Genomic DNA, 52,031 nt, shown 5'->3' with positions numbered 1-52,031 from the left:
AAGCGGTGCGAAGTCCGCCTATTACTTTCCGTCCTACCACGGCTTTATCGCATTAAAGCTGGCGCCCGGGGAATATGAAGTGTCGCTTGAGAAGGTAAAGCGCAACGTCACCATTGGTGCCGGCACTGCGCCACTGTATCTCGCTCAAACCCACAGCCTCAGTCTGTTTGGGCATGGTGCCGTGATCAACGAAGTCGATGCGGCCCGCTTGTTGGCGATGTTCAAAGACGGCGTCAACTGGACGGTGCCCGAAGCCACTTCTGGATCATGGCGGGGCAAAAAACGCGTGTTGCGTTGGATGCCCCAATAGCCATCACTTTTTCTTATACCCCTATCGGCATTCGGTATTTCCGTATACGTCAACTCGCGCCCATACTCCGCTACAAAGCAGATTTTTAAGCCTAAAATATCTGTACCGCCGCTAACCATGCGGCCCATGGCCTGATCCTGGCGCGCCTACCCGGCGCCACCAAGTTCGGGCGCGATCTGACACAAAACCGGAGACACCGCCATGCCCGATACCACGGCACACGGCCCAGCAACGTCCGCCAGAGACGACGCCGCCGCCCCATCCCGCCTCACCTCCGTGAGCCTCGACGACAAATACACCGCGCTCAAAGGCGACATCTTCCTGTCCGGCATCCAGGCGCTGGTGCGCCTGCCGATGATGCAGCGCGTGCGCGACCAGGCTGCCGGCCTGAACACCGCCGGCTTCATCTCCGGCTACCGCGGCTCGCCGCTGGGCGGCCTGGACGAGAACCTGTGGAAGGCCCAGCCGCACCTGGCGGCGCACCACGTGCAGTTCGTGCCGGGCGTGAACGAGGACCTGGCCGCGACCGCCGTCTGGGGCTCGCAGCAGGTCGACCTGATCGGCGAGGCCAAGTACGACGGCGTGTTCGCCATGTGGTACGGCAAGGGCCCCGGCGTGGACCGCTGCGGCGACGTCTTCAAGCACATGAACCACGCCGGCACCTCGAAGCACGGCGGCGTGCTGCTGGTGGCCGGCGACGACCACGGCGCCTACTCGTCGACGCTGCCGCACCAGTCCGACCACCTGTTCTCGGCCTCGATGATCCCGGTCCTGTATCCCTGCAACGTGCAGGAATACCTGGACCTGGGCATCCACGGCTGGGCCATGTCGCGCTTCTCCGGCTGCACGGTGGCGTTCAAGGCGCTGGCCGACACGGTCGAATCGTCGGCCTCGGTCGATGCCGATCCGTTCCGCGTCGAGGTCAAGATCCCGCACGATTTCGTCATGCCGGAAGGCGGCCTGAACGCGCGCCTGTCCAGCATCCCGCTGGGCCAGCAGGCGCGCAATCAGGAAGCGCTGATGCAGGACTACAAAATCTACGCCGCGCTGGCCTATGCGCGCGAGAACAAACTCAATCACACCACCATCACCAGCCCGAACGCCAAGCTGGGCATCATCGCCTCCGGCAAATCCTACCTGGACGTGCTGGAAGCGCTGGAAGAACTGGGCATCGACGAGAAGATGGCGGCCGATGTCGGCCTGCGCCTGTTCAAGGTCGCCATGCCATGGCCGCTGGAACCGGACAGCGTGCGCGAATTCGCGCAGGGCCTGGACGAGATCCTGGTGGTCGAGGAAAAACGCCAGATCGTCGAGTACCAGCTGAAGGAACAGCTGTACAACTGGCGCGACGACGTGCGTCCGCGCGTGATCGGCAAGTTCGATGAAAAAGGCGAATGGGTCGCACCGCGCGGCGAATGGCTGCTCACCTCCAAGGCCGACTTCTCGGTGTCGCAAGTGGCGCGCGTGATCGCCTCGCGCGTCAAGCGCCTGATCTCGGACCCGGTCACCTGCGACCATATCAAGGCCCGCCTTACCTTCCTCGACACCAAGGACGCGGTGCTGAAGAAGGCCATCAACACCCCGTTCCGTCCAGCGTTCTACTGCTCCGGATGCCCGCACAACACCTCGACCAAGGTCCCGGAAGGCAGCCTGGCGTTGGCCGGTATCGGCTGCCACGTGATGGCGACCTCGATCTACCCCGAGTTCAACAAGCTCACCACGCACATGGGCGGCGAAGGCGCGCCGTGGATCGGCCAGGCCGCGTTCTCGAAGATCCCGCACGTGTTCCAGAACCTGGGCGACGGCACCTACTTCCACTCCGGCTACCTGGCGATCCGCGCGGCAGTGGCGGCCAAGGTCAACATGACCTACAAGATCCTCTACAACGACGCGGTGGCGATGACGGGCGGCCAGCCGGTCGACGGTATCACCTCGGTGCCGATGATCGCGCAGCAGATGGCGGCCGAAGGCGTCAAACGCATCGCGCTCGTCACCGAAGACCTGAACCGCTACACCGACCGCAGCGCCCTGCCGTCTATCGTCAGCCTGCACGACCGCAAGGACATGGACGCGGTGCAGCGCGAGCTGCGCGAAGTGGGCGGCGTGTCGGTGCTGATCTACGACCAGACCTGCGCGGCCGAGAAGCGCCGCCGCCGCAAGAAAGGCGAATACCCCGACCCGGCCAAGCGCATGGTCATCAACGAAGCCGTGTGCGAAGGCTGCGGCGATTGCGGCATCCAGTCCAACTGCACCTCCATCCTGCCGAAGGAAACGGAGTTCGGCCGCAAGCGCACCATCGACCAGTCGTCCTGCAACAAGGACTACTCGTGCGTGAAGGGCTTCTGCCCGAGCTTCGTCACGGTCGAAGGCGGATCGCTGAAGAAGACCAAGACCGGCGTCACCAAGGACAACGCGGACGACGGCTTCGGCGCCCTGCCGGAACCGGTGCTGCCGTCTTGCGACGAGCCGTACAACATCCTGATCAACGGCATTGGCGGCACCGGCGTGATCACCGTCGGCGCCTTGATGGGCATGGCCGCGCACCTGGAAGGCAAAGGCGCGTCGGTGCTGGACATGACCGGCATGTCGCAGAAAAACGGCTCGGTCACGTCGCACGTCAAAGTGGCGAAGACCCCGGCCCACCTGCGCGCGCAACGCATCGCCACCGGCGAGGCGGACGTGATCCTTGGCTGCGACATGCTGACCGCCGGCGCCGCCGACGCGGTGTCGAAGATGCGTCCGGGCCGCACGCTGGCCATCGTCAACCTGCACGAGCAGCCGCCCGGCACCTTCGCGCAGAACCCTGACTGGCAGTATCCGGTGGAAGAAGTGCGCGCGCTGATCGAGGAATCGGTCGGCGCCGGCGCGGCAGATTTCATCAACGCCACCAAGCTCGCCACCGCGCTGATGGGCGACTCCATCGCCGCCAACCTGTTCATGCTGGGCTATGCATGGCAGAAGGGCCGCATCCCGCTGAAGGAGGAATCGCTGCTGCGCGCGATTGAACTGAACGGCGTCGGCATCGCCTCGAACAAGAAGAGCTTCCTGTGGGGCCGCCGCGCCGCCGTGGACCTGAAGCGCGTCGAGCGCGTGGCCACGCCTACGCAAGCGATCGTGATGCAGATGCCGCAAAGCCTGGAGAACGTCATCGGCAAGCGCGTCGAGTTCCTGACGGCGTACCAGAACGCCGCCTACGCTGCCACCTACGAGCAGCTGGTGTCGCAGGTGCGCGCGAAGGAAACCGCTCTGGGCCTGGGCAACAAGCTGTCCACCGCCGTCGCCAAGTACGCCTTCAAGCTGATGGCCTACAAGGACGAATACGAAGTGGCGCGCCTGTACACCGACGGCCGTTTCGTCGAGCAGCTCAAGCAGCAGTTCGAGGGCGACTTCTCGGTCAAGTTCAACCTGGCGCCGCCGATGTTCGCCAAGAAGGACGCCAAGGGCCACCTGGTCAAGGCGGAATTCGGCTCGTGGATGTGGAGCGCGTTCAAGCTGCTGGCCAAGTTCAAGGGCCTGCGCGGCGGCGCGTTCGACATCTTCGGCTACACCGAGGAGCGCAAGATGGAGCGCGCGCTGATCGTCGAATACCGTGAGCTGGTCGCCACGCTGATGGACAAACTGTCGCCGGAAAACCACGCCACAGCGGTGGAACTGGCCGGCCTGCCGGAGAAAGTGCGCGGCTTCGGCCACGTGAAGGAAAAGGCTGTCGCCACCTTCCGTACCGAGAAGGCACGCCTGCTGGCGCAACTGGCGCAGCAGCGCGCGGCGTAAGGCATCACGGGGCGGGCTGCGGCCCGCCCCCCATATTTCGCTTGACTTGACGTTAACGTAAACGTCATATAATGAACTGAACAAAAGCACAAGGGACACCATGAACGACCTCTCCGCTCCGAAAATCGCAGCCGTGCCGGATCAGCCGCGCCTGAACAACAAAGTCCGTTTCGTCACCGCCGCCTCGCTGTTCGACGGCCATGACGCCTCGATCAACATCATGCGCCGCATCCTGCAATCGAACGGCGTGGAAGTGGTCCACCTTGGCCACAACCGCTCGGTCGACGAAGTCGTCACCGCCGCGCTGGCTGAGGATGTGCAAGGCATCGCCATCTCCAGCTACCAGGGCGGCCACGTCGAATACTTCAAATACATGATCGACCTGCTGCGCCAGCGCGGCGGCGCGCACATCAAGGTATTCGGCGGCGGCGGCGGCGTCATCGTCCCCGACGAAATCGCCGACCTGCACGCCTACGGCGTCACCAAGATCTTCAGCCCGGAAGACGGCCAGCGCATGGGCCTCGTCGGCATGATCCAGTGGATGGTGCAGCAGTGCGACATCGACCTGTCCCAGTATTCGCCAACCTCGCTGGCGCCGCTGAAGGAGGGTGACATCGCCGCCCGCCACCGCCCGCTGGCCCAGCTGATCACCGCGCTGGAAAACGAAAAAGCCTCCCCCGCCCTGCGCGCCGAACTGCTGGCCGCCGCCGAAGGCCTGGCCGTGCCGACGCTGGGCATCACCGGCACCGGCGGCGCGGGTAAATCCTCGCTGACCGATGAACTGATACGCCGCATCCGCCTCGACCAGGGCGATGCCGTCAACATCGCCATCATCTCGATCGACCCGTCGCGCCGCAAATCCGGCGGCGCGCTGCTGGGCGACCGTATCCGCATGAACGCGATTAATCCGTGGAACGGCCAGGCGCGCGTCTTCATGCGCTCACTGGCCACGCGCGAAGCAGGCTCCGAGATTTCGCAGGCGCTGCCGGACGTTATCGCCGCCTGCAAGGTGGCCGGCTTCGACCTGGTGATCGTCGAAACCTCCGGCATCGGCCAGGGCGACGCCGCCATCGTGCCGCACGTCGACGTGTCGATGTACGTGATGACGCCGGAATTCGGCGCCGCCTCGCAGCTGGAAAAAATCGACATGCTCGATTTCGCCGACTTCATCGCCATCAACAAATTCGACCGCAAAGGTTCGCAGGACGCGCTGCGCGACGTCGCCAAGCAGTACCAGCGCAACCGCGAAATGTGGAGCAAGCGTCCGGACGAAATGCCGGTCTACGGCACGCAAGCATCGCGCTTCAACGACGACGGCGTGACCGCGCTGTATCAAGGCCTGCTGCCCAAGCTGGCGCAGTTCGGCCTGAAGGCCAAGCCGGGCAAGCTGGCGCCGGTGGATGTGCGCTTCTCCAGCGGCAAACACGTGATCGTACCGCCGGCACGCGCGCGCTACCTGGCGGAGATCGCCGACACCGTGCGCGGCTACCACCGCTTCACGCGCAAGCAGGTGACGCTGGCGCGCGAACGCCAACAGCTGACCGAATCGAAACGCATGCTGGCCATCGCCCACAAGACCGCCGACTTCGACGACCTGATCGCCGAACGCGATGCGGAAATGGACGGCGGCGCCAAGAAGCTGCTGGCCCAGTGGCCGGACATGCAGGCCGCGTACGCGGGCGACGATTACGTGGTCAAGATCCGCGACAAGGAAATCCGCACCCGCCTGGTCCAGCACACGCTGTCCGGCACCAAGATCCGCAAGGTGGCCCTGCCGCGCTATGAAGACCACGGCGAAGTGCTGCGCTTCCTGATGCTGGAAAACGTGCCGGGCTCCTTCCCGTTCACGGCCGGCGTGTTCGCCTTCAAGCGCGAGGGCGAAGACCCGACCCGCATGTTCGCCGGCGAAGGCGACGCCTTCCGCACCAACCGCCGCTTCAAGCTGGTCTCCACCGGCATGGACGCCAAGCGCCTGTCGACCGCCTTCGACTCCGTCACCCTGTACGGCGCCGATCCCGCGCTGCGTCCGGACATCTACGGCAAGGTTGGCAACTCCGGCGTATCGATCGCCACGCTGGACGACATGAAGGTGCTGTACGACGGCTTCAATCTGTGCAGCCCGAGCACCTCGGTGTCGATGACCATCAACGGCCCGGCGCCGACCATCCTGGCGATGTTCATGAACACCGCCATCGACCAGCAGGTCGACAAGTTCGTCGAAGAGAATAAGCGCCAGCCGAGCGCCGACGAAGCGGCCAAGATCAAGGACTGGGTGCTGCAGAACGTGCGCGGCACCGTGCAGGCGGACATCCTGAAGGAAGACCAGGGCCAGAACACCTGCATCTTCTCGACCGAGTTCTCGCTGAAGGTGATGGGCGACATCCAGGAATACTTCGTCCACCATCAGGTGCGCAATTTCTACTCGGTGTCGATCTCCGGCTACCACATCGCCGAAGCGGGCGCGAACCCGATCTCGCAACTGGCGTTCACGCTGTCGAACGGCTTCACGTTCGTCGAAGCCTACCTGGCGCGCGGCATGCACATCGACGACTTCGCGCCCAACCTGTCGTTCTTCTTCTCCAACGGCATGGACCCTGAATACACGGTGCTGGGCCGCGTGGCGCGCCGCCTGTGGGCGGTGGCGATGCGCGACAAGTACGGCGCCAACGACCGTTCGCAAAAGCTCAAGTACCACGTGCAGACCTCGGGCCGCTCGCTGCATGCGCAGGAGATCGACTTCAACGACATCCGCACCACGCTGCAGGCGCTGATCGCGATCTACGACAACTGCAACTCGCTGCACACCAACGCCTACGACGAAGCGATCACCACGCCGACCGACGAATCCGTGCGCCGCGCGCTGGCGATCCAGCTGATCATCAACCGCGAATGGGGCCTGGCCAAGAACGAGAACCCGAACCAGGGCTCGTTCATCATGGAAGAGCTGACCGACCTGGTGGAAGAAGCGGTGCTGCAGGAATTCGAACGCATCGCCGAACGCGGTGGCGTGCTGGGTGCGATGGAGACCGGCTACCAGCGCGGCAAGATCCAGGAAGAGTCGATGCTGTACGAGCACCAGAAGCACGACGGCACGCTGCCCATCATCGGCGTGAACACCTTCCGCAATCCGAAGGCGACCGGCGAGCCGCAGAAGATCGAACTGGCACGCTCCACCGACGACGAGAAGCAATCGCAGCTCACCCGTCTGGAGGACTTCCACGCCCGCAACGCGGAGCACGCGCCGCAAGCGCTGGCAGCCCTGCAGCAAGCCGCCATCGACAACGCCAACGTGTTTGAAAAGCTGATGGACGCCGTGCGCGTCTGCTCGCTGGGCCAGATCACGACGGCGCTGTTCGAAGTCGGCGGCCAGTACCGCCGCAATATGTAAGACAGCAAAACGGGAGGCGGATCAATGCCTCCCGCCGGTTGATTGCAACAGCCTCCGGCCCTTCTCGGAAACGAAGATCCTGCCGGAGGCCCCTCCTTCGCTCGCGATCAGGCCATCGGCGCAGGCGTCCTCCCATATGGTCAACCTGGGGCAGGAACTGCGCCACACCTCCATCACCTCGGAATACGAATGTGGCCGCTGTTGCAGCCACTCCAGCATCTGCAGCGTCAAATTGTCGTGCGCGTTCACCATGGCACTCTCCTTAACGGTACGATTCCAATTCAATATAGCCGCAGAGCCGGACTCTAACAAGCCGATTACTTCAATTTTCCGGCTCCCGCGTTGGCCGGCACGGAGGTCTGCGTCGCGGTCGCGGTCTGCAGCGCGTACAGATACGGCGGCGTCCACAGGTCGGAGGAACCTGGCGGCGCAAGGCCGCACTGGCCGTCGACCAGGTTGGTGCCCGACTTGTCGCTGACGAAGACATGGCCGGACGAACGGAAGCCGGTGTAGTCCTTGCCCTTGATGACTTTTCCGCAGAACTCGGACAGCTTGAGGCCCGTGAGGTTGTAGTAGTTATTCTCGACCAGCATGTTCGAGTGGTAGCGCGCGTCGGAGCCGCTTTCAAACTTCACGTCGGCGTCCTTGGTCGAAACGCTGCCGGTGACAAGGTTGTTGAACAAGTGGACCTGGCCATAACGGTTCAGCGGCAAACGCGTGGTCGCGCCATCCCACCAGTTGCCGGCAAAGGTGACGTGCATGCGGCCCTCGTCGCTCCATGCGCGGCCGGAATCGCCATTGCCCACCAGCGTGGTCTTGTGGTGCTTGCCGAAATAGCTGTTGGCGATGGTGATGTAGTCGCTGCCGCGCACCACATCGAGCGCGCCGTCATGCCGTGTGGTGTAAGGGGAAACGGCCAGCGAATCCGGCGTGTCGCCATCGCTGATGGTCAGGTGATCGAGGTAGATGTTCTGGCCTCGCGACACGGTCAGGCCGTCGGCGTAGGCGTTGGCCGAGTCCTCGGGATTGACGTCCCATGGCGTATCGAGCACCAGGTTGCGCACAATGACGTTGCGGGTCCATGTCGGGTAGTCGTCGCCGTCCTTGCCGTCGGCGATCCACTTCTTGAAGTCCGCCTCGGGATCGCCGCCGGCTGTCAGTGGAAGTTCGCCGCCGATCAGCAACGACGTGCCGGTGATGCGCGCAGGGCGGCCCTGCGCATCGTTGATGCCGACCAGCGTGGTGTTCGACGGTATGCTGATCGAACCACCCAGCTTCTGGTCCGAATAGCTGGTGTACTCCTTGAAGACCGTATTGTTCTGGCTCCAGCGCAGATCGATGTGGCCGATCACGCGGATGATCTTCGGCTCGTTGCCCGCTTCATTGATGGCGGCAACCAGCTGCTGGCCGTTGTACACCGTGTAGACGCGGTTGGCGGTGGCAGAGCCCCCGCCCGTCACCAGCACTGGCGTCTTGCGCGTGAGCGCGTGCCAGCCGGTGGCCGGCGCGCTGTCGCGCTCAAAGGTCAACACGCCGCCGGTGGGATCGGCCGAGGCAAACTGCCACACTGGCAGCTTGGGCGCGGGCGCGTAGTTGGCGGGATCATGCAAGCCGCCAGTCAGCACCGGGGCCGAGTAATTGCGCACGCCGTATTGGGCGGTCTGCAAAGGCGTGCTGGCGCCGACCAGGGTCTTGGCATCGATGGTTGCGGCCTGCGCGGCCGATGCCAGCAGGATGCCGGCGGCGATGAGTGAATATTTCAAGGTTGTCTCCATTTTTAGAAAGTAACTGGCTGTGCTAGTGACGATTCGTACCCACGTGTCGATGCAATGCGCGCCTGAGCGAGTCAGGATCGATTTCTGCCAACTGGGTGGGTCTGGATAAACATTCAGCATCCGGACTGCGATGACTGAAACAGGCACCTTGCGTACCTGTCGCCGTTGCGACGAGGGCAGGTAGCCGAGGTCGCGCAGGTCAAGGATCGAAGCCGGCATATGGATACACGCCGACATCGATTGATTTAATACTAATCCGCCAAAAAAAAATATGCAACAAGCATTCAACGGGACTCGAAGTGTGGTCCGGCGCCAAGGGGACTACACCGATACTATGAAACCTGAATCAGGAGCCGACCATGGTCAGCATACAAATTTCCCTTCCGGATGATGTGGTCTCTCGGGACTGCCCCCTCACTAACAGGCTCCAACAGTCGATCCCGCCAGCAGCACCGGCTGCCACAGCTCCTGCAGCTCGCTGGCCGGTTTGCCGTCCACCAGTGCCAGCAGCATGTCGACCATGCGGGCGCCGGCTTTGTGCGGGTCGGGCTGGTCGATGGTGGTGACGTCGATGCCGGCCAGCGTGTCGGCCATGCTGCCCCATACGATCACCGACATCTCCTTGCCGATATCAATGCCCGCATCGAGCAGCGCGCGCACCGCGCCGACGCCCGACAGATGATTGTCGACGATGACCGCCGTCGGACGCGGCGAACACGCCAGCAGCTGCTGCATCGCCTGGTAGCCGCTGCGGCGGTCCAGCGTGTTGTCGATCAGATAGCGCGTATCCACCGCCAGCCCGCCCGACGCCATCGCCGCCACAAACGCATCCTTACGCTGACGGGCGAAGTTCAATTCCAGCGGCGCGCTGACCAGCGCCACGCGCTGATGGCCCAACCCCAGCAAGCGTTCCATCGCCAGGCGGATGCCGGCCGCGTTGTCGTAGTCGAACCACGCATATGGCGCACCAAGCTCGGTGCGCCCATGCGCGACAAAGGGGAATTTGGATTTGCTCAGGAAGGCGATGCGCTCGTCGCGTACCAGCGTGCGGCTCACCACCAGCCCATCGACCCGCCGCCCGCGCACGATCTGCTGATACGACGGCTGCTCCGCCGCCGGCGACACCGGCGCGATGATCAGGTTCTTGCTGACCCGCTCCAGCGCGGCCGACATGCCGGCCACCACGTCGAGGAACATCGGATCGCCCAAATCCGCAGGCAGCAGCGGATAGATGATGCCGAAAACATTGGTGCGCCCTAGCGCCAGAGAGCGCGCCATCGGGTTGGCCTGGTAGCCATTTTCCTTGGCCGCCTTCAGTACACGTTCGCGGGTCCGGCCGTTGACCTCCGGGTAACCGTTTAACGCCCGGCTTACCGTGGTTTTCGACATGCCGAGTAAGTTCGCGAGGCGCTCCAGGTTCATAGACAATTGCTCAATGTTGACCGCTGATTATAGCGGACGGGTCGAAACCACCACCACCGTCATCTACCGCTTTTTTGAAAAAATACAACATAATCAAGACGATAGAAATCGGCACCAAGGTCAGGTAGAAAGCGAAGTGGCCGCTGAAGTTGCCGAACACGTAGCCGGTGATCAGCGATCCGGTGGTGCCGCCCAACGCCGAAAAAATCACCAGCAAGCCGGTCATGGCGGAGTGCTGGTTCTTCGGCAGGGAACTGAGCATCACCGAATTGATGCCGGGGTAGATCGGCGCCATGAACAATCCGATCAGCGGGAACAGGAAGGTCGCCAGCGGCGCGCTGGACCAGCTGATGTTCGGGTCGGCCACCACGTCGTGCGTCAACGGCAGCGCCAGCAGCACCATGGCCGCCATGCCGATCACGCAGGCGTTCATCACCGGATACCAGTTCAACTTGCGCATCAACACGCCGGCCGACAGCCGCCCGATCGCCAGGCAGGCGGCGAAGATGCTGGTCACCTGCACACTCATCGCCGCCGGCAGCTTCAGGATCTCGTTGTTAAACGTCGGCAGCCAGGTGCCCACGCTTTGCTCGATCAGCACATACAAGAACGCGGTGATGACGAACACGCACACCAGCGGCTTGAAGAACAGCTTGAGCATGGCCGCGAAATCCTGCGCGATGCCACGGCCTTCCGGCAGCGCCGCCATGTCCTCGTCGAAGCGCGTGGTCAGCACCAGGGCGAAGGTCAGCGCGCACAACACGGCCAGCACCCAGTACACCTGCAGCCAGCTGCGCGACAGCGGATCGGACGAATCGATGAAGTAGCCGAACACCCAGTAGGCGCTCAACACGCCGACCATGAAGAAGCCCTCCAGCAGATTCATGATGCTGGCGTGCTGCTTGCGGTCGGCGGCGATCAGGCCCAGCGTCGAGTACACCGACACCTTCACCAGCGCGAACGATACGCCGACGCAGAAGAACAGCAGCTTGGTAGTGGCGAAGGACGGCAGCACAGGCATCGCCACGCAGGCGGCGGTGACGATGGCCAGTCCGGCCAGCATGGCCTTCTTGTAGCCAAGGCGCGGCAGGAAGGACGCGATCAGGAAGGACACCGCCGCGATCGGCAAGTCCTTGAAGCCTTCCAGCACGCTGGCGCTGGACTTGCTGACGCCGTAGTTGTTGGTGATCTGAAGGATGACCGTGCCCACGCTGTTGAGCAGGATCGCGAATACAAAGTAAATCAGAAATAGCGCAAATAGAATGCGATTGTTCTTCATACTGTCTCCGAATTTTATTATTTATATGATTTAGTATGATTCGAGATTAAAGTCGCTCAAGCTCGTGATGACCACGTCCGCCTGAGTGAGCACAAAGGGATGGCCTATCCCCAGCGCGAACATGCCCGCCGCCTTGATCGATGCCACGCCCGCCACCGCGTCCTCCACGCCAAGACAGTCCTGCGGCGCCACGCCCAGTTCCCGCGCCGCCTTCAGGAAAATCTCCGGGTCCGGCTTGCCGCGCGCGATGGTCGCCGCATCGACCACGTAATCGAATTTATCGGTGATGCCCAGGCGACCCAGCACCGTAAAGGCGTTCTTGCTCACCGACGCCAGGCCGATGCGCAAGCCCGCCGCGCGCACCACGTCCAGCGCCCGCACCGCGCCCGGCAGCAGATCGGCCGATAACATGGTGGCGATCAACTCCTGGTAATGGCGGTTCTTCTCGTCGGCCAGCGCCAGCTTCTCTTCCGCAGTGTACGCCCGCTTGGACGACGCCAATATCAGGTCCAGCGATCCCATACGGTCGATGCCCTTCAGGTTCTCGTTGAAGGCGTGGTCGAAGTGCACGCCCTGCGATTCGGCCAGGCGCTTCCACGCCAGGTAGTGATAGTGGGCGGTGTCGGTGATCACGCCGTCCAGGTCAAAGATAACGGCTTTAAAGCGGCTCATGCGAAACTCCTCGATTGCGTCGGTTGCGACAGCGTCAGTGCGACGGGTTCGCCGCCGTGGGTAAAGTGCAGCGCATCGCCTTGCAGCAGGCGATAGTCCGCGCGGCCCGGCTCCACGTGCACCTCCAGCAGCGCGCCCTTGAAATGAATCTTGAACGTGTAGTGCTGCCATTGCTTCGGCAGCGACGGCGCGAAATGCAGATCGCCGCCCACCACGCGCATGCCCGCGAAGCCATACGCCACGCCCATCCACGTGCCGGCCATCGCCGCCGTGTGCACGCCGTAGTGCGTGTTGCCGTGCGTGTCGTCCAGGTCGAGGCGTGCGGTCTCCATGAAGTAGTCGTAGGCCTTGTCCTGGTAGCCCACCTCCGCCGCGATGATGCTGAAGATGCAGGACGACAGCGACGAATCGTGCGTCGTCACCGCCTCGTAGTAGTCGAAGTCGCGGCGCTTGTCTTCCAGCGTGAACTGGTCGGACAGCAGCAGCAGCGCCAGCACCACGTCCGCCTGCTTGCACACCTGATGACGGTAGATCACCATCGGGTGGTAGTTCAGCAGCAGCGGATAGTTTTCCTTCGGCGTGTTGGCGAAATCCCACACCTTCTTGGACAGGAAGCTGTCGTCCTGCGCGTGGATTTGCAGCGCGTCGTCGTACGGAAGATTCATCAGCGACGCGGCGCGGCGCCATGCGGCAGGCTCGCCCGCGTCCAGCGCGGTGGCGGCGGCGATGCGCGCAAACTCCGCCGGCGCCTGCGCCTGCAACTGCTCCGCGATCGACGCCGCGAAGTTCAGGTGCATCCGCGCCATCGCGTTGGTGTAGTAGTTGTTGTTGACCAGCGCCGTGTATTCGTCCGGCCCCGTCACCTGGTTGATGCAGAAGCGTCCCTCTCGGTCGTAGCTGCCGATGCCCATCCAGATGCGCGCCGTCTCCATCACGATTTCCGCGCCGTGCTTCACCAGATATTCCTGGTCGTCGGTCGCCTCCATGTAAAGCTTGATGGAATAGGCGATATCGGCGTTGATGTGATATTGCGCCGTCCCCGCCGGGAAGTAGGCCGAGCACTCGTCGCCGGCGATGGTGCGCCACGGGTACAGTGCGCCGGTGGCATGCGACATCTGGCGCGCACGCTCGCGCGCCTTCGGCAGGCCGGCGTAGCGGTACTCCAGCAGCTTGCGCGCGATCTCCGGCTTCGAATACAGGAAGAACGGGAAGATGTAGATTTCCGTGTCCCAGAAATAGTGGCCTTCGTAGCCCTCGCCCGTCACGCCCTTGGCGGAGATGTTGGTCTTGCCGTCGCGGCCCACCGATTGCAGCAGGTGGAACTGGTTGAAGTGGATGCCTTGCTGGAGCGCGTCGTCGCCAGCGATCTGCACGTCGGCCTGCTGCCAGAAGTCGGCCAGGTACTGCTCCTGCGCCAGGCGCAGGTCTTCGAAGCCTGCGGCCCTCGCGGTGGCCAGTGTGTCCTTGCTGCGCCACATCAGCTCCGCCTCCGCGTAGTCGCGCGACGAGAAGTAGCTGCCGTACTTGGTCAGCACCACGCGCTGGCCTGCCTGCGCCTGCAGCTCGTACGTCTGCGTGAGGCGCTGCTCCACCTGCGCGATCTCGATGGTCGCATCCGCGCCCGCCAATTCGGTATCGGTGGCGCTGACCAGCATGAAGCCGCTGTTGTGCGTGCGCTGCACCAGCGCCGCGAAGCCGACGTTCTGCTCATGCCCCACCATGTGCAGCGACTGGCCCGACACCGCCGACCCCATGCGCGGATCGTCGCCCGCCTCTTGGTTCTTCACCGCGCCGTCCAGCGACGACACCAGCCGCACACGACCCGCGAAGTTCAGCGGCGTCACCTCGAACTCGATCGCGAACAGATGCTTGTTCTCGAAGCACACCAGGCGGCGGCTGCGCACCCGCACACTGCGGCCCTGCGGCGAGGTCCACTCCACCGTGCGCGTCAACACGCCGGTGCGGAAGTCCAGCACCCGCTCGTACGACTGCACCGAGCCGGCCAGCAGGTCGAAGCGCTCGTCCTCCAGCCACAGCTCGATGCCCTTCGCGTTCGGCACGTTCAGCATGAACTGGTTCACCTTCGCCAGGCCGTAGGCCGCCTCCGGGTACTGGATCGGCTCCGATTCGTAGAAGCCGTTCAGGTAGGTGCCGTCGAGCGAGGTGCCGGCTGGGCCGCCGTAGCCCTCCTCGCCGGTGCCGCGCAGGCCGATGTAGCCGTTCCCCAAAGCGAACAGGGTCTCGTCGAGAAAGTGGGAGTCGGTGTCGAAACTGGTCTCGCGGATGCACCAGGCTTCGAGGGGATAGGTGTGTTGTTGCACAGCGTATTCCTTAAAAATGCGATTCAAAGCGGTTTGAATTTTGAAAAAAGCCGGTTTTTTGAGGTTTTTGGCTTATTTCAGGGGGAAACTAGGTCTGGCGTACCATCAAGGTGGTCGGCAGCATTTCGGACGCCACCGGCTGGCCTTCGATCAGGCCCAACATCTTCTTGGCCAACAACACGCCGCCGTCGCGCAGATACTGGTGCACGCTGGTCAGCGGCGGCACAAAACTGGCCGCGCCGGGCGTATCGTCGTAGCCGATGACGGAGACATTCTCCGGCACCCGCAAATTCTTCTCGGCCAGCGCGCGGATCGCGCCCATGGCCAGCAAGTCGCTGGCGGCAAACACGCCGTCGAATATGGCGCCCTTCTTTTTCAACAGCGCCGAGATGCTGTCGAAGCCCGCCTCGAAGGTGAAGGCCTTGGGACGGATGATGTGCACCGTCGCCCGCCCGCCCATCGCGTCGATGAAGCCGGCGCAGCGTTCCTGCACCTCGGCGTGGTCGACGTCGCCCAGGAACACCAGCTTCTGCCTGCCCTGCGCGATGAAGCGCTCGGCGGCGCTGATGCCGCCCTTCCTGTTGTCCGAGCCGACCACGATGTAGTCGGTATCGGCCTCCGGCGCGCCCCACACCACCAGCGGCATGCCGGTCTGCTGCAAAGTGCGTACCGCCTCGCCGTGCGAGCCTTGTCCCAGCAGGATCAAACCGTCGGCGCCCTGCACCGGCGCGGTGTTCATCAACTGCTTGGAGGTCAGCACCACGCTGTAGCCGGCCGTCGTCAGCTCCTGCGTGATGCCACCCAACAGCTCCAGCGGATACGGATCGGACATCGGCCGGCCGCGTACGGGTGTCATTTCCACCACAACCGCCACCGAATAACTGCGGCCCATGCGCAGATTGCGCGCGCTCACGTTGAACCGGTAGCCCTGCTCGTTGGCCAAGGTGCGGATCTTCTGCCGCGTCTCCGCCGTCACCAGCGGACTGTCGCGCAGGGCGCGTGAAACGGTGATCTTGGAGACGCCGGCCAGCTTGGCCAGGTCTTCCATCGTCAATGCTGTTTCGGCTTTGCGGGCTACAGACTTATTCGAAGGCATTGATCGCTCATAGGTTGAAAACAGGGTGTGCGCACGCATTATGACAGAAAATTTTCGTTTGTCGCGAAAAATGACATCGATAACATTTCGATTGACATCGATATCATTTCTTGTTTCAATGGCCCATCTTCACGAATCGTGGAAGATGGGGATGGAACTACCGCAGGCTGTTTTTGCTGGTGGCGCGCCGTCCAGGAGACGATTTACACCATAAGAAAGCACAGACCACATGAAAAGCCAGAATCCGTTCTTGTTATCCGCAGTCACGGCTGCCGTCCTCACGCTCGTCAACCAGACCGCCGCGCAAGCCCAGAGCGCCGCCCCTGCCGAACCTTCCACCACAAAAGAAGTCGCCGCCGAAGTGCAGCAAGTGGTCGTCACCGGCGTAGCCTCGGCGCGCGGCGTGCGCAAGGTCGACTCGGCCTTCTCGATCACCACCGCCACCGAGGAACAACTGAAGCAAGCCTCCCCCAGCAGCACCGCCGACATCATGAAAATCGTGCCGGGCGTGTATGCGGAATCGACCGGCGGCCAGTCCGGCGCCAACATCGAGGTGCGCGGCTTCCCTTCCGGCAGCGATTCGCCGTTCGTCTCGGTGCAGCTGATGGGCAACCCGATCTTCCCGCCGCCGACGCTGTCGTTCTTCGAAGGCTCGTCGGCGTTCCGCCTGGACGACACGGTCGAGCGCGTTGAAGTGCTGCGCGGCGGCCCGTCCACCATCTGGTCCAACGCCCAGCCCGGCGCGACGATGAACTTCATCCTGAAGGAAGGCGGCGACACGCCGGAAGGCTCGGTGCGCTTCACCACCGGCACCGGCAGCCTGCGCCGCGTCGACATGTTCTACGGCGGCAAAATCAGCGACGGCTGGTATGGCTCGGTCGGCGGCTTCTACCGCAAGACCGACGGCGTGCGCGACGCCGGCTTCCCTGCGGACGACGGCCACCAGCTGACCGCCACATTGACCCGCAAGCTCGACGACGGCAAGCTGACCATGTACGTGCGCAACACCGACGACAAGAACGCCTTCTACACCGGCGTTCCGCTGATCTCCAGCAACGGCGGCCACACGATCTCGGAATTCCCCGGCTTCAATCCGCTGACCGGAACCCTGATGAGCGGCGAGATGCGCAACTTCACCATCGAGGCGGCGCCCGGCAAGACGCTCAACCGTGACCTGGCGGACGGACGCGGCCTGAAAGCCACCGTGTTCGGCGCCGACTTCGACCAGAAGATCGGCGAGTGGAGCGTGTCGAACAAGTTCAACCGCTTCGACGGCGACCTCAACACCAACGCCATGTTCACCGGTAACAACCCGCTGTCGATGAACGACTATTTGAAGGCGGCCATCGCCTCGGCCAACGGCAACGCGGCCACGGTCGCGGCGGCCGGCGGCAAGCTGGCCACATCCGGCACCTCCACCTACGTCCACGGCGGCGCGGTCGACGGCAACCAGCAGGTGGTGCAGGCCGGCCTGTGGTCGGTGGAGAAGAAGCTGACATCGTTCACCGACGAGCTGCGCGTCAGCAAGGACATCGGACACGGCCACACCGTCACCGTGGGTGGCTACTTCGCCGACTACTCGTCGCGCGACGTCTGGTACCTGGGCAACAGCCATCTGATGTCGGCCGTGCCGCAGGCAAGCCTGATCAACGTGACCCTGAACAACGGCGTGGTCGTGTCGAAGAACGGCACCGACGGCAACGTGTTCTACGCGCCGGTCGCCTCGTACGATGGCCGCAACACCGCCGCCTTCGTCTCGGACGAGTGGAAGGTCAACGACCGCATCAAGGTCGACTTCGGCATGCGCCACGAACAGCAGAAGATCAGCGGCACGATCTCCAACCTGACCTCGGGCGACACCGACAACAATCCGCTGACCGTGTACAACAACGGCACCTCGATGCCGGACGGCTCCAACACCTACCTGAGCCGCACCGACAGCGCCAACTCCTTCACCATCGGCGGCAACTACAAGCTGGCCAAGGACACGGCCGTGTTCGTGCGCGCCAACCGTGGCCACACCTTCATCTCGTTCGACGATCTGCGCGGCGCCGGCAACCAGCAAAGCGCCAACGACCGCAGCATCCTGCCGACGCCGAAAGTGAGCCAGTACGAAATCGGCTTCAAGACCGCGACCCAGCTGTACAGCGCCTACATCAACGCCTTCCACACGGAATTCGACGGCATCGCCTTCACGCAGATCCTGGCGGACGGCCGCGAGCTGCATTCGATCAGCGGCTCCAAGGGCAACGGCCTGGAATTCGAACTGGCCGTGCGTCCGATCGAAAACCTGCAACTGGCGCTGACCGGCGACTACCAGAAATCGGAATACCGCGACAATCCGCAGACTGCCGGCAAGACCGTGCAGCGCCAGCCGAAGCTGCAATTCCGCTTCACGCCGACGTACCGGATCCCCATGGGCGACGGCAACTCGGCCAAGCTCTACGCCACCTACACCTCGATCGGCGAGCGCTGGGCCGACCAGGCCAACCAGCAATACCTGCCCTCCTACCGCACCATCGACGCCGGCGTGCTGTTCTCGCTGGGCGATAAGATCGAAGTGCGCCTGGCCGGCACCAACCTCAACAACGAGCTGGGCTTGACCGAAGGCAATTCCCGCCTGACCGCCGGCGGCACCGGGCCGATCAACGCGCGTCCGCTGTTCGGCCGCACCTGGGAAGCGTCGCTGCTGTACCGTTTCTAAACTGAACTGTCCCCCTCACAGGCAAGGCGCTGTCAGCCTTGCCTTTTTTGTTTTTGTGGCCTACTCTTCAATTGATCGTGCTCAATACGATTCTGCCTTACCATGCCCGAAATTCTTGCTTAGGGGTTTAGATCGTGGCTTCCGTAACGTCCGTCAGCGCGCTGCAAGCATCGATAGCACAAGCCGAAAGGCAGGTGCAAACGGACCAGTCGCGCGTGAACCAGGACGCCAGCCGGCTGGAACAAAGCCGGGTGCAGTTGACCAAGGATAAGCAGACGCTGAGCGACACCCAGCAGCAAAGCGATCAGGCGTCCGCGCCGCCGTTGAAAGCGACGCCGGCCCCGAATTTGAACAATGCGATAGAGAAGCCGTCCCGCGCCGCGCAGGTGCTGGCGGCCGACCTGGCGGCGGCGCCCAAGCCGCAGATCAACGCCCAGGGCGAGACCATCGGCAAGCTGATCAACGTCGTCGCCTAAGTGGGGTCAAGTCTGACATTCGGACACGAGCTCTACCGTAGGCGCGCGCCTACGGTAGAGCTCGTGTCCGAATGTCAGACTTGACCCCACCGTTTTAGCCGACAGACATTGCCGCTTCCAATGCCTTCACCTCGTCCCACCAGCGGCCATCGGCCAGCGGCTGGTGGATATCGAGCGCCTTGCCGATTTCAGGCGTAGCCAGCGGCAGCCGGCGTTCCGCCGCCAGCTCGTGGATGCGGTCGAACGGATCATGCCAGGAGTGCAGCGACAGGTCGAAGGTGCCGTTATGGATCGGCAGCATCACCTTGCCGCGCAGGTCGATGTGCGCCTGCAGCGATTCCTCCGGCTGCATGTGCACGTCCGGCCACTGCGGATCGTAGGCGCCGGTCTCCACCATGGTCAGGTCGAACGGACCATGACGGCGGCCGATTTCCTTGAAGCCGTCGAAGTAGCCGCTGTCGCCGCTGAAGAACACCTTCACGTCGCGGTCCTCGATCACGAACGACGCCCACAGCGTCTTGTTGCGGTCGTGCAGACCGCGCCCGGAAAAGTGCTGGGCCGGCGTCGCCACCAGCCTCAGGCCCGCCACATGGGTCGATTGCCACCAGCTCAGCTGCTGCACCTTGGCCGCCGGGATGCCCCAGCCGATCAGGCGGTCGCCCACGCCCAGCGGCGTGATGAAGTGCTCGGTCTTGGCGGCCAGCTTCATCACGGCGGCGTAGTCCAGATGGTCGTAATGGTCGTGCGACAGGATGATGCCCTTGATCGGCGGCAGTTCCTCGATGCTGATCGGCGCCTGGTGGAAACGCTGCGGCCCGGCCCACTGCACCGGCGACGCGCGCTCAGAAAACACGGGGTCGGTCAGCCAGAAATGGCCGTTGAGCTTGAGCAGCACCGTCGAGTGGCCGAGGCGGAACAGGCTGCGATCCGAAGCATCCAGTAACTGCTGCTGCGTGATCGCATGAACGGGAATGGCCTGGCGGGGCACGGTGTCCTGGGGTTTGTCGAAGGCGAAGCGCAGCATGACGCCCAGCGACTTGAAGAAGCCCATCTTGCTCATCTTGACCGGATTGCGGAACTTGCCGTCGCGGGTGCGTGGCGCGCTGGGCACGGACAAGCCGTCGAGGTCGGATTCGGCGAGAGCGGATTGATAAGCCATGATGGGCGACTCCTGGATTGAGAATGTACACTACACAGTGTAGTTCTTATTTTTTGAAAAGTAAACTAGCCGGTGTAAAATAAAGAGATGAACCTGCCCCTCAAAATGACCGACCGCAAACGCCAGGCCATCGTCGAAGCCGCCATCGCGGAATTCCGCATCAGCGGTTTCGAATCGACCAGCATGGACAAAATTGCCGCCACCGCCGGCGTGTCCAAGCGCACGGTGTACAACCACTTCCCAAGTAAAGACGAACTGTTCGCGCAAATATTGCATGAGCTGTGGAATAACGCGGCGGCGCAGGCCGACCAGCCCTACAACCCGGCCGTGCCGCTGCGCGATCAGTTGCTCGATCTGTTGTGGAGGAAGATGGCCATGCTCCAGGACAGCTACTTCCTGGATCTGGCGCGGGTGGCGATCGCCGAATCAATCCACTCGCCCGAGCGGGCGCAGGAGATGGTGACGCGGCTGACCCGCAAGGAAGAGGAAGCCTCGGTCTGGCTGCGCGCGGCCCAGGCCGACGGCAAGCTGCCCAAGGCCGACCCGGTGCTGGCGCCGCAGATGCTGAGCGGCCAGCTGAAGACCTTCGCCTTCTGGCCTCAGGTCACGCTCAACCAGCCGCCGCTGGACGCGGCCATGCAGAAAAAAGTGGTCGAAGCGACCGTCGATATGTTCCTGGCCTACGCCGGCTGAATCAGGCGAAACTGACCGAATAAATCGGCGGCAAGGTGGTGGAGATGGTCTGCCACTGGCCGCCGCCATCCTCCGACAGCCAGGCGCCGCCGGTGGTCGATCCCATCAGCAGTATCTGCCCGCAATCGCTGACGGCCAGCCCGTGGCGGTACACCAGGTCGTAGCAGTGCTGCTGCGGCAGCCCGCCGCGCCAGGCGGTGAAGGTCTTGCCGCCGTCGGTGGTGCGCGTGACCGCCAGCGCCGCGTGCGCGGCGTAGCGCTTGCTGTCCGCCTCGGCCGGCACGAACCACGCCGTCTCGCCGTCCTGCGGATGCACCGCCGTCACGAAACCGAAATTGGACAGCGGCGCGCTCACCACCTCAGTCCAGTTGGCGCCGTTGTCCACGCTGCGCCAGATGCCGTTGTGATGCTGGCACCACAGCTTGTCCGGCTCGCCGGGACAGCGCACGATGCGGTGCGGATCCTGCACCTGCTGCGTCTCGGCCAGTTCCGGCGGCATGTAGCGGGCCACCATGCCCTTGGCGCGCATGCTCCAGCTCTCGCCGCCGTCGTTGGTCAGCCAGGCGCCGCCGCAGGAGATCCCCACCAGCACCGACCTGCTGTTACGTGGGTCGACGCAGATGCTGTGGATGCCCGGCACATCGTAACCGCCGCCCATCCACTGCGAACGCTCCGGCACGTTCCACAGCGACTCCACCAGCTGCCAGCTGTCGCCCCGGTCGTTCGAGCGGAACAGGCCGCCCGGCAAGGTGCCGGCCCACAGCACGCCCGGCTGGTCCGGCCCGCCCGTCGCCAGCGACCATATCTGCCGCAGCTTCCATTCGACCGGATCGGCCGAGCCCTCCGGCTTGGTGGGGAAGGCCGGCACCGCCACCTCGGTCCACTGCTCGCTGCCCGGATCGCGCCGGTGCAGCTTGGTGCCGAAGTGACCCAGGTTCAGGGCCGCGTACAAGGTGCCGTCGCGCCGATCCGGCAACACCATCGTCACCGGATCGCCAAGGAAATGCTGCCGGTCCAGATGCCACGCCTCGTGCGTGCGGTAGATTTCGAACAATCCTTTGCGAGTGCCGATGTAGGCGCGGTCGGACATGTCAACCTCCAGAAAGAGCTTGCAAGATATAGACTTTGGAATGCTGCGCGAGCGCATCGTTCAACAGCTTGCGCTCGCGGGTGCGCTGGCCGTCGATGAAGATAACGACGTTCTCCCGCAAGTGGCCCTGCTCGTCGAGCACATAGCCGCGCAGCCGTGGATGATCGGCGAAGGCGGCGTCGAGGGCGCCGCGCAGATCGGCCGCGCCGGTCTCCACCTGCGGCACGTCCATGAAGCGGGCCAGTTGCTGGGTAAAAATGAGTTGCGCCATCGTTATGCTTGTTGGTTTGATCGACGGGAATTCAGATTCTAGTCCGGTTTCGCATAAAATGAAAACGCATTAACTAACGGAGCGCCGCATGACGATCACACCGCAAGAGCTGGAACTGTTGATGGAGGAAGTGGAGAAGGAAGACCCGATCGATTTCGCCGACCTGCCGTTCGACGAGCACGATCTGCGCGGCCTGATCTCCAACCACCTGTGCGAGATGGCCGAGGCAATGGAAAGCTTCAGCGAGGAGGACAAGCACCTGACCCTGCTGGCCGTTGCGGCCAAGCTGGTGCTGGAGAACATGGTGCTGAACATCCAGCTGATGCGGCGCCACGGCGTGCCGCTCAGCGAATCGACCGACGCGCTGCTGAGTCGCCTGCGCAAACGCGACGATGATCCGCCCGCCTAGACGGACAAGGTGCGCTTGGATCCATACGAAAATGGTTCGAAGATCACGGAGTTAAGCCATGAGCATGCAGAACACAATGACGATTAACGGCCACCAAGCGGTGATCACATTCGACCCGGAAATTCAAATGTTCCGGGGCGAGTTTCTCGGTCTGAATGGAGGGGCCGATTTTTACGCGAAGGATGTCAAAGGCTTGCAGCGGGAGGGGAGAATTTCGCTAAATGTCTTTCTGGAAGCGTGCGCCGAAGACGGCGTCGAACCACGAAAGAGTTTTTCGGGGAAATTCTCGCTGCGTGTTGCACCTGCGATCCACGAGGCGGCAGCTGTTGCCGCCGCCGCGCATGGGAAGAGCCTCAATCAATGGGCGGAAGACGTACTACGTAAAGCAGCTCTAGCTTGATGCTTGAAGTAATACGATCGGTATGTGCTCTGCAACAGGTGTCAGAGCAAGTCAAGTGGCGTCGGCCGCTTCCGGCCAGAAGCGGACCTACAGGTAAATACGAAGTTAAGCGAAACAGACCATGAAATTTCAAAATACTTGGATAACTAGGCTGATGACCGAATGCCATGGCCAGCAGCTGTGGACGGTAATGCGATGAAGTTAATTTTCTCTTGGTTCTCTTACCGGGATAGGTATATGCCTTCAGCATCGTATGCTGAGCAAGCCCTAGGAGCTATCGAACCGCTGCCGACCATACTTACAGATGACGGCGGGCTCAATTTAAACACGTCCTTGAACTGGATTGATGAAGGTCTCTCAATGCTCGAACAGGTTGAATCACATGCAAAGCTAGATTGTGAATGGGATAGAGAGGAATGGGGAGCTCGTATCTTTACGGATCGAGTCATCATCGCTTATCTTCATGACGATGAGCTTCGCGAGATTGTTCCTACGCCTGTCTTTAAAAAAGTGCTTTCTTCTTGGCGAAATTTCGTGGCAGCCGGTCCAGTGGGTGACCCTACAGAAGTACTCGAAATTGGTGGTCATATGGTTTTGACTAGTTATTCGACAAAGATATCCTAGCGCCGCCTAACGGCCAGGAGCAGAAATTCGATGAATTAGCGTCACGGATGCTAAGTTGTATGCAAAATGGAGCGAAAGCTTTCCGGCTTTTGAAACGGAAATTTGATGGGAATCGTAGCGTACTATCTCGATGTAGATGCCACTCAACTCGCAACGTTGAAGGCGAAGCCAGCCCTTATTTGGAATATCCACAGCGATCCAAGGTTTGCAAAGGCGAGCATGATCGACAATGACAAGGACTGGGAAGTTTTGTCATGGCTTACTTCGCCAAAGAAGCGGGTTGAGAAGTGTCATGAAGCGGCGTGGGGATGGGCGCGCGACAAGGACGTAGACCAAAAAGCATCGCGAGAGGAGTTCAAGCAACTGGTCGCGAAGTCAATTGAAGAACTCGGCTGCCCTCCTGATACCCAAGAATCTGATTCACTTTTAAAGGCAATCGAGGGGCGCGGGGCCGCGAATGAACGAGAGCCGTCGTTGAACTTTGGACTTGGTGCTGCAAGAGTATTTCGGCCAGATGAAGTCAAACTGCTGGCGGTCTCGTTTGCGGAGTTCGATCTTACTGCGCTTCGTAAGCAGTTTGACCGAAAGGAGATGGCTAGATTTGAAGTCGGTGGCATGGATTGGGAAACTGAGCCTGACCAGGTGCTTGACCAATTTCTCGTCCCGTCCTTTAAAAAAATCAGCAATTTCTATCAGCGAGCCTCACGCCTGAATCACTACGTGCTGGTCGTATATCAGTAGTCGCCTTGCGGATTACCTTGGATAGTTGAAGAATCGTTGGCTGCGACCGGCCAGCAAAAGAAATTGGAGCGGTACCTATGTGAATCATATATATAGGTCCGTGACGGCGATCTCACTTTGTTTTAGTACAGTCGGAATAATAAATGCTATCAAAAGAACAGGTTGACGCGATAGGCGATCAATTAATATACAGAGCTCGATATTCCAACGTCGCTCAGGACTCAATCCTGCACCGCTGGAAAAATTCCAATCAGACTTCTACTAGATTTATTTTCCCCTTTATAGTGCTCCCACAGTTCTTTAGTATTTGGCTGCATCACCAGAAAGAAATTTCCAATATTTTCTTTTATTTTTCGATAGCGTCACTGTGTATTTTCGGAATTCTCGGAATAGTTGTTGGAATCTATCAAAGAAGAACTCCGCTCATAAAAATTGAGGATGGTGTAGTTCTTTGCTACGGAAGTGCACCGTGGAGGAGGAAGACCTTTCGTCAGTCGGAAATAAATTCGGTAATTTTCACCAAAAATCCGAATCGTTGGCGTGGTGCTTATCAGCTCTCGTTTCACACCTACGGAGCCGAAACTCGTATTTGGCTCCCCATTCGCAAACCGTCGCCTATTCCTCTGATTCGGCAGATGCTTTTTGCGAACTTCAGAGACAAGTTCATAGAGTCCGAGATATAAAACGCGAGCAAAATCTCACATAGGGCCATAAAAATCTACAGTCAAAATTATCTTACGACGGGACAAGGTCTGAGTTTTCTTTTCATAATATTCCAATAAGTTTCAGGCCAGCCATAGACAACTTTTAAACGATCGATTCAGCTGCTCTCCTGAGAGATACCGTCGGCGGGCCGGCCGAAAGCAATGGGAAAATTCCGCCATGTGTGAAAATTCGTGAATTTTATAAATGAGTAAAATGTTATCCTGCGTGCCATCGGCCGAGGTCGGCCATGATCGGACACTCGAATTTCGTGAGGTTTTAGAATGCGTATCATTACTATCTTGGGCATTGTTGGTTCAGTTGTTGCCGTGACTGGGTTCGCTTGGAATAAGCAGTGGGTAGGATCCTTGGCTGTGATCTTCTGGTTAGCGCACACATTTTTCAACGAGATATTTCCGTCTGTATTATCAGAGCAGTTGGTTATCGCGTTCGACTTCATATTTATTGCCTTAGCTTTAGTTTTTTGTTGGCGGAGTTTTTCTCGTAGAAGAGTCATCTAGCGGCCAGAAGCTGCCGGTCAAACCTGGTGAATTTTGCTCGCATTAACATTGATGAAAGACTTGGTATGGGGCGGAAGCGTTTAAATCATGCCGCTGAAACATTTTGTGCGATGTTTTGCGGCTGGAGGCTGATGAACTCATATGCCGAGCTCCAAGCACTTGGTTCGGGTGTTCTCATTATTAATGTCTTAGATCGAAAGTGTACATTCAATGGCAATTCCATTGCGCCAATTTCGATAGCCTATGAACTTAATGCTTGGCTGCTAGAGGACATGCAAAAACATAGTGTCTCATCGGCAGATCTGTCGTCGGTTCTTTTTTCAGTCGTTATTGAATTGCAGCGCACTCCTGCACCATCAAATCCAAGAGGCAGCTTCTACATCGGAAAAGACGGCAAGCCAATTCATAAGGGCGAATTCTTTAAGCTTACAGCAAAGTGCACAAGCGAAATTAGGATGGGTGTAGCTATTTACGGCAGCACAAGGAACCATAAGGAGCAATGGCCAGTCGGCTGGCCCAATACATAGGATTGCAACGCACTAGGTCCAAAACGCCATACCCGTTGGTTGATCCTTGAGTCGGCCCCAGGGGCCTTCTGAATCCGAAGTGCCAGCTTCGAGGCAATAGGAGTCGAGGACGGCCACACCGCGACGGCGTACAATCGGCCAGAAGCCGACGGTCACGAATAATACAAAATAGGATGGATGAACACAGAATGCCCGATATCGAACTGGAAGAGCTAAATGACAAAGCAACCGGACGGCTCGTGATGGCGGACGCTTTCGACGAGGCTGCCTTCAAGAACTTGTACTCGTACATTTGCGAGGTGGCCGAGAAGCTGAAGACGGAGAGCGTTCTATCGAAACAATTCTTAGCTGTCGTGTTAAATGCTGCCAGTGCTATTAGAACCCGTGCCGAGTACCTCCCTGACGTTAAAAAACGCATATCACTCGCCGACGACTTCGACATGGTTTTGGCTTTAGTTGCGGTTGGAGAAGCACCAAGTGACAGGCTGCCAGGTGTGCCTCGTGTCATTTGAACTTACGCTCGACGTTGGCCGACATCGGCTAGAATCGGACATTCAATGAAACACCGTTCATCAAGATGATGATGCGAATATTTAGGCTGTTGATTGTTTTAGGTCTCGCAGCTAGCGTTACCTCATGCAGTCTTTTCGATTCTGGTATCGAGTGGCGTGCAGGCCCTTACGCCCTATTGTGGATAGACACCGCTGACAATATCTCCTTGTGTAGGGACCTCGGCAAAGGCTCTTGGATTGGGCGCGTGGATGCTATGGTCTTTGCTGTCGGATGGAACGGTCGTTATGTAGTAGCTAAACAGCATCCCGCTGGGGACAGGAGTAAAACCGACTATTTTATAATCGACTCACTACGCGACTCCGATTTAGCGAATTTGTCAGACGTCGTTCTTGGCCCGTTGAGCAAAGATGAGTACGGCAAAAAGACCGTGGAACTAAAATTACCTGCCTTCACGAAAGTGCTGGAATCACTTGAGTGACGATTTTCGGCCACGAGCGGCACCACATCGCTATGCGCAACTCCTGACGACACAAATACCCGAAAAAAATGCTTATCATTCTCGACACTAATATATATTTTGAAAATTGGTTTCTAACCAGTCCGCAGTTTGCTTTGCTCGCCAGTTATTGTAAGAATACAACGGCCACATTGCTTATCCCTCAGGTTGTGGTAGATGAGATAGAAGCAAAGTTTGAACAAAGATGGACAACGTTTATTAACGTTGTTGAGAGCTTACCTCGTCAATTCGACGAGTTGCGCGTTGATAAATCGCTGCTTCCCACTATGCCAGCGAGGCCAACTTATGACTTTGCAGGCGTAGTGCGACGACATTTCCCTAACTGCGTCATTTTGACGTACGAAAATTTACCGCATGGTCCATTGGTGAATAGGGCGATTCATTCGCGACGGCCATTCCGTGAAAAAGAAAAGGGTTACAGAGATTCACTTATGTGGGAGTCGGTTCTTGCCTACCTTTCCTCGATCAGTAGCGTTACACCTGTCGCGTTCATAAATGCCAATACAAAAGATTTTTGGGAGCAAAGTGCTGGTACACCTCAATTACATTCTGACCTTCAAGCAGATTTAAGTAGTCGAAAAATTGAAAACTCCTTTCTGTTGTACGCATCCTTGAGACAGTTTGCGGACACGCATATAGAACAGTTGGTTTCCGATTTTGACGTAGAGCAATTCCAAGACAAGCATCAAGATAATATAGAAGACATAGCCCAAGATGCTGCAATGATTTATTTGCGTGAACTTAAGGTGCCAGCTGTACGCACCATGCTAGTGGATGCAGGGTTCTCTGCCCGAGCTGTGCAGGCAATAAATCAAGCTCGGTGGACGCTTTTTGAGGGAATTGAAGACTATGAATTTCTCTCTTTTGCTAGGGTGGCCAAGGATCGAATATACATTAGCTTCAAATTTGACATGCGAATGCTCGACCTTGAAGTTGACATGTTTGCGTCAGAGTATTTTGCAAATCAAGCCGATCTTGATCAAGAATTCTTTAATCAAGATGTTAATAATCAGTATGCTCACATGAGTGCAATTTTACGTGGAGACTTCAAAGCGGGAATAATTTTCGATACCAAACAGGAAGCGGTAGATCAAATATCAATTGATGTAGTTCGTATCTATGAAAGACGTTAGCAGATTCGTTTTTTACATAAAGAGTATTTTCCATTTTCTTAGGCGTTAGGCCAATGAAAAACTGCTTGGAGATGAAGAAACATTATGAAAGTCCGAGATGGGGCCGGTGTCGCCTGTCGTGACAATTCGTGAATTTTTTGCAAGAGCAAGATGCTACTCTATAGCCATCAGCCGCGTACGGCTGTACCGGACGGACCTAGTGGAGGAACATAAGTAATGACAAATGGAAATTAATACGCCGCTCAAAAATACATATGACGACAAATCAGCACGAAGAATGGTTAGACTCCATTCTGCCAATACAAAAAAGACTTACTAAGTCAGTGGTATCGATCGTAGAAAGCCTGCTCCACGAAAATGAGATTGATTATTTAACGGTCGTTGGTCGTACCAAAGAAAAATCATCAACACTGGATAAAATAAAAAGAAAAAAATATTCTAATCCAATGCAAAGCTTGACCGATTTATCTGGGATTAGAATCGTACTTTATTTTGAATCTGATGTCAAGAAAGTTGGTGAGCTAATCGCAACTGCTTTCGAAGTCGACGCAGAGAATTCGCTCGATAAAGATTCTCTTCTATCAACAAATCAGGTGGGCTATCGCTCGGTTCATTACGTATGCGGCCTCGGTCCTAAGCGCGCTGAAATTGATGAGTATAAAGGATTCTCAAAACTTAAATTTGAATTTCAAGTACGGACAATTCTCCAACACGCTTGGGCCGAGCTTGCACATGATCGAAAATACAAATTTTCTGAGACGCTCCCTCCAGAACTCGAACGCCAGCTGTACCTTTATGCAGGCCTGCTAGAAATCGCAGACAAAGGATTCGATGAAACTGCAAAGGCAATCGATAGATATTCAAGAAAATTGCAGGATCGGACCAATCACGGCGACCTGAATTTTGGAGTTGACTCATTAAGTCTAGCGGCATATGTAAATCATTGGGCACAACAAAACGGGCTAGCTATTCATGATACGAATTGGGTATCGGAATTATCAGAGTTGGTTCGAGAACTACACGAATTTGGCATTAAGAAAATTAATGATCTTGCAGAGATTGTTCCTCAAAATTACGCCAATGTAGCTAAGGAGTTAGATCGCGAAAGCACAATCTTCGGTGTGGTACGTGATTGGATGTTAATTAAAGATTGGCGTCGTTTTAAGCGGGAAGTTAAATTCAACTGGTTCATGTCGGAGTCGGAAATTATTGAGCGCCTTATCCCTTCAATAGATATTAATGATTTCAGGAATTCTTTTGACTGGAATAACGAAGCTGAGGATTACTACACCGGAGATGAAGATTGACGATCTAAAATAATTAATTGCAAGGCTGCGCTGATGAATGCGAAAGTCCGATTTGGGGCGGTTGCTGTCGGTCACAGCACATCGTGTGTCAGGTCAAGCGAACCTGGAGGCAGCAGGCGCCAGTATGAGCAGGTCGGTTTCGGCGATGGCCACGCAAGGCAGGATGTAGCCTTCGCGCTTTTCGTCCGCGCTCAGGCCCGGCCACTCGATCAGGTAACGCACCGTGCCGCCGGTGCTCAGGCAGATGCAGGTGCGGCAGGTGCCGTTGCGGCATGAACTGGGCAGGCGCACGCCGGCGCGCTCCGCGCTTTGCAGCACCGTCGCCGGTGCCTGCGCGTCGAAGGTCCATCCCTGTCCCGCCAGCGTTACCCGTACTGCCTTGTCCATGCTGCATCCTGAATTGCCGCGTCAAACCAGCATGATAAACCGTCAGGCCAGCAGCTTGAGCTTCGGCTTCGCCTGGCCGGCCTGCGCGGCGGACGGCTGCCGCACCACCAGCCCGCCGCGCAGCTTGAACACCGCCATCGCCTGCGACACGCAGCGCGTCTGCTGCGCCAGGTTGCCGGCCGCCGCCGCGGCCTGCTCCACCAGCGCCGCGTTCTGCTGTGTGATGTCGTCGATCTGTATCACCGCCTGGTTGACCTGCACGATGCCGTCGCTCTGCTCGCGGGTCGAATTCGAAATCTCTTCCATCACGCGCGACACCCGGTCCACCGATTCGATCACCTGATTCATCGTCACGCCGGCGCTGGTGGTCAGCACTGTCCCGGCCCGCACCTTCTGGATCGACTGGTCGATCAGTATCTTGATGTCCTTGGCCGCCGTAGCAGAGCGCTGCGCCAGGTTGCGCACCTCGCTGGCCACCACGGCGAAGCCGCGCCCGTCCTCGCCGGCGCGCGCCGCCTCCACCGCCGCGTTCAGCGCCAGGATATTGGTCTGGAAGGCGATGCCCTCGATCAGGCCGATGATGTCGAGCACCTTGTTCGACGAGGCACTGATGTCGTCCATCGTCGTCACCACCTGCGACACGATGCTGCCGCCCTGCGCCGCCACCGCCGACGCCCGCTCCGCCAGTTCATTGGCGCTGGCGACATTGCAGGCGCTCTGCTGGACGGTCGACGTCAGCTGCTCCATGCTGGCCGCCGTCTGCTGCAGGCTGGACGCCTGCGACTCCGTGCGCCCCGACAGATCCAGGTTGCCGTCCGCGATTTCGCCGGTCGCCAGCGATATCTGGTCGAAGTTGGCGCGGACGTCGCCGATGATGCTGTGCAGGTTGATATTGGTCTGCCGCAGCGCCACCAGCAACTGCCCGACTTCATCGTCGCGCCGGATATCGAAGGCCGCACTCAAATCGCCGCCGGCCATCATGCGCGCCGCCCGCGTGGCCTGCCGCAGCGGCAGCGCCACGTTCAGGTACAGGCTGCGGCCGAACCAGGCCATGCCCAGCATGGCGATCAGCGCCAGCGCTCCCATCCAGCTGCGCAGCGCGACGATGCCCGCGTCACCCATGCCCAGCAACGCAAAGGCCAGCAAGGCCAGCACGCCGCTGGTCAGCAGCGTCACTACGCCGATCTGGCGCGCCAGCGACATGCTCAGCATGCCCGCCAGCCGCGTCACCACGCCGGTCGACCGCACCCGCCCGTTGACGATGCGCAGCCGGCGCGGATTGCCGGCCTTGAACTGGCGATACACGTCGTCCGCCTCGCGCACCTGCTCGCGGCTGGGCTTGGTCCGCACGGACAGGTAGCCGATCGGCTTGCCCTGTTCGATCACCGGCGTCACGTTCGCCATCACCCAGTAATAGTCGCCGTTCTTGCAGCGGTTCTTCACCAGGCCGGTCCACGGCATGCCCGACTTGATCGTCCGCCACAGGTCGGCAAACGCCTCGACCGGCATGTCGGGGTGGCGCACGATATTCTGCGGCGCGCCGATCAGCTCCTGCTCGGTGAAGCCGCTGACCTCGATGAAATAGGGATTGGCGTAGTTGATATTGCCCTGCAAATCCGTGCTGGAGACGATGGTCTTGCCGTCTTCCATCAGATACTCGTTTTGCGTGATTGGACTGTTGATGCGCATGGCCATTCCTTTTTTTATAAACGGAAAGGGCGTGCCGGGGTTTGGGGAGCGCCATTGGCCAGTAGCCAATGAGTCCAGAATACCGGCAATATCCCTGCGACAAAATCACCAATTGTCGCGAGGAATTTTTACTACCGGTTTTCTAGGCGATTTTTGACCTACATCAAATTTTTCGGGTGCGAACGCAACAAGCGTCAGTCCGGTTTGAAATTTTGCCCCAGAGACATTGGCTTATTCAACAAGATTGTCTGCGGGTTCCGGCAAATGATGACCAGCACCACGATCGTGGCCAGGTAGGGCAGCATCGACAGGAATTCGGACGGGATGTCCAGCCCCATGCCCTGCCCGTGGAACTGCAGCACCGTCACGCCGCCGAACAGATAGGCGCCCACCATCACGCCGCGCGGCTTCCACGTCGCGAACACCACCTGCGCCAGCGCGATCCAGCCGCGCCCCGCCGTCATGCCCTCGACCCACATCGGCGTCAGCGCCAGCGACAGGTAGGCGCCGCCCAGGCCGGCCATGGCGCCGCCGAACAGCACCGTGCCGTAGCGCAGGCCGATCACCGGAAAGCCGATCGCATGGGCGCTGTGCGGCGACTCGCCCACCGCGCGTATCACCAGCCCAAGCCGCGTGCGCGCCAGCATCCAGCCCACCAGCAGCACCAGCACCACCGAGCCGTACACCATCGCGTCGAAACGGAACAGCAGCGGCCCCACGAACGGCAAATCGGACAACAGCGGAAAATGCAGGTGCGGCATCGGCTCCACCGTCTGTCCCACCAGCCCGCGCCCCATGAAGGCCGACAGCCCGAGGCCGAACAAGGTCAACGCCAGTCCGGTGGCCACCTGGTTGGTCTGCAGCGTCAGCACCAGGAAGCCGAAGATCAGCGACATCAGCATGCCGGCCACTATCGCCGCCAGCAAGCCAAGCCACATCTGCCCCGTGCCCAGCGTGACGCCGAAGCCCACCACCGCGCCCACCAGCATCATACCCTCCATGCCCAGATTGAGCACGCCGGAACGCTCGGTCACCAGCTCGCCCATCGAGGCCACCACCAGCGGCGTGGCGGCGCCCGCCGTGCTGGCGAGGAAGGCGATTAACAGTTCGGTGCTGATCATGCGGTTTCTCCAACGGTGACGGGCAGGTGCCGCGCGCGCGGCTTGAAGCGGTAGTGGATGAACAGGTCGGCGGCCAGCAAATAAAACAGCAACAGTCCCTGGAACATGCCGGTGATCGCCGACGGCACCTGCAGCTCGATCTGCGCCGTCTCGCCGCCGATGTACAGCAGCGACATCAGCAACGCCGACAGCACCACGCCCAGCGGATGCAAGCGCCCGACGTAGGCGACGATGATGGCCGCGAAGCCATAGCCGGCCGACACCGACGGCTGCATCTGCCCCAGCGGCCCCGCCACCTCGCCCACGCCGGCGATGCCGGACAAGGCGCCGCTGACCATGAAGGCCAGCCACACGTTGCGCGGCTCGCTGAAGCCGGCGTACAGCGCGGCGGCCGGCGCCATGCCGCTCACCTGCATGCGGTAGCCGGCGAAGGTGTGCTTGCAGAAGAACCAGGCCGCCACCGCCGCGACCAGCGACAGGATGAAGGCCGCGTTCAGCCGCAGTCCTTCCACCAGCAGCGGCAAGGTGGCCGAGTCGCTGAACATCTTCGACTGCGGGAAGTTGAAGCCGGCCGGATCGCGCATCGGCCCGTGCACCAGGTAGCTCAGCAAGTGATACGCCACGTACACCAGCATCAGGCTCACGAGAATCTCGCTGGTGTTGAAGCGCGTGCGCAGCAGCGCGGGGATGGCGGCCCACAGCATGCCGCCCAGCGCGCCCGCCACCAACATCAGCGGCAGCACCCACCAGGCCTGCACCTCGTCGAAATACAGCGCCACCGCGCCGGCGGCGATCGCGCCCACCGTCAGCTGGCCGTCGGCGCCGATGTTGGCGACGTTGGCGCGAAAGCCTATCGCCAGGCCCACGCCACACAGGATCAGCGGCGTGGCCTTCAGCAGCAGTTCGCCGACGCCGTACAGCGTGGTCCACGGCTTGATGAAGTAGACGTAGAAGGCGTGCAGCGGCTCCTGTCCGAGGAAGAAGAACAGCGCGGAGCCGGTGAGCAGCATGGCCGCCGCCGCGATCAGCGGCGACGCCAGCATCATCGAACGCGAAGGTTCGGGACGTCGTTCAAGCCGCGACATGTTCTGCTCCCTGGTAGTCGAAATCGCCGCTCATCCAAACGCCGATCTGGTTGATGCTGGTGCCGCCCGCCGGCACCGCCTGCGACAAGCGCCCGTCCGCCAGCACGGCGATGCGGTCGCTCATCATGAACAATTCGTCCAGCTCCTCCGACAGCACCAGCACCGCCACGCCCTGGTCGCGCATGTCGATGATGGCCTGCCGTATCAGCATGGCGGCGCCGATGTCCACGCCCCACGTGGGCTGCGCGAACACCATCACCTTCGGCGCCAGCGCGATCTCGCGGCCGACGATGAACTTCTGCAGGTTGCCGCCCGAGAGGCTGGCCGCCGCCGACTGCTCGCCGCCGCACTTGACGTTGAAGCGCTCGATCACCTTGCGCGCGAACTCGCGCACCGCGCCGCGCTGTATCAGGCCGCGCTTGACCATGCCGGTGTTGGCCGCCGGCAGATAGCCGGTCAGCAACGCGTTGTCGGCCAGCGACAGGTCGGGCGCGGCGCCGCGACCCAGCCGCTCCTCTGGCACGAAGCCAAGCCCCAGCTGGCGCCGTTGCGCGGCATCTAGCCTGCCCACGTCCCGCCCGCACAGGCGGACCACGCCGCTGCCGGCGGCCAGCGCGCGCTCACCGGAGATGGCCTTCAGCAGCTCCTGCTGGCCGTTGCCGGAGATGCCGGCGATGCCGACGATCTCGCCGCTGCGCAGCTCCAGGCTGACGTCCTTGAGCCGCGTGCCGAACGGATCGTCGCTGCGCACATTGAGCTTGTCGAGCGCCAGCAGCACCTCGCCCGGTTCGCGCGGCTTGTGCACGCACACCGGCAGCTCGCGGCCTATCATCAGCTCCGCCAGCGACTTGGCGCTTTCCTCCTTCGGGTTGGCGGTGCCGGACACGCGCCCGCCGCGCAGCACGGTGGCCTTGTCGCACAGCGACTGGATCTCGTCGAGCTTGTGGCTGATGTACAGGATACTGACGCCCTCGGAGGCCAGGCGCCGCAGCGATTCGAACAGCTTGAGCACCGCGTCCGGCGTCAGCACCGAGGTCGGCTCGTCCATGATCAGCAGCCGTGGCGACTGCAGCAGGCAGCGCACGATCTCCACCCGCTGCCGCTCGCCCACCGACATGCTGTGCACCAGCCGTTGCGGGTCCAGCGGCAAACCGTATTGTTCGGAGACGGCGCGGATGCGCGGCGCCAGCGCGGCCGGCGCGATCTTCTCGTCCAGCGCCAGCGCGATGTTCTCGGCCACGGTCAGCGTCTCGAACAGCGCGAAGTGCTGGAACACCATGCCGATGCCCAGCTTGCGCGCATCGTGCGGCGAGTGGATGTGGACCTGCTTCCCCTCCCACATGATCTGGCCTTCATCGGGCCTTGTCACGCCGTAGATGATCTTCATCAGCGTGCTTTTGCCGGCGCCGTTCTCGCCCAGCACGGCGTGGATCTCGCCCGGCATGACGGTCAGGTCGACCGCGGCGTTGGCCACCACGGAAGGGTAAATCTTGGAGATGCCCAGCATCTTCAGGCGCGGCTCTGTCATCGGCGCTTCCCTCATCGTATACAAATTGAATACAAAAACAGACGCAATTAGCATGCCACACGCGATCCGCCCGAAATGCTCTGTTTTGGACCGGAGAGTGCACTAAATATGACACAGTTTTTCACCAAAAATGTGCGCGGCGCTCAAAAATGAGGACAAAACAAAGTATTTTCGTACACAATACAAGACAGCTTCACCGCAGCTTTGTACACGATGTAGTTAGCATGGTTCCTGCTTTATGCAGTGTGAGCACCACCCTCACGGAGAATCGATCGATGCCATTACAAGGCAAACGCAAACCTCGCAAGGCCGATACCGCGGCCGCTGTCGCGGGCGCGCCTGCCGCCATCAAGCGCGGCACCACCGCCGTCGACCTGCGCATCTACCGCGCGGTCGTCAACGCCGTCATGAGCCACCGCCTGCCGCCCGGCACCCACCTGGGCGAAGCCGATTTCTGCGAGCTGTATCAGGTCAGCCGCACCACCGTGCGCAAGGCGCTGCAACGGCTGGCGCACGACCACATCATCGAGCTGCGGCCCAATCGCGGCGCGGTGATCGCCTCGCCCACGCCGGAGGAAGCGCGCGACATCTTCGCCGCCCGCCGCGCCATCGAACGCGAGATCGTGCCGCTGGTGATACGCAACGCCACCCCCGCCTCGCTCAAGCAGATCCGCGCCGCGCTGCACGCCGAGGACCAGGCCCGCCGCACCGGCGACCGCGCCGGCTGGATACGATTGGGCGGCGAGTTCCACATCCTGCTGGCGGAGCTGGCCGGCAACCAGGTGCTGCAGCGCTTCATGGCGGAGCTGGTGTCGCGCTGCTCGCTGATCATCGCGCTGTACGAGGCGCCCGGCGCCACCATGTGCGAGAACGACGAGCACCAGGACCTGGCCACGCTGATCGAGCAGCGCAAGGTCAAGGAAGCCATTCATTTGATCGAGCACCACCTGCTGGAAATCGAAGCGCGCCTGCACCTGCATGAGCAGGACAAGAAAGTGAACCTGGCCGAGGCGCTGTCCGGCTACTGATCGCTTGGCCCGGGAATTGCTAGAGATGTCGATGAGATTGAATCCAATCACCAAAACGAATTGGATACAAAAGAAGTTCTTACAAACCGTGCCGTCCTTTATCTCACTGAATGGAGTTCCATGATGTCCCGTCTCGCCTCCCGCACCGCCTTCGCCCTCCTCGCCTGCTGCGCCTGCGCCGCCCACGCCGCCGACTGGAGCGACACCTCGCTCAGCTACCGCTACGGCACCAAGTTCGCCGAACCGTTCAACGACAAGGACATCACCAAGAACATCGTCAACCTGAGCAGCGTCTCCGGCTACAAGTACGGCAAGAACTTCTTCAGCGTCGACTTGCTGATGTCGTCGGAAGTGGACCCGTCGTCGGCCGGCGCCAAGAGCGGCGCGCATGAAGCCTACGCGCTGTACCGCCACACGCTGGACCTGGGCAAGGTCACCGGCAACAGCTGGGCCTTCGGTCCTGTGCGCGGCGTCGGCGCCACGGCGGGCTTCGATTTCAACAGCAAGACCGACGCCGGCTACAACTCCAAGAAGCGCATGGTGGTCGCCGGCCCGACGCTGATGATGGACGTGCCGGGCTTCCTCGACATCAGCCTGCTCGCCCTGTGGGAGAGCAACGCGCCGTACAACACCTTCACCGGCGCCGCCACCCCGCGCTACGCCTACAAGACCCACCCGATGCTGACCGCCGCCTGGGGCATCCCGTTCAACGTCGGCATTCCGCTGTCGTTCGAAGGCTTCGCCAACTTCATCGGCACCAAGGGCAAGAACGAATTCGGCGGCGACACCGCGCGCGAGACCAACATCGACATGCAGATCATGTACGACATGAGCGGCGCGGTCGGCGCGGCCAAGAACACCTTCAAGGTCGGCGTCGAGTACCAGTTCTGGAAAAACAAGTTCGGCAACCCGGACACCAACAACCCCGGCGCAACGGCCAAGACGCCGATGGTCCGCGCCGAATACCACTTCTAAACCCTGCCCATCAAAGGAAACCGTATGATCAATCGTCGCAAAGTACTGGCCCTGGCCGCACTGGCCGCCGCCACCATCGGCATGTCCGCCTCCGCCTTCGCAGCGGAGCCGCTGAAGATAGGCTTCGTCTACGTCGGCCCGGTCGGCGACGCCGGCTGGACCTACGCCCACGACCAGGGCCGCCTGGCGATGGAGAAGGAACTCGGCGCCAAGGTCAAGACCACCTACGTCGAAAACGTGCCGGAAGGCGCGGACGCCGAGCGCGTGATCCGCAAGCTGGTCGCCGAGGGGAACAAGCTGATTTTCACCACCTCCTTCGGCTATATGAACCCGACCGAGAAAGTCGCCAAGGCCACGCCGGGCGTGGTGTTCCTGCACGCCACCGGCTTCAAGACCGGCAAGAACATGGGCACCTACGAATCGCGCCTGTACGAGGGCGCCTATCTGAACGGCGTCATCGCCGGCAAGATGACCAAGTCGAAGACGCTGGGCTTCATCGCCTCCTTCCCCGTGCCCGAGGTGATCCGCAACATCAACGCCTACACGCTGGGCGCGCAGAGCGTCAATCCGGGCATCAAGACCAAGGTGATCTGGGTGAACTCGTGGTACGACCCGGCCAAGGAACGCCAGGCGGCGGAAACCCTGGTGGCGCAAGGCGCGGATGTGATGGCGCAGAACACCGACTCGCCGGCCACGCTGCAGGTGGCGCAGGAAAAAGGCGTGTACGCGTTCGGCTGGGATTCGGACATGTCCAAGTTCGCACCGAAGGCGCACCTGACGGCGGCCACCAACAACTGGGCCACCTACTACACCGAAACCGCCAAGGCGGTCATCGCCGGCACCTGGAAAACCGGCGAGTACCGTGGCGGCATGAAGGAAGGCATGGTCAAGATGTCGGCGCTGAACGCCGTGGTGCCTGCGGAAGCGGCCAAGGTGTTCGAGGAGAAGAAGGCCGCGCTCACCGCCGGCACCTTCGCGCCGTTCACCGGCCCGATCAAGGACCAGTCGGGCGCCGTCAAGTACGCCGCCGGCGTGGTGGTGCCGGTGAAGGACCTGCTGTCGATGAACTTCTACGTGCAGGGTGTGGAAGGCTCGATTCCGAAGTGAAGCCCGACCCGGTCCTGTTGAACGACTGGCACCCGGTCGCGCTCTCGCAAGGGATCGCGACCGGCGCGCTCACGGCCACCGACCTGCTGGACACGCGCCTCGTCCTGTGGCGCGACAGCGGCGGCGTGCTGCACGCATGGGAGGACCGCTGCCCGCATCGCGGCACCCGCCTGTCGATGGGCGCCCTGCACAACGACAGGCTGCGTTGCGCCTACCATGGCTGGGCCTTCGGCCGCGAAGGCCGCTGCCAGCACATCCCCGCCCTGCCCGCGCTGGGCGAGGCCAAGCTGAAGGCGCAAGTGGCCACCTACCACGTGCGGGAATGCTATGGCCTGGTGTGGGTCTGCCTCGGCGAGCCCGATATGGCAAGCCCTCCGCCGTTTCCCGAGTTTGCCGACCAGGCCTTGCGCAAGGTCTGGTGCGGCCCGTACGAGGTGCAAAGCAGCGGCCCGCGCATCGTCGAAAACTTCCTCGACATGGCGCATTTCGCCTTTGTCCACGAGGGCATACTGGGAGTGCAGGAGCAGGCCGCCATCGCCAACTACAGCGTCGAGAACTTCGACGACCCCGATTACGGCAGCGGCGTCTGGGCCAAACAGTGCCGCGCATGGCAGCCGCAGGCCAGCATGGCCGCCACCACCGGCGCCGACATCGAATACACCTACCGCGTGGTGCGGCCATTGACCGCCGTGCTGACCAAGCATCCGGTGGCCAGCGTGCGCGAAGCCATCGCGCTGATGCTGCAACCGCTGACCGAAACCACCACCCGCGTCTGGATCATCCTGGCGCTGGACGACTTCAGCTCCGGCGACGACGAACTGCGCCAGTTCCAGGACACCATCTTCCTGCAGGACCGGCCGATACTGGAAAGCCAGAGCCCAAGCAGGCTGCCGCTGATACCCGGCGCCGAAGTCTCGGTGGCCTGCGACCGCATTTCGCTGGCCTACCGCGGCTACCTCAAACAGCGGGACCTGCGCTACGGCGTCCTGCGCAACGATCAGGAGAGAGCATGAGCACCGCCCAGGACCACGAATTCATCACCCGCGTGCTGGCGCTGGCGCAGCGCTCGCGCGACGAGGGCCACCATCCCTTCGCCGCGATGGTGGTCGCCGCCGACGGCACGGTGATCGCCGAAGCGATGAACGCCTCCAGCAGCGACCGCACCGCGCACGCGGAGATGAACGCGCTGCGCCAGGCCTCGCAGCGCCACAGCCCGGAGCAGCTGGCCACGGCCACGCTGTACGCCAACGCCGAACCCTGCGCCATGTGCGCGGGCGGCACCTACTGGAGCGGCGTGGGGCGGGTGGTGTATGCGATGTCCGAGGCCAGCCTGCTGGCACTGACCGGCAGCGATCCCGAAAATCCCACCCTGTCGCTGCCCTGCCGCGAGGTGTTCGCGCGCGGCCAGCGCCCCACCGAAGTCGTCGGCCCGCTGCGCGAGGACGAGGCGCGCCTGGCGCACGCCGGCTTCTGGCATCGATAGCCGCGCCGGCCGGGTGCAAATCCGGCAATTGTGCTCAAAAATTACGCAAGCGGCCAAGTGACGTATCCGGGCGACACCGCACGCCGCGCCCAGCCAAGAGATTTGATTAATTTCCTCAACCGCGTCACAGTGGCGATATATGCCATGCGCCAGGCCGAATATGCGGCGCGGGGGGAGACGACAATGAATCAGCTAGTCCGCTTTGCCACGCTGGCCGCCGCCATGGCCTGCGCCTGCGCGCACGCCCAAACCCAGGCGCCGCCGCCGGATGCCGCCGCGCCGGCCATGATGTCGGCGCCGCTCCATCCCGATCCCCACCTCCCGCCGGCCATGCGCAAGCCGCCGCGCGACGGCGCCCCCAGTCCGGTGCTGCAATACCAGGCCATGCAAAAACTGAAAAAACGTTTTGAAGAAGCCGACCTCGACGGTAGCGGCAGCCTGAGCCGCGAGGAGGCGCACAACGCCGGTCTGGGCTTCGTGGAAAAGAATTTCGACCATATCGACACCGCCCAGCGCGGCGTGGTCACCTTCGAGGACTTGAAGACCTTCATCATCCAACGGCGCGAAGAAGCGCGCTCGCGTTGAGCGGCCCTCTCCGCGCAGGGTCCCGGCCCGTCAGTCTGTGGTTTTTTCACAATTGGAAACGATTTCGTCCATTGGATTCACCATAGGACCATGAATTCTTGAATATCAATCGCGGAAAAGCGTGGCAGGTGTTAATTGGTGAGTTTTCTCTTGGCAAAATATGCGCAGAATAATGTTTGTTGCCATATAGAATTTGCCACGCTGAACCATCTCACCCATGCCACAGGAGCCGCTACATGTCCTCATCCAATCAAACGCCTGACCTCGTGTTCTATCTCAACGGCGAACGGGTCCAGCTGCCCACGGTCGATCCGACCGTGCTGCTGGCCGACTACCTGCGCTCGCCGGAAGTGGGCCTGACCGGCACCAAGATCGGCTGCAAGCAAGGCGGTTGCGGCGCCTGCACCGTCATGCTGTCGAGCTGGAACGAGACCACCCAGCAGGTCGAGCACCGCTCGGTCAACTCCTGCCTGCGCCCGGTGGCCTCGCTGGACGGCATGCTGGTGACCACGGTGGAAGGCACGGGCAGCGTCAAGTCCGGCTGCATCAGCGCCGTGCAGGACGGGCTGGCCAGCAACAACGGCACGCAGTGCGGCTACTGCACCCCGGGCTGGGTGATGAACATGACGGCCGCCGTGGCCCAGCGCGGCCCCAAGCCCGGCACCAAGCAGGAGATCGAGGCCATGTTCGACGGCAACATCTGCCGCTGCACCGGCTACCGTCCCATCCTGTACGGCTTCAAGAAGACCTTCGCCTCCGACTGGAATCCGCAGGTCGACGAGGCCGGCTGCATGACGTGCGAGATCGATCCGGCCGAGAAGGTGGAGCGGGTCGCGCCGGTGGCGATCGCCTTCCCGGCCGAGCTGCGCAAGCCGCCGCGTCCGGTGCACTATTCGGCCAACGGCTACCACTGGTTCCGGCCGCTGACGGTGTCCAGCACCATCGGCCTGATGCGCGACTTCCAGGACCGCGCCAACCTGCGCCTGGTCGGCGGCAACACCTCGATCGGCGTGTATCCGCGCACGGTGGAAAATCCGCATGTGTTCATCGACATCTCGCACCTGCCCGAGCTGCACGCGCTGAGCCTGGCGGACGGCCAGCTGCGCCTGGGCGGCGGCGTGCTGTACGCCCAGCTGCTGGACTTCCTCGACAGCGCCAACGGCAAGCAAGCCAACGCCGGCCTGCAGGCGCTGGCCTACATGGCCGGGCGCACCGCCGGCGGCATCGTGCGCAACGCCGCCACCCTGGCCGGCAACACCATGCTGGTGGTCACGCACGCCGAGCAGGGCGTGCCCTTCCCGTCCGACCTGTACACGGCGCTGGCCGCGCTGGACGCCACGGTGACGGTGAGCACGCCCGAGCATCCCGAGCCCAAGACCCTGGCGCTGCTGGACCTGCCGGCCTACTGGCGCCAGCACGCCGAGGGCTGCGTGCTGCTGTCCTACCAGCTGCGCCTGACCGGCGCCGACGAATACGCGCAGACCTACAAGACCGCGCAGCGCGAGGTCAACGCCCACTCCATCGTCAACGGCGGCATGCGCGTCAAGCTCGACGCGCAGCAGCGCGTGGTCGACATCGCGCTGGTGTACGGCGGCATGTCGCCGACCGCCACCCGCATGCCGCACGCCGAGCAGGCGCTGCGCGGCCAGACCTGGGACGCCGCCACGCTGGACCAGGTCATGCCGGCGCTGCGCCAGGAGCTGGACGCGCTGACCGACCGCCACGCCGCCCGCTACGCCCAGCTGCCCGACGAGGGCTACAGCGCCACCTACAAGCGCCAGCTGGCCGAATCCTACCTGTACAAATTCTTCATCGCCGTCTGCGAATGGCGCGGCCTGCCGGTGCCGCCGGCGCTGCGCTCGGCCGGCGAACGAGGCGACCGGCCGGTGTCGAAAGGCACGCAGGCCTACGTCGAGTACGCCGACCAGTTCCCGGTGCACGTGCCCTATGTGAAGATCGAGGCTATGCTGCAGGCCACCGGCGAGGCCCAGTACATCCACGACATCCCGATGCCGCCGACCGGCATGAACGGCGCGCCGGTGCAGAGCATGGTCGCGCTGGGCGGCTGCGTCTACCGGGTGCCGGGCGTGGACGGCCCGGCCTCGCCGGCCGAGGTGCTGGCGGCGCTGCGGGCCGTGTATCCGGGCGTGAAGGACTACATCACCGCCATCGACGTACCCGGCAGGGTGATCGACGGCATGGCGATGGACGATCCCATCTTCGCCATCAGCGTGGCCGTTGCCGATTGCCCTGGTGGCGCGCTGCCGCCGAACTACGACGCGCGCGCGCCGCTGATCCTGACCGGCTACGGCCAGTGCATCGGCATGGTGGTGGCGCGCAACGAGCAGCTGGCGCAGGAGGCGGCCAACTATCTGCAGACGCACTTCTGCCAATTCACCGCGCAGCGCCCGCAGATCGACCTGCCCGACACCGACGCCGAACGCAACAAGCTGGTCTACCTGGACCAGCCGCCCGGCGCGCCGTGGTATTCGCACATCTGGAAGATCACCCGCAGCGGCACCAGCCTGGCCTGGGTACAGCCGCGCACACCCGACCAGCCGGACCTGCTGAAACCTGTGGTGGACCACGGGATCTCCATCGACAGCGAGCTGTACGGCCCAGTCAGCTGCACCCGCGTGGCCAGCCGGCAGAAGGTGGGCAGCCAGGTGCACTTCTACATGGAGACGCAGTCGAGTTACGTCGAGCCGGTGGAGGACCGCCAGGTGCGCGTCTACGCCTCGACCCAGGACGCCAACGTGGTGCAGGGCGCGGTGGCCAGCGTGCTGACGCTGCCGGTCAACAAGGTCGACGTGCGGGTGCGCCGCATCGGCGGCGGCTACGGCGGCAAGTGCGGCCAGTCGGCGTTCGCCAGCACCATCGCCGCGGTCGGCGCGTGGAAGCTGAACCGGCCGCTGCGCATGGCCGCGCTGCGCCAGGTCGACACCGCCATGTTCGGCCACCGCCATCCGGCGCTGGGCAACTACAACATCGCCATCGGCGACGCCAGCAACCCGCTCACGCACGGCAAGCTGTTCGGCTTCCAGGCCGACTACTGGCTCGACGGCGGCCGCACCTACGACTGCAGCTTCATCATCAGCGACTGCATGGCGCTGCGCAGCGACTCGGCCTACTTCATCCCCAACTGGTCCTGCACCACCGACGTCTGCCGCACCGACAAGACCAGCAACACCTCGATGCGCACGGTGGGCATGATCCAGGGCGCCATCATCGTCGAGGACGCGATCGAGGCGGCGGCCCACGCGGTCGGCCTCACGCCCGAGCAGGTGCGCGCGCGCAACCTGTACGTGCAGGGCCAGGTCACGCCCTACGCCGAGCCGCTGGACTCGTGCTACATGCGCGAGGTGTGGGACTACACGCTCAAGCAGGCCGATTTCGCCGTGCGCGAGGCGGCGGTGGCCGAATTCAACGCCGCCAACCGCTGGCGCAAGCGCGGCATCTCGGTGCTGCCGGTCAAGTACGGCTCCGGCTTCAACCTGGCGGTGCTGGAACAGGGCGGCGCGCTGATCGAGGTGTACGCGCAGGACGGCACGGTGCTGCTGCGCCACGGCGGCATCGAGATGGGCCAGGGCCTCAACACCAAGATGGCGCAGGTGGTGGCCTACGCGCTCAACGTCCCGATCGGCATGATACGGGTGGCGGAGAACGACACCGCCGTCGTGCCCAATCCGGAAAGCACGGGCGCCTCGACCGGCACCTCGTTCAACGGCCTGGCCGCGCAGCAGGCCTGCGGCGAACTGCGCCACCGGCTGGAGGCCTACTGCCTGAACCTGCTCACCACCAAGGGCAACGCCTGGTGCGCGGCCAACCGCATCAACTTCTGGGACTACAAGGAAGGCTGGCGCGCCGAGGTCACGCAGGATGGCTACACCACCATGATCTGGAAGAACATCGTCGCCATGGCCTTCAACGAACGCCTCAACCTGTCGGCGCAGGCGCGGGTGGCGATCGAGGGCGGCGAGCATCCCGACGGCAACCTGGAATTCAAGATGGTGGACGGCCACCCGGCCGGCGAGGAAGTCGACTACTTCACCGGCTACACCTACAGCGCGGCCTGCGTGGAGGTCGAGCTCGACGTGCTGACCGGCGAGACCACCATCCTGCGCGCGGACGTGGTGTACGACGGCGGCAAGTGCCTCAACCCGGCCATCGACGTCGGCCAGGTCGAGGGCGGCTTCGTGCAGGGCCTGGGCTACGTGACCAGCGAAGACCTGAGCTACCAGCCGGCCGATTCCAGCACCGCGCCGAGCGCCACGCGGCCGGCGCCGGGCGCGCTGTACACCACCAACACCTGGGAGTACAAGCCGCCTGCGGCGCAGTCGATTCCGCTGGAGATGAACATCATGATGTTCCCGCGCGAGCTGGCGCCGAACGCGCCGGAGGAAGGCGACATCCTGTCGGCCAAGGAGATCGGCGAGCCGCCGATGACGCTGGCGGTGGCGGCCTTCTTCGCGATCAAGCGCGCGGTGCTGGCGGCGCGCCAGGACCGCGGCCACCACGAGTGGTTCCAGATGGAGTCGCCGGCCACGGTGCAGCGCGTGCGCGAAGCCTGTCTGGTCGACACCGCCGACCTGCGCGCCAGTTAGTGGATAGCCAGCACCGCGCGCACGCTGGCGTCGAGCGCGCTGCGGTCGATATAGCCCACCAGGTTGGGATTGTCGGCCACCAGGCGCTTGATGGCGGCGCTGTCGCCGGACTCCACCGGCGGCTGGCCGCGTCCGGTGAACAGCATGTGGGCCCAGTAGGCCTTCATCTGCGCCGGCGCCTTGCCGCTGCTCTTCAGGTAGAAGGCGTCGCGCACCGGCGAACCCTCGCTCTGGTCGATCGGCACCGCGTGCAGGCCGTTGGGGAAGTCGACCGCCTTGCCGAGGAACAGGTCGGACGCCTGCTCGCCGCTGAGGGCCTTGACGGGATTGCGGGCCGAGACGATCACCACCACCTCGGCGCTGCAGCTGCCGGCCAGCAGCAGCGCGGCCAGCAGGCAATGGATGGAGACGGGCATGCGCATGATTTGTCCCCCCGTCAGTAAAGGAAATCGGCCAGCAGGCTGACCACGTTCACATGGCCGCCGCGCGGCGTGCCGGCCACCACGCTCTGCAGGGTGCCGTAGGAATTGGCGCCCAGGTGCAGCTGGTCCCACTGCAGCTTGAAGTCGAGGTTGCGCGCCACGTCCCAGCGCACGCCGGCCGCGTAGGTGCGCTGGGCCACGGGGATGTTGCCGGTGTCGGTCAGCGGCCGCAGCTCGGACACGGTCACATACGGCGTCAGCGTGCCGAAGCGCATGCCACCGTTCACATACCAGGCTTCGCGGATGGCCTTGACGCGCTTGCCGTCATAGTTGGTGGCGCGCACCCATTCGCCGGCCACGAACCACTCGCCCGGATCCCACGACGCGCCCAGCGACGTGAAGCGCCCGCGCGGCGGGTTCTGGTTGTCGACATTGCGTTCCTGGTAGGCCGCGTGCAGGGTCAGCGGCCCCTTTTCCAGCGTGTCGAACACCCCCATCACGGCGGTGGAATGAACGTCGACGCCGCGCGTGTTGGTGACGGTGCGCTTGCCGTACAGGATGCTGGTGGTGTTGCTGATGTCGCCGGCGTGGATGCGGTACGAGGCGTCCATGCCGTCGCTTTCCTTGAGCGCCAGCAAGCGGTAGACCTCGATCGGCGGACGCGCCGTGATGTTGCTGTAGCCGACCCGGCGCGAGTCCGACAACAGGAAGCTGGCCAGCCCGATCCGGCCCACGCGCACGCTCAAGTCCGGCGTGAACGCGTACTTCAGGTTGGCCCAGCTGATCAGCGGCCGGTAGCTGTCGTTCCAGCGGTACTCGGACACCACCTGCACCACGCCCGACAGCTGCGGCGTGAAGTTGGCCGTCAGCTGCAGGCCCACGCGGCTGTCGATGTCGCCGGTCCACTGCCGGTTGCGGCCGGTGCCGTTGGGTTGCAGGTTGTCGAACACATAGTCTGCGTTGTGCTCGTCCGAATGCGCCAGGCCGACCGTGCCGAAGCCGTTGACCGACAGCCACGGCCGCACCGGATCGGCGGGCGCCTCGGCCGCCTGCGCGGGCAACGCGGCCAGGTTCAGCAACGCCGCCAGCGCGGCCGGTATCAGGTAAGAGGTGGCAGTCATCCAGGCTCCAGGCAGATCGGTTATCGTTCCATGTAGTGGTCCAGCAGCTTGTCGAGCTCCCTGGTCTTGGCCAGCCGCGCCAGGCCTTCGTTCAGGGTCTCCAGCAGCTTGGCGCTTGCGGCGCCGGCCGCCACGCCGAAGTACAGCGGACGCAGCGGCGAGTCCGGCAACGGCTGGCTCACCAGCGTGCCGTCCACCAGCAGGCTGCGCAGCTTAGGATTGATCAGGTACTGGCCCGCCATGGTCTCGCGGCTGTCGATGAACAGATCGCAGCGGCCCAGATGCAGCTTGCCGATCAGCTGTTCGTAGCCGATGGTGGCGCCGCGGTCGACCTTGCTGGTGGGGATGCCGTAGACCTCGAAGTGATACCCGCCCAGGCCGCACAAATGGTATTGGCCGACGTCGCTCAACTGCTGCAGGATCAGCCCCTGCGGCCGCGCCCGGCGCGAATAAAAGTACACATTGTGCATGGTGAAGTAGGCGTCGCTGAGCACCAGCTGGCTGCCGGCGTCGGCCTGGCTGACGTTGAGCGCGATATCGACGCGGTGGTCGGCCACCAGCGCCAGGCAGCGCGCCCACGGCAGCAGCTGCACGCTGACGTTCCAGCCCTGGCGCGCGCCGATCAGCTTGAGCAGGTCGACGCTGGCGCCCACCACCTTGCCGCTGCGCTGTCCGTTGACGCGCTCGCCGAACACGAACGGCGGAATCTCGGCCTGGTCGGCACACACTTGCACCGTGCCTGCCCAGGCAGAGCCCATAGCGAGGCACAGCAGCAGCAAGCATGCGTAGAAACGATTCATGACATATGGGTGACCGCAACGATTCGAATTCCATTCTAGCAAAAGCGTGCTCGGCCGCCCAATAAGTGTTGCGCCGATGAAAACTTTTTTTAACGGACGGGCCCGCCGGATTTTCGTTATATTTGTTGCCTTTTCAATAAACGCAGACCTGTCATGCCTTTGAAATTTGTTGCCGCGCCCTTGTTGACGGCGGCCCTGTTAAGCGGCCTCGCCGGCTGTTCCCGCAAGGGGGCGGCGGCGCCGGTGGCGCCGGCCAGCCCGCCGGCCAGCGCACCGGCGGCGGCGGCCCCGCTACCTGCCGCCGCGCCGCATCCTGCGTCGGACTACGCGCCGCTGATGCAAGTGGTGTTCGGCGCCGCCTACCGCGCGACGCAGGACGACGCCGTCGTCGACCTGCCCGTTCCGGACCTGCCCGGACGCACGCTGCACATGGTGCTGGAGGCGGTGGACATGGAACGCCTGCCGTCCGGCGACACGGTGCTGGTGGTGGCCGGCCAGCATGCCAACGCCGCCGGCGACGCCGACTCCTCGCACGCGGACGGCGGCTACCTGAGCCTGTATCTGCTGCGGCAGGAAGGCCAGCAATGGAAACTGGTGCGCCGCCACGACAACGTGGCCAACCTGGGCTCGTTCGGCAATATCGGCGAGCTGCGCTGGATCGAACTGGCGGCCGGCAAGCCCGGCATCGCGGTGCTGCACGGCGGCATGTGGCAAGGCTATGGCATCACCCTGCTGTCCCTGTTCGACCCGGCCGCCGCGCAGGTGCGCGATCTGGTCGGCGACATCCCCGTGCAGTCGGACAACGAAGGCGCGTGCGGGCCGTCGACCAAGAGGTGCTGGCAAGCCGAGGCGAAATGGCGCTTCGAAGCGGCCGCCGCGCCGGACGGCTATGACGACCTGGTGCTGACGTTCTCCGGCGAGGAAAAGACCGCGCGCGCGGCGCCGGCGTCGCCCCATCAAAACGAAGACGTGGAACGCGAAGTCCGCCCGTTCACCGGCACCGCGCGCTATGTGTACGAGCGCGGCGCCTACCACCTGCGCGAGGGCGAAAACCCGATACCGAGGATCTGAACGCTAGCGGTTCGGCTCGTCCCACACGGCGGCCGCCGCGCGCTCGATCACCGGGCGCCACTCCGGCGCCACCGGCAGCCGGAACACCTCGGCCAGCGCCTGCTCGATCTCGCCGGCGTTCAGGAAGCGGCGCTCGCTGGCGCCGTCCGCGCGCCGTATCGTCAGGCGGTTGCGCAGCAGCGCGTGGCGCGCCTCGGGCGTGGAGCGCGCCACGATCAGGTCGTGCCGGAAGTGCGATTGCGGATAGGTCGACGAGTAATAGTTCGCCATCACGTAGTCGCCGTCGCGGCACGGCGCGGGCGAGATCAGGTAGACCGGCAGCCAGTCGTCGCCCAGCAGCGCTTCCACCAGATGCTCGTTGCCCTGCGGCGTGATGCGGAAGCGCTCGTGCGGCGTGGACTGCGGCGCCGTCAGGTCGAAGCGGATCGGCGCGGTCAGCACGCAGCTGCCGAAGCCGACGTCGCACAGCCAGGGCTGGCCATCCACGGTCACCCGCAGCACCATGTGGGTGCGCGGCCGCTGCAGCGCTTCCGGGCCGGCCATCCATTGCACTTGCGCGATCAGGGGTTCCACCGCGAAGCCCAGCGCGCACAGCACGCGCTGGAACAGGCTGTTCTGCTCGAAGCAGTAGCCGCCGCGTCCGGCCGCGATCAGCTTGGCGTCCACCGCGTCCGGCGCCAGCAGCACCGGCCGGTCCAGCAGCACGTCGATGGCCTCGAAGGGTATCGCCGCCGGATGCAGCTGCTGCAGCGCGCGCAGCGTGTCCAGCGTGGGGGTGCGCGGGCCGGTGTAGCCGATGCGCGCGCAATATGCGTCCAGTAGTTCCATGTTCCCGCCTGTTTGAAATGTTAGCGAAAGAGCCAGCATCATAGCAGGCTGAATCTGGCGTGCACGGCACAAGATGTTGTACATTAACGTTATCGAATGAATAAGGATGAACGAATGAAGACTTCTGCACTCTTGATCGCCGCGCTGGCGTTGACGGTATCGGCCGCAAGCCAGGCCAACGGCGGCATCGACCTGAAACAGATCATCAAACAAGGCGTGGACAAGGGCCTGGGGAAAGACCAGGCCAGCGCCAATGCCACCGCCAGTGGCGCCGCCGGCAGTCCGGGCGCCGCGCCGGTAAGCATGCCGGCCTCGCTGACCGCTCCCGGCGGGCCGGATATCGCCGGCATCCGGGTCGGCATCAGCGTCAACGAGGCGCGCCAGCTGCTGCAAAAGCTCAATCCCGCCTACAAGTTCACCCCGATCACACGGATCATGTCAACCGAAGCGCTCGGCTTCCAGGCATCCGTCGGGACCGATCGAACCGATAAGAGAGGTGCGGACTTCTTCAGCGTGCTGTACAACGAGGCGGGCATCGTCTGGCGCATCAAGCGCGAACAAACCGTGACGGCGGACAAGGCGATACTGGCATCGACCCTGATCCAGTCGCTGACCGCCAAATATGACCAGGCAGGCGGCGTGGCCAAGTATCGCGACCAAGGCAACACCAATCTGGCGTGGAGCTACGACCTGGCAGGCAGGCAGCTCGCGTCGTTCAGCACGAACGTCAACGACAGCCCCTGCCGTCCAGCGTCGTCGTACGGGCCGTCCAACCCGCTGTCGAACAACCTCAGCTACACGGAAAAATATTCCCCAACCTGCGCCATGACCATTACCGCGGACTCGCACGCTTTGCGCACGGGCAACCAGAACATGCTCGACATGTACGCGGTGGAGATCACCGCGCCGCCGCTGCAGCACGACGCCGGTGCGCTCAACGCCGCCGCCGCCGCGCGCGAGCAGCAGAAAAAGAGTCAGGAGAACACCATCCGCGACAACAAGCCGCAGTTGTAGGACACGACCCCGCTTGAATTATCGAACCGCGGCCAGGTTCACCTTGGACATCGGCACCGCCGCCTCCATGACCAGTTGCATCGCGAGGCAGGGGTCGATGACGGTCTTCGCCATCAGGATGACTTCCTGAATGGACAGCCCCAACAGCACCGGCCAGTGCTCGGGGTTGGGACAATATTTGACCACCACCGGCTTGAGCACAGGCCAGAGTGTGCGGACATAGTTGATCGGCTGATCCTGCGGCACATGGTTATCGGGGACGCGCGGCTTGCCGAACGCGTCCGTCCCCACCACTTCCGACGTGTGCCGGAAAATCGCCGCCAGGTCCGGCAGGCTCTTGCAGCCGGCCTCCTGCGCGCCGCCGCCGGCGATGCCCCACACCGAATACTGGGCCTCGGCCAACGGCTTGTTGAGATGGTCGCCAAAGAAATAAGTCTGCCCATCCTTGGTTTGAACCGACGTCAACAGCGCAGTTTCAGGCAGCCCGCGCGCGACGGCCTGCGCGCGAACGCTGGCCTGGCAGGCATATCCCGCCAGCGCTCCCAGCGCGCACAGCAGCGATTCGATATGGACGCCTTGCGCGGTCTGCATTCCCGCCAGCAGACGCTGGGTGACATCCTTGCTGCCCAACTTAGCGCCGATCAGAGGATCGGACTTGCTGCGTTCGGCGATCTGGCGCAGCAGCGCCTCCTCGGCGGGCGAAGCGGATTGCGCAGCCTGTTGCACGGCGAGCGAACCGCCAAAAAAGGCGATGAGTTTTTTTAACATGAGACGTCGGGTAAGCTGCATTGATTCGTGAATTCTAGGCGCCAAACAGGTTCACCAGCAGCCATCCCGGCAGGCCGAGATACAGCGCCAGGCGACCGGCGCGCTCCAGCCAGCCGCGCACCTCGACGGCACGTCCAGGCCGCAGCAACGCGGCCAGCAGCGTGCCGGCTTCGATCGCCGCACGCAGCAGCGCCGCGCTCAGCACCACGCCGATGGACCACGCCGCCCACCACAGCGCGAAAGCCAGCAGATAAGCCTTCAGGCCAAAGGTGTAATACTCGCCGAAGGCGCTGCCGTAGGCAATATGCTGATGCAGGTGGAAAGCCGGAATGGCCAGCGCCAGCGGCAGCACCACGAACTTGGCCAGCGGCAGGTCGAGCTTGCGGCGCCGCAGCGCCAGCCGCGCGCGTGCATACACGCCCATCACCGCGCCGGATCGCTCCAGGCTGCGCGGGACGCCGGCCTCAGCCAGCGCGGCGGCGAACGCCAGCGGATTGGCCATCGCCAGGCCATAACGCCAGCGCTGTCCCGACGCCAGACGCAGCGCGACGCCGGCGCCGGGAATCGGCAGGCGCCACAGCTCGACAGAAGCGA

General features: G+C 62.3%; 45 protein-coding genes (1 of these 45 running past the window's edge). 24 read left to right on the top strand and 21 right to left on the bottom strand.

Annotation, left to right across the window (positions count from 1 at the left end; all coding sequences use genetic code 11):
* The 3 genes from AC07WS_RS02865 to icmF form a co-directional block, all read left to right on the top strand.
* A partial coding sequence (locus tag AC07WS_RS02865) for a hypothetical protein (protein WP_494727626.1) occupies positions 1 to 310 on the top strand: 310 nt, incomplete at its 5' end.
* Between the two features lie 201 nt (positions 311 to 511).
* The gene (locus AC07WS_RS02860) at positions 512 to 4,081 is read left to right on the top strand and encodes an indolepyruvate ferredoxin oxidoreductase family protein (protein ID WP_494727625.1); all 3,570 of its coding nucleotides are present in this window, start codon (positions 512 to 514) and stop codon (positions 4,079 to 4,081) included.
* 100 nt (positions 4,082 to 4,181) lie between these two features.
* Complete coding sequence (gene icmF / locus AC07WS_RS02855; RefSeq protein ID WP_494727624.1) at positions 4,182 to 7,469, top strand: fused isobutyryl-CoA mutase/GTPase IcmF; 3,288 nt, start codon at positions 4,182 to 4,184, stop codon at positions 7,467 to 7,469.
* Between the two features lie 21 nt (positions 7,470 to 7,490).
* Here the strand turns inward: icmF and AC07WS_RS02850 are convergent, their stop codons facing one another.
* The 7 genes from AC07WS_RS02850 to AC07WS_RS02820 all read right to left on the bottom strand — a co-directional run bounded on the left by AC07WS_RS02850 (position 7,491) and on the right by AC07WS_RS02820 (position 16,034).
* Positions 7,491 to 7,721, bottom strand: a complete 231-nt coding sequence (locus tag AC07WS_RS02850; protein WP_494727623.1) for a hypothetical protein — start codon at positions 7,719 to 7,721, stop codon at positions 7,491 to 7,493.
* Positions 7,722 to 7,786: 65 nt separating this feature from the next.
* Positions 7,787 to 9,232: a pectate lyase family protein gene (locus AC07WS_RS02845; protein WP_494727622.1), complete on the bottom strand. Its 1,446-nt coding sequence runs from the start codon at positions 9,230 to 9,232 to the stop codon at positions 7,787 to 7,789.
* Positions 9,233 to 9,661: 429 nt separating this feature from the next.
* Positions 9,662 to 10,666 (bottom strand): substrate-binding domain-containing protein, encoded by a 1,005-nt coding sequence (locus AC07WS_RS02840; RefSeq protein WP_494727621.1) that lies wholly within the window; start codon positions 10,664 to 10,666, stop codon positions 9,662 to 9,664.
* 10 nt (positions 10,667 to 10,676) lie between these two features.
* Positions 10,677 to 11,945: an MFS transporter gene (locus AC07WS_RS02835; protein WP_494727620.1), complete on the bottom strand. Its 1,269-nt coding sequence runs from the start codon at positions 11,943 to 11,945 to the stop codon at positions 10,677 to 10,679.
* A 30-nt stretch (positions 11,946 to 11,975) separates the two neighbouring features.
* On the bottom strand, positions 11,976 to 12,617 hold the full coding sequence (gene pgmB, locus AC07WS_RS02830; protein WP_494727619.1) for a beta-phosphoglucomutase: 642 nt from the start codon (positions 12,615 to 12,617) through the stop codon (positions 11,976 to 11,978).
* On the bottom strand, positions 12,614 to 14,938 hold the full coding sequence (locus AC07WS_RS02825; protein WP_494727618.1) for a glycoside hydrolase family 65 protein: 2,325 nt from the start codon (positions 14,936 to 14,938) through the stop codon (positions 12,614 to 12,616). Before AC07WS_RS02825 ends, pgmB begins: the two co-directional genes overlap by 4 nt.
* 88 nt (positions 14,939 to 15,026) lie before the next feature.
* Positions 15,027 to 16,034: a LacI family DNA-binding transcriptional regulator gene (locus tag AC07WS_RS02820; RefSeq protein ID WP_117012558.1), complete on the bottom strand. Its 1,008-nt coding sequence runs from the start codon at positions 16,032 to 16,034 to the stop codon at positions 15,027 to 15,029.
* 229 nt (positions 16,035 to 16,263) lie between these two features.
* Here AC07WS_RS02820 and AC07WS_RS02815 point away from each other — a divergent pair, with 229 nt between their 5' ends.
* Positions 16,264 to 18,738, top strand: a complete 2,475-nt coding sequence (locus tag AC07WS_RS02815) for a TonB-dependent receptor (protein ID WP_494727617.1) — start codon at positions 16,264 to 16,266, stop codon at positions 18,736 to 18,738.
* A 134-nt stretch (positions 18,739 to 18,872) separates the two neighbouring features.
* The gene (locus AC07WS_RS02810) at positions 18,873 to 19,214 is read left to right on the top strand and encodes a hypothetical protein (protein ID WP_494727616.1); all 342 of its coding nucleotides are present in this window, start codon (positions 18,873 to 18,875) and stop codon (positions 19,212 to 19,214) included.
* 94 nt (positions 19,215 to 19,308) lie between these two features.
* Here AC07WS_RS02810 and AC07WS_RS02805 read toward each other — a convergent pair whose 3' ends face one another.
* Positions 19,309 to 20,373: an MBL fold metallo-hydrolase gene (locus AC07WS_RS02805; protein ID WP_494727615.1), complete on the bottom strand. Its 1,065-nt coding sequence runs from the start codon at positions 20,371 to 20,373 to the stop codon at positions 19,309 to 19,311.
* Between the two features lie 87 nt (positions 20,374 to 20,460).
* Between AC07WS_RS02805 and AC07WS_RS02800 the strand changes: the two genes are divergently transcribed.
* The gene (locus AC07WS_RS02800) at positions 20,461 to 21,066 is read left to right on the top strand and encodes a TetR/AcrR family transcriptional regulator (RefSeq protein WP_494727614.1); all 606 of its coding nucleotides are present in this window, start codon (positions 20,461 to 20,463) and stop codon (positions 21,064 to 21,066) included.
* A 1-nt stretch (position 21,067) separates the two neighbouring features.
* On the opposite strand, the gene AC07WS_RS02795 is transcribed toward AC07WS_RS02800, so the two are convergent.
* Together AC07WS_RS02795 and AC07WS_RS02790 are read right to left on the bottom strand one after the other, a co-directional pair.
* The gene (locus AC07WS_RS02795; protein WP_494727613.1) at positions 21,068 to 22,156 is read right to left on the bottom strand and encodes a WD40/YVTN/BNR-like repeat-containing protein; all 1,089 of its coding nucleotides are present in this window, start codon (positions 22,154 to 22,156) and stop codon (positions 21,068 to 21,070) included.
* Between the two features lies 1 nt (position 22,157).
* On the bottom strand, positions 22,158 to 22,427 hold the full coding sequence (locus AC07WS_RS02790) for a MoaD/ThiS family protein (RefSeq protein ID WP_494727612.1): 270 nt from the start codon (positions 22,425 to 22,427) through the stop codon (positions 22,158 to 22,160).
* 88 nt (positions 22,428 to 22,515) lie between these two features.
* Between AC07WS_RS02790 and AC07WS_RS02785 the strand changes: the two genes are divergently transcribed.
* From AC07WS_RS02785 to AC07WS_RS02745, 9 genes are all read left to right on the top strand, one after another.
* A complete protein-coding gene (locus AC07WS_RS02785; protein WP_494727611.1) occupies positions 22,516 to 22,836 on the top strand; it encodes a hypothetical protein in 321 nt (106 codons plus the stop codon).
* Positions 22,837 to 22,900: 64 nt separating this feature from the next.
* Positions 22,901 to 23,236 (top strand): type II toxin-antitoxin system HicB family antitoxin, encoded by a 336-nt coding sequence (locus AC07WS_RS02780; protein ID WP_494728042.1) that lies wholly within the window; start codon positions 22,901 to 22,903, stop codon positions 23,234 to 23,236.
* A 237-nt stretch (positions 23,237 to 23,473) separates the two neighbouring features.
* Positions 23,474 to 23,860 carry a hypothetical protein gene (locus AC07WS_RS02775; RefSeq protein WP_494727610.1) on the top strand — a complete coding sequence of 129 codons (387 nt, stop codon included), beginning with the start codon at positions 23,474 to 23,476 and terminating at the stop codon, positions 23,858 to 23,860.
* Positions 23,861 to 23,965: 105 nt separating this feature from the next.
* Positions 23,966 to 24,601: a DUF1877 family protein gene (locus AC07WS_RS02770; RefSeq protein WP_494727609.1), complete on the top strand. Its 636-nt coding sequence runs from the start codon at positions 23,966 to 23,968 to the stop codon at positions 24,599 to 24,601.
* A gap of 1,249 nt (positions 24,602 to 25,850) precedes the next feature.
* Positions 25,851 to 26,351, top strand: a complete 501-nt coding sequence (locus AC07WS_RS02765; protein ID WP_494727608.1) for a hypothetical protein — start codon at positions 25,851 to 25,853, stop codon at positions 26,349 to 26,351.
* Between the two features lie 188 nt (positions 26,352 to 26,539).
* Positions 26,540 to 26,863, top strand: a complete 324-nt coding sequence (locus tag AC07WS_RS02760) for a hypothetical protein (RefSeq protein ID WP_494727607.1) — start codon at positions 26,540 to 26,542, stop codon at positions 26,861 to 26,863.
* A gap of 65 nt (positions 26,864 to 26,928) precedes the next feature.
* A complete protein-coding gene (locus tag AC07WS_RS02755; RefSeq protein WP_494727606.1) occupies positions 26,929 to 27,342 on the top strand; it encodes a DUF3997 domain-containing protein in 414 nt (137 codons plus the stop codon).
* A gap of 68 nt (positions 27,343 to 27,410) precedes the next feature.
* Positions 27,411 to 28,514 (top strand): PIN domain-containing protein, encoded by a 1,104-nt coding sequence (locus AC07WS_RS02750; protein ID WP_494727605.1) that lies wholly within the window; start codon positions 27,411 to 27,413, stop codon positions 28,512 to 28,514.
* A gap of 254 nt (positions 28,515 to 28,768) precedes the next feature.
* On the top strand, positions 28,769 to 29,821 hold the full coding sequence (locus AC07WS_RS02745) for a GTP pyrophosphokinase (protein ID WP_494727604.1): 1,053 nt from the start codon (positions 28,769 to 28,771) through the stop codon (positions 29,819 to 29,821).
* 93 nt (positions 29,822 to 29,914) lie between these two features.
* On the opposite strand, the gene AC07WS_RS02740 is transcribed toward AC07WS_RS02745, so the two are convergent.
* From AC07WS_RS02740 to AC07WS_RS02720, 5 genes are all read right to left on the bottom strand, one after another.
* Positions 29,915 to 30,208, bottom strand: coding sequence for a 2Fe-2S iron-sulfur cluster-binding protein (locus AC07WS_RS02740; RefSeq protein ID WP_494727603.1), 294 nt, complete (start codon positions 30,206 to 30,208; stop codon positions 29,915 to 29,917).
* A gap of 42 nt (positions 30,209 to 30,250) precedes the next feature.
* On the bottom strand, positions 30,251 to 31,897 hold the full coding sequence (locus tag AC07WS_RS02735) for a methyl-accepting chemotaxis protein (protein ID WP_494727602.1): 1,647 nt from the start codon (positions 31,895 to 31,897) through the stop codon (positions 30,251 to 30,253).
* A 194-nt stretch (positions 31,898 to 32,091) separates the two neighbouring features.
* Positions 32,092 to 33,018 (bottom strand): ABC transporter permease, encoded by a 927-nt coding sequence (locus AC07WS_RS02730; protein ID WP_494727601.1) that lies wholly within the window; start codon positions 33,016 to 33,018, stop codon positions 32,092 to 32,094.
* Positions 33,015 to 34,103 carry an ABC transporter permease gene (locus AC07WS_RS02725; RefSeq protein WP_494727600.1) on the bottom strand — a complete coding sequence of 363 codons (1,089 nt, stop codon included), beginning with the start codon at positions 34,101 to 34,103 and terminating at the stop codon, positions 33,015 to 33,017. The genes AC07WS_RS02730 and AC07WS_RS02725 overlap by 4 nt, the downstream gene beginning before the upstream one ends.
* On the bottom strand, positions 34,090 to 35,631 hold the full coding sequence (locus tag AC07WS_RS02720) for an ABC transporter ATP-binding protein (protein ID WP_494727599.1): 1,542 nt from the start codon (positions 35,629 to 35,631) through the stop codon (positions 34,090 to 34,092). The genes AC07WS_RS02725 and AC07WS_RS02720 overlap by 14 nt, the downstream gene beginning before the upstream one ends.
* 275 nt (positions 35,632 to 35,906) lie before the next feature.
* Here AC07WS_RS02720 and AC07WS_RS02715 point away from each other — a divergent pair, with 275 nt between their 5' ends.
* The 7 genes from AC07WS_RS02715 (at position 35,907) to AC07WS_RS02685 (ending at position 45,413) form a co-directional block, all read left to right on the top strand.
* Positions 35,907 to 36,659 (top strand): GntR family transcriptional regulator, encoded by a 753-nt coding sequence (locus AC07WS_RS02715; RefSeq protein WP_494727598.1) that lies wholly within the window; start codon positions 35,907 to 35,909, stop codon positions 36,657 to 36,659.
* Between the two features lie 123 nt (positions 36,660 to 36,782).
* Positions 36,783 to 37,634, top strand: a complete 852-nt coding sequence (locus tag AC07WS_RS02710) for an outer envelope protein (protein ID WP_494728041.1) — start codon at positions 36,783 to 36,785, stop codon at positions 37,632 to 37,634.
* Between the two features lie 24 nt (positions 37,635 to 37,658).
* The gene (locus AC07WS_RS02705) at positions 37,659 to 38,741 is read left to right on the top strand and encodes a BMP family ABC transporter substrate-binding protein (RefSeq protein ID WP_494727597.1); all 1,083 of its coding nucleotides are present in this window, start codon (positions 37,659 to 37,661) and stop codon (positions 38,739 to 38,741) included.
* Positions 38,738 to 39,754, top strand: coding sequence for an aromatic ring-hydroxylating dioxygenase subunit alpha (locus AC07WS_RS02700; protein ID WP_494727596.1), 1,017 nt, complete (start codon positions 38,738 to 38,740; stop codon positions 39,752 to 39,754). Before AC07WS_RS02705 ends, AC07WS_RS02700 begins: the two co-directional genes overlap by 4 nt.
* Entirely contained in the window at positions 39,751 to 40,224 is a 474-nt protein-coding gene (locus tag AC07WS_RS02695) for a nucleoside deaminase (protein ID WP_494727595.1), read from the top strand. Before AC07WS_RS02700 ends, AC07WS_RS02695 begins: the two co-directional genes overlap by 4 nt.
* A gap of 183 nt (positions 40,225 to 40,407) precedes the next feature.
* Entirely contained in the window at positions 40,408 to 40,809 is a 402-nt protein-coding gene (locus AC07WS_RS02690; protein WP_494727594.1) for an EF-hand domain-containing protein, read from the top strand.
* Between the two features lie 236 nt (positions 40,810 to 41,045).
* Positions 41,046 to 45,413, top strand: coding sequence for a molybdopterin cofactor-binding domain-containing protein (locus AC07WS_RS02685; protein WP_494727593.1), 4,368 nt, complete (start codon positions 41,046 to 41,048; stop codon positions 45,411 to 45,413).
* Here AC07WS_RS02685 and AC07WS_RS02680 read toward each other — a convergent pair.
* From AC07WS_RS02680 to AC07WS_RS02670, 3 genes are read right to left on the bottom strand one after another with little or no spacing between them, the layout of a single operon-like run.
* The gene (locus tag AC07WS_RS02680; RefSeq protein WP_494727592.1) at positions 45,410 to 45,835 is read right to left on the bottom strand and encodes a type 2 periplasmic-binding domain-containing protein; all 426 of its coding nucleotides are present in this window, start codon (positions 45,833 to 45,835) and stop codon (positions 45,410 to 45,412) included. The genes AC07WS_RS02685 and AC07WS_RS02680 overlap by 4 nt on opposite strands.
* Positions 45,836 to 45,849: 14 nt before the next feature.
* Positions 45,850 to 46,956 carry a hypothetical protein gene (locus tag AC07WS_RS02675; protein WP_494727591.1) on the bottom strand — a complete coding sequence of 369 codons (1,107 nt, stop codon included), beginning with the start codon at positions 46,954 to 46,956 and terminating at the stop codon, positions 45,850 to 45,852.
* A 20-nt stretch (positions 46,957 to 46,976) separates the two neighbouring features.
* Complete coding sequence (locus AC07WS_RS02670) at positions 46,977 to 47,756, bottom strand: substrate-binding periplasmic protein (RefSeq protein ID WP_494727590.1); 780 nt, start codon at positions 47,754 to 47,756, stop codon at positions 46,977 to 46,979.
* A gap of 153 nt (positions 47,757 to 47,909) precedes the next feature.
* Between AC07WS_RS02670 and AC07WS_RS02665 the strand changes: the two genes are divergently transcribed.
* Complete coding sequence (locus AC07WS_RS02665; RefSeq protein WP_494727589.1) at positions 47,910 to 48,827, top strand: hypothetical protein; 918 nt, start codon at positions 47,910 to 47,912, stop codon at positions 48,825 to 48,827.
* A gap of 3 nt (positions 48,828 to 48,830) precedes the next feature.
* On the opposite strand, the gene AC07WS_RS02660 is transcribed toward AC07WS_RS02665, so the two are convergent.
* The gene (locus AC07WS_RS02660) at positions 48,831 to 49,655 is read right to left on the bottom strand and encodes an arylamine N-acetyltransferase family protein (protein ID WP_494727588.1); all 825 of its coding nucleotides are present in this window, start codon (positions 49,653 to 49,655) and stop codon (positions 48,831 to 48,833) included.
* A gap of 114 nt (positions 49,656 to 49,769) precedes the next feature.
* On the opposite strand from AC07WS_RS02660, the gene AC07WS_RS02655 reads away from it, so the two are divergent.
* On the top strand, positions 49,770 to 50,669 hold the full coding sequence (locus AC07WS_RS02655) for a hypothetical protein (RefSeq protein ID WP_494727587.1): 900 nt from the start codon (positions 49,770 to 49,772) through the stop codon (positions 50,667 to 50,669).
* A gap of 18 nt (positions 50,670 to 50,687) precedes the next feature.
* Here AC07WS_RS02655 and AC07WS_RS02650 read toward each other — a convergent pair whose 3' ends face one another.
* Together AC07WS_RS02650 and lnt are read right to left on the bottom strand one after the other, a co-directional pair.
* Positions 50,688 to 51,437: a hypothetical protein gene (locus AC07WS_RS02650; RefSeq protein WP_494727586.1), complete on the bottom strand. Its 750-nt coding sequence runs from the start codon at positions 51,435 to 51,437 to the stop codon at positions 50,688 to 50,690.
* Between the two features lie 34 nt (positions 51,438 to 51,471).
* On the bottom strand, positions 51,472 to 52,031 hold the final stretch of the coding sequence (lnt, locus tag AC07WS_RS02645; RefSeq protein WP_494727585.1) for an apolipoprotein N-acyltransferase. Its footprint extends 1,897 nt past the window's final position; the window shows 560 of its 2,457 coding nt (coding positions 1,898-2,457); the start codon falls outside the window, past its right edge; the stop codon is at positions 51,472 to 51,474.

Source organism: Duganella sp. GW821-FHT01E12 (genome assembly GCF_059422325.1).
This window is presented reverse-complemented; position numbering and strand designations above follow the sequence as displayed.

Bases quoted from the DNA above. Each gene is read 5' to 3' on its own strand.
- AC07WS_RS02860 (WP_494727625.1), top strand. From the start codon at position 512: ATGCCCGATACCACGGCACACGGCCCAGCAACGTCCGCCAGAGACGAC.
- icmF (WP_494727624.1), top strand. From the start codon at position 4,182: ATGAACGACCTCTCCGCTCCGAAAATCGCAGCCGTGCCGGATCAGCCG.
- AC07WS_RS02850 (WP_494727623.1), bottom strand. From the start codon at position 7,721: ATGGTGAACGCGCACGACAATTTGACGCTGCAGATGCTGGAGTGGCTG.
- AC07WS_RS02840 (WP_494727621.1), bottom strand. From the start codon at position 10,666: ATGAACCTGGAGCGCCTCGCGAACTTACTCGGCATGTCGAAAACCACG.
- AC07WS_RS02835 (WP_494727620.1), bottom strand. From the start codon at position 11,945: ATGAAGAACAATCGCATTCTATTTGCGCTATTTCTGATTTACTTTGTA.
- pgmB (WP_494727619.1), bottom strand. From the start codon at position 12,617: ATGAGCCGCTTTAAAGCCGTTATCTTTGACCTGGACGGCGTGATCACC.
- AC07WS_RS02820 (WP_117012558.1), bottom strand. From the start codon at position 16,034: ATGCCTTCGAATAAGTCTGTAGCCCGCAAAGCCGAAACAGCATTGACG.
- AC07WS_RS02815 (WP_494727617.1), top strand. From the start codon at position 16,264: ATGAAAAGCCAGAATCCGTTCTTGTTATCCGCAGTCACGGCTGCCGTC.
- AC07WS_RS02805 (WP_494727615.1), bottom strand. From the start codon at position 20,373: ATGGCTTATCAATCCGCTCTCGCCGAATCCGACCTCGACGGCTTGTCC.
- AC07WS_RS02800 (WP_494727614.1), top strand. From the start codon at position 20,461: ATGAACCTGCCCCTCAAAATGACCGACCGCAAACGCCAGGCCATCGTC.
- AC07WS_RS02795 (WP_494727613.1), bottom strand. From the start codon at position 22,156: ATGTCCGACCGCGCCTACATCGGCACTCGCAAAGGATTGTTCGAAATC.
- AC07WS_RS02790 (WP_494727612.1), bottom strand. From the start codon at position 22,427: ATGGCGCAACTCATTTTTACCCAGCAACTGGCCCGCTTCATGGACGTG.
- AC07WS_RS02785 (WP_494727611.1), top strand. From the start codon at position 22,516: ATGACGATCACACCGCAAGAGCTGGAACTGTTGATGGAGGAAGTGGAG.
- AC07WS_RS02780 (WP_494728042.1), top strand. From the start codon at position 22,901: ATGCAGAACACAATGACGATTAACGGCCACCAAGCGGTGATCACATTC.
- AC07WS_RS02775 (WP_494727610.1), top strand. From the start codon at position 23,474: ATGCCTTCAGCATCGTATGCTGAGCAAGCCCTAGGAGCTATCGAACCG.
- AC07WS_RS02770 (WP_494727609.1), top strand. From the start codon at position 23,966: ATGGGAATCGTAGCGTACTATCTCGATGTAGATGCCACTCAACTCGCA.
- AC07WS_RS02760 (WP_494727607.1), top strand. From the start codon at position 26,540: ATGCCCGATATCGAACTGGAAGAGCTAAATGACAAAGCAACCGGACGG.
- AC07WS_RS02755 (WP_494727606.1), top strand. From the start codon at position 26,929: ATGATGATGCGAATATTTAGGCTGTTGATTGTTTTAGGTCTCGCAGCT.
- AC07WS_RS02750 (WP_494727605.1), top strand. From the start codon at position 27,411: ATGCTTATCATTCTCGACACTAATATATATTTTGAAAATTGGTTTCTA.
- AC07WS_RS02745 (WP_494727604.1), top strand. From the start codon at position 28,769: ATGACGACAAATCAGCACGAAGAATGGTTAGACTCCATTCTGCCAATA.
- AC07WS_RS02740 (WP_494727603.1), bottom strand. From the start codon at position 30,208: ATGGACAAGGCAGTACGGGTAACGCTGGCGGGACAGGGATGGACCTTC.
- AC07WS_RS02735 (WP_494727602.1), bottom strand. From the start codon at position 31,897: ATGCGCATCAACAGTCCAATCACGCAAAACGAGTATCTGATGGAAGAC.
- AC07WS_RS02730 (WP_494727601.1), bottom strand. From the start codon at position 33,018: ATGATCAGCACCGAACTGTTAATCGCCTTCCTCGCCAGCACGGCGGGC.
- AC07WS_RS02725 (WP_494727600.1), bottom strand. From the start codon at position 34,103: ATGTCGCGGCTTGAACGACGTCCCGAACCTTCGCGTTCGATGATGCTG.
- AC07WS_RS02720 (WP_494727599.1), bottom strand. From the start codon at position 35,631: ATGACAGAGCCGCGCCTGAAGATGCTGGGCATCTCCAAGATTTACCCT.
- AC07WS_RS02715 (WP_494727598.1), top strand. From the start codon at position 35,907: ATGCCATTACAAGGCAAACGCAAACCTCGCAAGGCCGATACCGCGGCC.
- AC07WS_RS02710 (WP_494728041.1), top strand. From the start codon at position 36,783: ATGTCCCGTCTCGCCTCCCGCACCGCCTTCGCCCTCCTCGCCTGCTGC.
- AC07WS_RS02705 (WP_494727597.1), top strand. From the start codon at position 37,659: ATGATCAATCGTCGCAAAGTACTGGCCCTGGCCGCACTGGCCGCCGCC.
- AC07WS_RS02695 (WP_494727595.1), top strand. From the start codon at position 39,751: ATGAGCACCGCCCAGGACCACGAATTCATCACCCGCGTGCTGGCGCTG.
- AC07WS_RS02690 (WP_494727594.1), top strand. From the start codon at position 40,408: ATGAATCAGCTAGTCCGCTTTGCCACGCTGGCCGCCGCCATGGCCTGC.
- AC07WS_RS02685 (WP_494727593.1), top strand. From the start codon at position 41,046: ATGTCCTCATCCAATCAAACGCCTGACCTCGTGTTCTATCTCAACGGC.
- AC07WS_RS02680 (WP_494727592.1), bottom strand. From the start codon at position 45,835: ATGCGCATGCCCGTCTCCATCCATTGCCTGCTGGCCGCGCTGCTGCTG.
- AC07WS_RS02675 (WP_494727591.1), bottom strand. From the start codon at position 46,956: ATGACTGCCACCTCTTACCTGATACCGGCCGCGCTGGCGGCGTTGCTG.
- AC07WS_RS02670 (WP_494727590.1), bottom strand. From the start codon at position 47,756: ATGAATCGTTTCTACGCATGCTTGCTGCTGCTGTGCCTCGCTATGGGC.
- AC07WS_RS02665 (WP_494727589.1), top strand. From the start codon at position 47,910: ATGCCTTTGAAATTTGTTGCCGCGCCCTTGTTGACGGCGGCCCTGTTA.
- AC07WS_RS02660 (WP_494727588.1), bottom strand. From the start codon at position 49,655: ATGGAACTACTGGACGCATATTGCGCGCGCATCGGCTACACCGGCCCG.
- AC07WS_RS02655 (WP_494727587.1), top strand. From the start codon at position 49,770: ATGAAGACTTCTGCACTCTTGATCGCCGCGCTGGCGTTGACGGTATCG.
- AC07WS_RS02650 (WP_494727586.1), bottom strand. From the start codon at position 51,437: ATGTTAAAAAAACTCATCGCCTTTTTTGGCGGTTCGCTCGCCGTGCAA.